This window comes from Mangrovimonas sp. ST2L15 (genome assembly GCF_001280515.1).
In the GTDB taxonomy this organism is placed as follows: Bacteria; Bacteroidota; Bacteroidia; order Flavobacteriales; family Flavobacteriaceae; genus Mangrovimonas; species Mangrovimonas futianensis.
Genome location: NZ_LBIQ01000035.1, coordinates 288358 through 346028, shown reverse-complemented (window position 1 = coordinate 346028; position 57671 = coordinate 288358). Strand labels below are relative to the sequence as shown.

Below are 57671 nucleotides of genomic sequence, written 5' to 3'. Positions count from 1 at the left end.
TTCATGAGTTTAATAATACACATTTGATTTGCTTATAAATTATATCAACATCAAAATATCGTTCATAAAGCGCTCTAAAATAATGCCTTTCCATTCCCTGTCCTTGCATATAGGGCAAGAACCGTTGAGTGAGGGAAGCTATCTCCCTTGGGTCAAAAACAAATCGATCCAAGATCTCTTCACTTTCCTGAACATACCCTAATGCCCCAAAGGCCGACGATACCAGAACGGGGCACCCCATGGCCAGCGCCTCGATAAACACCAATCCAAAAGCTTCATGCAAACTTGGCAATACAATGACATCCATTTCCTGATAAAATTCAATCATTTCCGTATGGGATAAATGGCCCAAAAATACCACATGCTCCTCAAGTTGCAGATCGACAGTTAATTGGTTTAAGAAAACTTCATCACCGCCTTGGCCTGCCAAAAACAATTTAAAATGGGCAATTCCGGAATCCTTTAATTGGTTTAATGCTTGAAGAACCATTCTCTGATTTTTATGGGTTTCCAAACGCCCAGGACACCCTATTTTAAGCAGTCTATCACTAGAACGCTCTTGTTGAAGTTCACTCCCGTCTTTTAGTATTTGATGTATAGGCGTCCAAAATGGGACAGCCTTAACCCTAGAATCCAAAAGACCATAAATGGATATGAGTTCCTCCTTGGTCCTTTTGGAATTGGCAATGACCAAATCGGCCAATTTCAAAAACTGCTTTTTTATGAAAATTTGTTTTCTAGAGGCTCCAGTCTGCTCATTTAGAGAATGATACCAAACAATATTTTTTTTAACGCCCAAAATGCGACCAAACAAAAGAGCAGGATTCACATAGCTAAAATTAGAAACCACCACATCCGGTTGAACGCTCTTTAGTATATTATAAACCTCATAATAGTTCCTAAGATAACCTCCTTTTTTTTTGATAATCAATTCAAAAGGGTGGGAATCATCTACCTTCCTTTGCCCTTTCAAGCTAAAAAAAGTTACTCGATAGCCATCATTGGAAAGTCTTGTTGCCAATTCACTATAATATTGTGACAACAGACCTTTATTAAACGTATATAAAAATAGAATATGCACTAATACCCTTTTTTTAAATTCCAATAAAAGGATCTTAAATCCCGGTACCACTTATAAGTGGGAAGCCTTCTTCGTCCATTATTTCGTCCATGAGGAAAAGCTTCACTTGGAATATCCTGAATGTTTAGAAAGCCACATAAAGTCTCATAATTAAAATCCTTCTTCATGTCCATAACCAAAAAGTGGGGCTTGCCAGAAAAAAAGAATTGAACCTCCTTATTATACTGTTGATAGACTTCTAAGTATCTAGATTCATAGCTCTCGGCACAAGGCACACCATAAATTTTTTGATGCAAAGGAAAACGAATACTTCCAAAAAACTGAACAACACTTTGAATCCAAGACTGAGGATCTCTAACTGTTAAAATAAAATACGCTTCGGGATAAAGCTCAAATAACTGTTTATAAAATATGGGCCAGGGCATATCCTGAACCGCATCCCAATTCTGTAAAGTTTTCTGGATATAAGTCTTGAGTTCTATTGTATTTTGAAATTTCATTAGGTTTTTATCGCCACCATAAACCCGAAAGCCCAACCTTTGTAAAGCTAACTCCAATGAGGTGGTACCTGTCTTTTGAAAACCTATTACAAAAACCTTAGTTTTATCTATCACAGCTCCCTATTTAAATTCCATTTTTTCTCAAAAAAAGCATCAATTTTTGCCAACGCTTAACTCCTATGATAGGAATCCAGAAGTTCCTAATTCTTTTAATCAAAAGATACTTTTTTTTCTGACCTCGCTGATAGTTCAATTGATTAACATGTGGCTTTTTAACAATTTTCCCCCATAGATTTTTGGGGATGGGTTCGTTCAAAAAAACACACAAGTCTTGCCAAGAAAGGTTTTTTATATCTACGCTCAAAACTTTTTGAGGATGCTCTTTTTTATAGGAAGCAAAATGGTCATAGTACTGCTCAAAAAATTCCAAAAAGCCCTCTTGGTTCTCTTTAGATTTCGCTATCTTAAAATAAGGGTATGACAAATAATTAGTTTCCTTTCCACCATAAGAATCATAAAAACTTCGCCACCAAGCGGCTTTTTCTCTTTTTAATTCAATAAACAAAACCCGATCATCTTCTCGAAACCGCCACCATTCAAAACACCAAGGGTAATCTTGAAAGCCATCAAAAATTTCAAATTGTTTTTTCAAATATGGTGTATTCCCTATTTCAAAATGAATATCGGGTCCAGTGACTTCATATCCCAATATCCGTAACATGACGGTTATAGTCGAAGTTCCTGTTTTGGGTAAGCCTATAACAATGACTTTTAATTTTTTAAAACTCAAATCAAACTACTTTTTATAGAATTCAACAAATTTCCTTTGCTGCACTTCCATATTAAACTTATCAGAAACCCGTTCTTTTGCCATATTTCTTATTTCTGTTAATTTACTAACATCCATCAAAAGAATCTCCTTTATTTTATTGGCTAAAATAATCGGGGCTCTTTTAGGTATTACCCAACCCGTTTTTCCGTCTAATATATTCTCAGCCAATCCTTCGGCATTAGAAACCACACAGGGTATGCCCATGGCTTGGGCTTCCAAAACCGCATTGCAAAAGCCTTCCTGAATACTATACTGTAGATAGATATCGGCCTCTTTGTAAGCCTGTTTGACTTGTGCAGGCGATTGCTTCCCTATAAACCGAACTTCCTTTACTAAATCCAATTGGTGAACAGCAAAGACTAGGCGCTCATATTGATCACCTTCACCGATTATTGTATATTGAAAATCAATTCCCTCATTTTTAAGATGAGCTAATGCTTCCAAAGTATATTCCAAACCCTTTTTCCAGTGTAACCGAGTAACACTTAAAAACTTTAATGGATATGAAAACACTATGTCATTTACTTCTGAACGAAAAAAATCAACATCAATAGCAGGATAGATAACCTCTATGTGATTTGAATTCACTCCCTGATTAGTAAGGTCCAATCTCATTTCCTGTGAAAGTACATGATACCTACATGAAGTCGCAAATAATTCCTTATAAATATCGGGTTGTTTCAAAGGTGAAAGATATAAATCATATCCCCTAAAACTCACTGCCATGGAAGCTCCAATTACCTTAGCCACAAATTCCCTATTAACAGCCAAAACTCCAAAGCCAAAATGCAGCCAATCCAAGGATTCATTTAATATGGGTTGAGCAAGAAGAACATTTTTGAAACTCCTAACTCTTGACCTTAAGGATTTTCGATGCATTCTAAAAAGCTTGTAAGACCTTTGTGGATGTGAAAAAAGGATATTCCATATCGAAAGAACCATTTTGAAATATCGCTTCCATTTCAAAGGATCTCCATAAGGCATACATTTTATTTTACAAATGAAATCCTTAGGAATTCCTACATTTTGATCTACAAAGAGAATAACCTCAATGCCTTGATTCTGCAATCCAACGATTTTGTTTACCAAAAAAGTTTCAGAATAACCGGGAACACGCGTTAATACAATACCTATTCTTTGGGGTTTATTCATTTATCAAAAAATAATGTTTTAGAATAAAGGCCTGTCATTTTATTAATCATTTCTTCAATATCGTGCTGTCTTTCAATTGTGTCCCTTGCATTCATCACTATGGTTTCATAAGTTGAATCCGTCATTTCAGATACTTCTTTTAAAGCCTCTGCAATAGCCTCTGGATCTCTTACAGCCACCAATAGACCGTTAACCTTGTGTTCGATAACTTCATTCATCCCTCCGCAATCAGAACTCACCACTAAAGTACCCAAAGCCATAGCCTCCAAAACTACATTAGCGATCCCTTCCTCAATACTAGGCAATAGCAAAACATCAGCCTCCTGAATATAAAAACGAACTAAATCCATAGGCAAGTGAGATTCTATTTTCACATGCGATTCCAAATTAGAATCTTTAAGCTGATATAATACTTCAAAATCTGGATTCAAACCAACAATTTGATAGTGAAAATCCATTCCTTGATTCTTTAATTTGCTACATGCATCCAAACTATAGTGGTAACCCTTTTTCCAATGGTCCCTTCCTATGGATAAAATTCTAAAAACCGGAGATTTTGATCTTCTTTTAGAAAATGGAAAGCTTTTTAAGTCCAAACCACTTAAAATGGTTAGCATTTTATTTTTATCAGCCCCATAAATGACTGCTTCCTTTCCAATGGCATTTGAAACAGCATGAAACGCATCCAATTTTGGGAAATTTTGTTTGTATACTTCTGCCAAATTTCGATCAGCAAGAGGCGAATAATTTATGTGCGCACCTCTCAAACTTAAAATTATTTTTATACCAAAATCCTGAACCCACATCCAATCTTGAATACCCTTTGCCCATTGAATATGAAAAATATCAGGTTTATACCAAAGAACAGGATAGACTTTTATCAAAACATTTAAGTGATATCTTGATAACTTTTTTAATTTACGGTGTAAACGTTTCTTGTCCCTATTTCTAAAAATTGTAAGCCTTAACCAATAACTTAGTAAATAAACAATCTTAAAAAACCTGTAATTTCTATAGCCAAAATTCTTAACATTCTTCTTATTGGGATAATGGTTTGATGCTTTCACCCCAAACAAAAGAACATGGCAATCACTCCTTTCCAATCCTTGAATAAGACGCTCAATAAAGGTCGTGCTTGGAATTTCTCCAGAATAAACAGCTATTTTCATGGGCCTTTTCATTTCTGTATAAGATTCAAATATAACACCTGGTGATTTTGAATAAATTCTTCAATTGAAAAAGATTCTATAACATGGTTCCGCATCCTTTTGGCCAATTTCTCTCTTGCCTTTAAATCAACCGAATACCAATAAGCAATTTTCTGTGCCAGCTCATTAATGTTGTCTGCCATAAACATACAATCTTGAAATTCTTCCAAGATATCCTTAATTCCTGATATACAAGAGCCCAACACAATACGTTCCATTGCCATGGCTTCTAATGGTGCATTAGGAATACCTTCTCTTCTACCTACATCTTTGGTTGGTATCACAAACAAATCCGATAGCGCCAAAAAAGGTTTGACATCCAATTGTTTGCCCATAAACTTTATAAAACTCTTATTTGAATAAATAGATTTCATTCTTAAAGCATATTCATTAGTATCATCTCCTACTATAAGAACCTTTATTTGAGGGTTGTCTAGTTTTATTACCGCCTCTATTAAGGTTTCAATACCTTTTACTTTTACCAAATTTGCAACGGTAATTATAACAAAATCATTTTCTAAATATCCTAATTCTTTTCTCAAATATAACGTGCCTGAGTTTGGTGCATAAACCTTAGTATCAATTGCTAAAGGAAAATTAGAAACCTTATGAGACATATTGGTGAAATATTCCTTCATCATATCCTTGTTTACAGCAATGATTTTAGAGCTTAACCTTGATCGCCATTTCCAAAACCTGCTATGCCAGCCCATGGCTTTCTTGGTGTATACATAAGGTATTCCTGCTATTTTTGCCGCTAAAGGCTCACTAATATCAGAACTCCAATGCCAAGAATGAATCAAATCGAATTGGTTGCTTTTAAAAAACCGACTTATTTTTAGCACGCGAAAAAAGAAACCTGAATAAGGTTTATAAGTGGTTGTAAAAGGAAATAAGTGAATCTTTACTCCCAAGGCTTCAATTTCATTATAAAAAGCCCCTTTTGCATGAAAACAACAAACTTCGGGTTCAAAAATAGAGCGATCTAACCCTTTTACTAAATCATAAACTGACCTGCCACTACCCGCGGTATTAAAATTGGGGATTGTATATAGAATCTTAATCCGTTGACTCCTCATTTAATTACCTTTAAAATTCCGTTGATACCAAACAGACAAAGTCAACAACATACTTACTGGATGAGAATAAGGAATAGCATTAACCTTCCTAAACCTATTGTAAAAATCTTCAATAATAGCTCTTGGAATCCATTCATTAAACTTCTCATTATACAAAAAGCCTTTCAAACATTCCTCATTGTTTTCACCAAGAAATTGTAATTCCCAGTTTCTTTGAACGTAGGGATGTCCTAAAAAGCCTTGACCCAATCGCTTAAATTTACTCAAAACTCTATGGGGAAGGTTAAAAGGCATCTTATTTATAGAATAATTGTTGATATTAAATGGTCTTTGAGCTTGCCAAGTTATATTTGCGATCGTTTTATCTTGTCTTAAATGGCCTATTTGAAGTCTTCTATCAGCTAAATAGGCTTCTGGAATGGAACAAATAAATTCACACATTCGGTTATCATAATAAGGCATCGATATAGGGTGAGCTTCCTTGAAAATGGATAAATTAGTAGTTGTCCAACGATGCCCCCATTGGATTGTTTTAAATGCCCGTACTTTGGCACTTATATTGTCAATTTTTATTTTTTTCAATCCTGTTTCTATACGAGCTATTAAATATGATTTGAAATCTCCATCCAACCCCCAATGTTCCCACAAGCATTGGGCTAACTCTAGCCCCTTAGGTTTAACCATTTTTTTAAACACAAACGAAACTATCTCAGACTCATTAATACCTTCAGGCACCCCTCTATCAAATAACACATCGCCCCAATGTCCTAAGGAAAAAACTCCTTGGACCTGTTTTAATTCATTTAAAACAGCCATCTGACGGGGATGAGTGAATTCAGAATAACAACCATTGATGGTCGCCAAATCCTTAATACAATTCCAAAGGTATCCTTGTTTTATTATAAACTCATTAAAATCAAAACCACAGACAGAGGCTACTTTTTTTGCTATTTGATGTTCTGGATATCCGTTTTGAAATGAATAACTAAATGCATGAACTGGATTTGATAACTTTTTAAGAACCAATGCCTGACTGCGGCTATCCAAACCTCCCGACAATGGAAGGATAACTTCTCTTCCATTAGTTTGTTCTTTCAAAACTTGGGTTAATAGAGCAACATATTCTTCTAAAGCTTGATCAAAACTAATTTTCCTAGGAGTATAATGCCATTGAAAATTTGGCGAACTTTTAATAAGTCCTCCATTTGAATCAAATTCATGGTCATGTGCAGAAGCTAAACAAACCAAATCCTTCCAATAAGTATCTTCATCCATAAAAAAGCCGGTAGCCACAAAGACACAAATAGCCTCTAAATGAAGTGTGTGTTTTACATTTGACTTTTTTGCAAAAACATGTTCTTTAGGAAGAATAGAAGAACTAATTACCATAACTATTTATAAATAACGAATATAGCAATTATCATCAAACTCCCTATTCTCATAAGTATTAATACCTAGAAATTACTTTAATTTAGTTGATTCAACCCAAGTATCAAATGAACTCAAATTTAAATGTTCTTCCCTAAACTTATTTAAAATTGAAAATTCGTAAAATTCGTTTTGAATACCATCCTGAATTTGATTAAAAAACGGATAGGGATGCTTGGATAGTACCGCCACTCCCCAATCGCAATCAAAACAAATAGTAAATAAATCTCTTTGGTGTCTTACTTTATAATAGGCTTTCCAAGTAGTTCCATTCCAAAAAGATCTAGCTGGGGACCACATAAAACCATAAGTTTCCCTTTGATGGTATTCAGTAGGAGGATTACAGTCATGCAAAATGATGACTCCTTTTTCTGAAAGATATTCAAGGCTATTCGAAATATCTTTTTCCACTTGATTGGCCAAGTGCAAACCATCAATAAAGATCACATCAAATTTTTCTTGAGGATTAATTTCTAATTCATTCTTTGCCAGCCTTTCAAAAAACAAATCCGAAGTCATCTTAAAATCAACTGGGTTCTCTTCAAATTCCACACCAGGATCTACAGAAAACTTTATAGGACATTGAAGTCGGTTAAAATTTTTTTCAGGGTTTCTAACTCCGATTTCCAAATATCTCTGTGCATCAACGAAACCAATAAAATAATTGATAATTTCGGTACGTCTCGGTGCTTTTAAAATCTCTAATTGAGAAAGCTCTTTAGTTTTGGTGAAATAAACATCTGAATCTATGGCCTTCCCTAACTTATAAAATTTGGTCTTTTCAACTAAAAATTGCTTTATAGGATTTATCATTTTAAAAATTTACTACGAATGCGACTTGTTATGTTATTAATGTACCGTCTATCTGTTGGACATTTTAAGTAATACTGAAACCAGTTAAAAAGATATGACGTGCTGGATTTTCGACCTAATTCTAAAAGATATTGTGTTCTCATAGCATAGTCGAAGTCCCTTTGATTAATATACTGAGGAAATTCATAAGCAAAAGCCCGAAGCAATTCCCTAGTTGCTTTAAATTGTTTTGTTTTATTAGAAGTTACTGAATCCCGGTCTGGTCGGCGGTCCAAGCGTACTAGAACTTGTGGTAGACCATGTATGTTTGAAACAAGTGAAAATCGTAAAATGTAAGTCCAGTCAACACTAATACTAGGATAGTGCTGAGAAAAATACAGTCCGTTATCTTTATGGATGTCCTTTCTAAACATAATACAACTATTCACAACCTTTAGATGATTCCTATAGTTGAGCAAAAACATTTCAACACCTTGCGGGTACTTCTCCCCTCGAACCAATAGCCCAGGAAATTTACCTACTACCTCCCTACCATTGTAAAATTCAGCGATACCAGAAACCAATCCAATTGACGGATTGTTATTTAAGACATCAACTTGAAGCTGTAATCGTTCAGGATAGTAATAATCATCTTGTTCAGCTATGGCGATATATTTTCCCTTAGCCTCATGAACTAACCTGTTCATTGTTGGTCCGAGACCTCGGTTTAATTCATTTTTTAGAATAGTTATTTTTTTGAACTGAGACCCATACTCCCTTAAGATCAGTTCAGAATTGTCTTGGCTGCCATCAATACAAGCAATAACTTCAAAATTCTTGTAGGTTTGAGCTAATAAACTGTCTAACGTACTGCAAAGCGTTTTTTCTCCGTTATAAATGGGCAATACAACCGATACTTCTATCATACCTGCTAATATAATAGAGATTTAACCAAACACAAAGGTCTACAAGGACATAAATTTATTTCATCAGCTTACTTGAATAAATAGCGATTCCATTTCAGAAATAAAGAATCAGAAATTAATTGATACCGATACAGAAAAAGTAGAATAATTCCTTGGGCGGATTGATAAAAATTAATAAACCTTTTCTCTCTAAAAAGTATTAGACTTTGTTTGACAAAAACAACATCGCTTCTATTCTTTGTTCTTTGCAAATTTTTCACACAGGCAAAATAGTAAGCCTTTAGCAATTTAATCTGGCTAGCATTCAAAGAGTATCTCTGTTCTATCTTTGAAATCAAATAATTTACTGACCGACAAGACCTTTCAACTATGTCTGTTTTTGATCGAATTGGATTCGGAGTGTAATAAAAATCAATTTTATTATCTATCACTTGAAACTGATTACCAAGAAGCAACCCTCTAATAGAGAGCTCAACATCTTGCAATCGCTCTAAATTGGGATCAAATTGCCCAATTTGATTAAAAAATGATTTCTTCCACAAAATAGTACTCGTTTGCCATATAAATTTAGCATTCAAAAAACAGTTTAAATAGTCTTGTCTTTTGGTTCCCTTATTTACTTGACTACCATCTGCACCCAAAACAGCCCAATTTTTAAAAACCACAAAATCATTAAAAACCAAATGTCGATTCTTTACAAAATCTTTGGAAATTGTGTCATCAGCATCCAAAAATATCAGGCTTTCAAATCTTGCTTTAGTTGCCCCTTGATTCCGACACACTGATGCATTGGTTTTTTCAGAATTGCAAACAAGAAGCACACGCTCATCATTAATTTGCTGATACCATTTTTTAGTAGCAGTTACTATAGCTTCATCAGAAAAATCATCCACAATAACCCATTGCCAATTCTTAAGAGTTTGCACTTTCAAGCAAGAATAAATTTTCTCTAGCCCCTTTATATAATTATAATGGGGGGTGATGATACTTAAACCGTAATTCATTAACTAGCTATATCCATATTAAATTAATAGTTATTACGAATATAAAAACATATTTAAGCAAAACATGGATATCTAAAAACCAATTCTTAATACCTTCAAAATTTATAGGTTTTTTCTAAGAAAAAATTAAATTGCAATAGAACTGGTTGTGTGACTCAAACAATATTAAAACTATTAATTTATGATCAACTAATAATTGATTGAATATATATAAATGACAACTAGAAAATATTTTCATTGCTATGCAACCGCTAATGATTCTCGCTTATATCTAAAAGATTTGAGGAATCTTAATCGAATAAAAAATATGGACTCTGGGGTTGACAAAGTATTTTTATTTATTGGTATTAGTAAGGTTCATAATGTGAATTTTTTTGATAAAATTTTTGTGTGTATTATAAAAGTTATGTTCATGAATCATCGTTCAATAGAGCTTAAACAGATTTTTTATAAAAGTAATCTTGGTAGAGATTTTAGCTCATATCAAATGATGCTTGAAAAAATTAAACCTATATCCACTGAAAATGATTATATATTTTTTCAAAATAGGAGTGGATATGGTCCTTTTCGAAAAAATTGGTACAAAAAATTCATTGAACAATTTGAAAAATTCGAGTCGATTGCTATAAGTGGTAGTACAATTAACTTCACTGATCATCCTTCTAGAAGCTTAAGAAATGATTTACCTCATGTACAGACTTATTCCTTTATTTCAAAAATGTATTTCTTAAAAATGCTTGATAATGAATTCCCTGGTGTAAAGGAGAAAATTAAAAGACATATTATTACCAACGGGGAAATAGAATTAAGTCAATTTTTTCTTAAAAAAGGGTATAAAATAACTTGTATTGAGTGGCCAGATATAGCTATTACAAGTCAAACTCCTACATTATGTAATTCAGATATTAAGAAAAATGTAAAATCAGAACATTATTTCTACCATAGAACATATTTTAAAAAGGAAAATGCATAATAAAAAGTTACATTCAGTGCCATAAAATAATGGTTTCATTGAATTGAATAAATTATAATTTAAGTTTAATACTTAATTTATAAAAGAGTAAGTATTTTATTTGAAGTACTCAATGTAAAATAATGTTGAAAAACAATAAGATTAAAGTTTCAGTTATAATACCCAATTACAATCATAAACTGTATTTAAAGCAGCGTATAGAGAGTATTTTAAAGCAAACATATCTAGACTATGAAGTAATTATTTTAGACGATTGTTCTACCGATTCGAGCAAAACAATAATAGAAAGCTATAGAAACCACCCAAAGGTTTCAAATATTCTGTACAATCAAGAAAATTCAGGCTCTCCTTTTAATCAATGGATGAAAGGAATTGACTTGGCAAAAGGAGATTACATATGGATAGCTGAAAGTGACGATTACGCTTCACCTAATTTTTTGGAAGTAATCATGAAAGTCTTTACTTCTGATGAGAAAATTGACGTAGTTTTCACAAAAACAACTAATGTTGATAAACATGATAAAGATATTGGAAATACTACTCGAATAGAACGTAAATATAAAGACTTATTATCTTGTGATTTTAAGATTAAAGGAAATGACTTTTTGAAACTTTTCTTACCAGATTATTGCATAATTCGAAATGTTAGTAGTGCGGTTATCAAAAAAAAACACGCTATTTTGATAAGGAAAGTTAAAGACTACAAGACAATTGGTGACTTTTATTTTTGGATTAAACTATGTCTAAAGAATTGTAATTTTTGCTATGTTAACGAAAAACTTAACTTTATGCGAAGCCATTCCGGGAATGTTAGGAATAATCCAAAAAAAACTACATTCAAAAAGGCAGAATATAAGCGTATACATTGGGAAGTTTTTAAAAAGCGATGGTATTATTTTTCTGTATTGCAAATTCTCCTTATTCATTATTTGAAAAAGCTTCATTCTAAATTATGAAGATATTATTGGTCACAGCAAATTTTTATTGGTCTGAAGGTACTATAGCCAAAGCACTCGTTAAAATACTTCCTGATTTTGAAATCTATTTTTTTTCTATTCATGAGTTCAAGTACCGTTTTGATGAATTTAATGAACTCCTAGAAAAAGTAGACGTTATACATTGGTTGTTTAATGTTGTTCATCTGGCCGAAAATTACAAACTATTTTTTAGGGAAATATCTATTCCTCAAATCTCCACCATACATCATGTGTGTAAAGAAGAATTCCAAAAAATTGAAGAGGCCTCTAAGGCTACTCTAATTCATGTAGTGGCACCAGAATGGTTAAGCTTTATAAGACAAAAAACAAATACTCCTATATTTTTAGCCTCTTTAGGAATTAATATAGAATCCTTTAAAGGAAGAAAAATAAACCTTTATCACGGAGAAGGTGTTTTTAAAATAGGAATGATGGGATCTTATCCTGGAAAATATAATAGAAAACGTTTGGATGTTGCCTTTGATGTGTTAAGTGAATTAATAAAAAAAAATGAAAATGTAGAACTGATTTTACAAGGAAATGGTTGGGAAAATTTATATGAAGTTATGGAAAGTCTCAATATTAAATACACCCATTTTAGGCAAACCTCTGACAAAAATGCCCATAAATTTTTTGAAAAAATACATCTTTATTTATGTACATCCGATTACGAAGGTGGTCCTTTACCTGTATTAGAAGCAATGGCTTGTGGAATTCCTGTCGTTTCTACAGACGTAGGAATGGCATCTGTGGCCTTATCTAAAGGAGGAGGTATTTTATGCCCTAGAGGAAATATCAAAGTTATTACTAAAAGCATACTTATTCTCAAAAACAATAATAAGCAATATTTAGATTATGCCAATCAAACCAAATTATTAATCAAATCTTTTGATTGGAAACAACAAAAAAACTCATATGAAGAATTATATAGAAGTGCTATAATATTGTGGGAGAAAAAGAATAAAAGGTCTTGGAGGTTTAAAGAAAAAAAAACGAAAGCTATAAAACAACGCAAAAAGGAATTAATTTATGATAGTTCCAGAGAGTCTATAAGCTTATTCCAAAAAGGTAATTTCAAACAAGGCCTTTTAATAAGTTCAAAGTATTTGTTTAGTTCTAAGGTGGATTTAATTAGAAAAAAAATGATGCTTTATAGAATTTTAAGAATAATTGTAAAAACCAAATGAGTTAGTCACAAAAAACATAGAAAAGAAATAAAAATCAAATCACAATACAATATAACTATTATATTTAAAAATCTTAGCAGCACCCCAATTTTAGATAAAAAAGCTATTAAACACCTCAATATGACTTTCGATCAAGTAAACCAAAAAGTTAAAGGCGTGCCTTACATCTCAAAAAATAACGCCAAATCTCTATATGATTTCATTATAAAAAACAGACCCAAACACATTTTGGAATTGGGCATTGCTCATGGCACTGCCAGTTGCTATATGGCTGCAGCACTTGATGAAATTGGAGGAGGAGAGCTAACTTGTGTAGACCTTTTAGAGGTCAAAGACAGTTTCAAACCCTCCATAGAAGAACAACTTAAATCATTGGATTTGGAAACCTATGTAGAAATTCACAGAATGACCTCTGGATACAATTGGTTCTTGCATAACGATATTAAATCTAGCTCCGCCAATGAGAATAAAATCTGCAAACCAAAGTATGATTTAATCATCATTGATGGGCCAAAAAACTGGACCATCGATAGTAGTTCATTTTTTCTTTGTGACAAGTTATTGAATCAAAACGGTTGGATCATTTGGGACGATTATAAATGGACCTATGCAAGAGCAAACAAAAGAAAAGATGCTACTGACGGGATAACCCATAGAAGCATGTCTCAACAAGAATTGACAACACCTCATATTAAGGAAATTTTTGAACTGTTGGTTATGCAACATTCCAATTACGATAATTTTATAATTCAAGAAGATTCTGATTGGGTATGGGCACAAAAAACCAAACATACATCAACTAAAAAAATAACATATTCCCATTCCCACTCCATTCAATATTACATCATTCAGAAAATAAGAAAATTTCTAAGAAACTAAATACCCATGCTATTTAACTCCATCGATTTTGCTATTTTCTTACCAATTATTTTTTTCCTTTATTGGATCGTTACCAAAAATAATTTAAGGCTACAAAATCTTTTAATTGTCTTAGCGAGCTATGTGTTTTATGGTTGGTGGGATTGGCGGTTCTTATCCTTGATTGTTTTTAGCACCTTGGTCGACTATACGATAGGCCTTTCTCTACAAAAAGAGTCCAGGCAAATTAAGCGTAAAGCTTTACTATGGACAAGTATTTTGGTTAATTTGGGCTTTTTAGGCTTTTTTAAATATTATAATTTCTTCTTAGAAAACTTTATAACCGCTTTTTCCTTTTTTGGGCACAAATTAAATGTCAGACATTTAAACATTATTTTACCTGTAGGAATTAGTTTTTATACCTTTCAAACATTGAGCTATAGCATCGATGTATATCGAAAAAAACTAGAGCCAACTAAAGATATTATTGCCTTTGCCGCTTTTGTTAGTTTCTTTCCTCAATTGGTTGCGGGTCCCATTGAGCGTGCCACCAACCTATTACCTCAATTTTACATTAGAAGACAATTTCAGCATGCCAAAGCCGTAGATGGGTTGCGACAAATACTTTGGGGGTTATTTAAAAAAATGGTCATTGCAGATAACTGTGCTGCTGTGGTTAATACAGTTTTCAATGAGCCTCAAGATTTCTCAGGAAGCACCTTGGCTTTAGGAGCTATATTTTTCGCCTTCCAAATTTATGGCGATTTTTCAGGCTATTCAGATATCGCCATTGGTACGTCCAGACTTTTCGGGTTCAACCTCAAGCAAAACTTTGCATTTCCTTACTTTTCTAGAGACATCGCCGAATTTTGGCGTAGGTGGCACATCTCTCTCTCCACATGGTTTAGAGACTATTTATACATTCCACTAGGAGGCAGTAGAGGCTCTAGAATAAAAGTGATTAGAAATGTATTTATCATCTTTATTATAAGTGGCTTTTGGCATGGTGCCAATTGGACCTTCATTATATGGGGAGCTTTAAACGCCATATACTTTTTACCATTATTGTTGACCCATAGAAATAGATCTCATTTGGATGTGGTGGCATCTCACTCTAGATGGCCTTCCTTTAAGTCATTCTTAAGCATGTTGGGGACCTTTGGGTTAACAACTATTGCCTGGATTTTCTTTAGAGCAGAAAACATGCACCAAGCCATTTTATACATAAAAGGTTTATTCAATAAATCCCTGTTTTCTATCCCTGAAATAAGACCAACAAATATTTTAGTTCTCCTTATGATCTTCATTTGGATCGAGTGGCTGGGAAGAAGAGATCTGTATGCTATTGAAACACTGGGTCTAAAATGGAAACGGCCTTTGAGACTGGCGTTTTATTACATCGTGGTCATTATCATTTTCTTGTTTAGTAAAAACGAAAAAACGTTTATTTATTTTCAGTTCTGAACCAATGAAGGCATTTACAAAAAAAACAATCTTCTTTTTTAGCCTTCTTTATATAGGTATTCTAGCATCAGTGGGCTTGAGTAATGGGGTCATCAATTCAAAAGCTAACTTCAAACTAGAACCTAACATCAACAAAATAGTCTTAGGCAACTCCCATCCTGCAGGCACGTTTAATGATTCCTTGATTTCAAACTTTAAAAATTTGGCAGACCCTGGGGACTGTTATTTTTATGGATACCTAAAATTAAAAGAGCTATTAAAACAAAATCCCCAAATAGATACCGTTTTTATTGAATTCAATCCCAAAACCATACTCAAGTGGGAAGATAGCAAGCTATGGCGAAAACATCAAATACCAAATTACCTCCCATTTTTTGAATGGCAAGATCATTACTTACTTGCTACAAGCAATGCATTAGCTTATCAACAAGAACTGATAAAAGGAATAGTCAAAAACATAAAACGCATCAAAGAAAACCAATACCAATACATTGATTCCATTGGTGGTTTTAGGCATGTCACTGCCTCCCGTATACATGCTATTCTTGACACCATTACATACAACCCAAAGAAACAATATAAAATGTCGGATATCCAGCTTTCGGAATATGACATAAAATATCTTAAAAAAATGGTAGCATTGGGAAAGGATAAAAACATTCAATTAATTTTTGTAAGATCACCCTACCATAAAAAATTTGATGCTCGCAACTATGAAGACCTATTTCAAGCCTATAGAAAAGCGCATTTTGGAACGATTCCTTTCTTAGATTTTAAAGACTTCAATGTTGATGATTTAGAGTTTAAAGACCCTGAACATATAAATTATAAAGGAGCTAGAAAATTCTCGGTTTGGTTCGAAAAACAATCTCTGAAAAATGAGTAATATGAATTATTTATTTCTCATCAATCCAGTTAGCGATGATTGTTGATACAACCTTTCCTGACTCTTTTTGTAAATGATTCCCATCAGTATAATGAAATTCTGTATTTAGCGATGTTATATCGAGATAGCCGTCACTCAAATCAATAGCACTTTCAATATCTTTATCAAAATAAGGCATTAAGTAATCATCCAGTTCCATCATTTTAGGATGCACGGGTAACCTGACTAAATAAACTTCTCCATTTTCTTTTAGAAATTTAATCGTTTCCTTCAAATACTTAAACCGGTTTTGTGAAAATTGAGCATTTTGAAGCATCCCTTCTCGGTACTTTTTAACTTTCTTAGAAACATTTTCTATTTCAGTAAGGGAATCAAGCTCTACATTAACTTCAAGCCACCCATTGTCATGTAAAAACATATTTGATTGCTTATCAATTATTAAGTCGTAGTACCTGCCTTCCCTATTTAATAATAAATAAAAAGGATTAGGTTTAATATTTACAACGGGGGTATTTCCTAGTGCCAATTTTACCTCTCTAAAGGATAAAGAATCATCAGGTACTTTTGTAAAACTACTCAAGCTCCAAGGGTCTACTGTAACTATAAAAATACCTTGCTTTGAACTAGCGTCTAGTTTTTTCTTAACACTGTTTAAATAAGTACTACCATAAGGGCTGTGTATTACCGAAAAAGAATAATTAGAAAATTTTATTTTAAGGATAGAATCAAATACTTTTGGTTGCAACCCTTGTGCCGCCCTTGAAGTACCTAAAATTAAGCTGCTTTGTTTTGGGGTAGTAAACTTAATATAAAAAGAATCTGAGTATCCATCGGCTTTTGAAAAAATGCCAAACAGTAATAAAAGAGAAACAAACAAAAAGACACCTGTTTTGAAGATAAAAGGTTTCATGCTTGGATAAATTTATTTTTTATAAAACCATTTACTTAAAACCTCCTGTTCAACAAGCTCATCTAAGCCCAATAATTCATTATAAAAATAAGTGTCTAAAAATTTTTTGGTTTCAGGGTTTATTACGGGTGGCGCCTGCTCTTTTCTCGGATTTAATTTTGAATGAAGTTTATTCACTACCTTAACGAAAAATGGCCGGTTTTTCTCTTCCTGAGCCCAGATAAAAGGCAAGTCATTAGTGTATTTCATATTACCCAAGCCACGTAACAAATTATTTTTTTGAATTTGAAGCTTGGTACTTTTTGGTAGCACAGCCTTATTGGTATGGTTATCCCAGACTTGTTTGGGAAATTCAGCAAACTCTATATTTAGAAATTCGCACAAATCTTTGATAACAACCTGTTGATTACTGATTAAGTCTTCAAATACAATAATTTTAATTTTTTCTTTAGGAATAAATTTAAAGTAATTTTCAATCTGGTCTTTATAAAGACTTCTATGGACTACAGAAAAGGGATTAAATCTTAAGGTATCCTCAAAAGTATAAGTAGCTCTTCCCGTTCGTAATAGGTGGTAATAATTGGAATAGGCTCTCATGGTTGGCTGTCTTAAAACAAAAATAAGTTTAATTTCCTTCTTCTGTAAGGCAATCCTTTTAGCGGCTACTTTAGAGGCTAAATAGGTAGTTGAGTCTTCTCCCTTTAACAAAGATTCCTTACCCCTAAACTTGCTATGATACCAATCCCACATGACCCTAGGATTTTCTTCCATAGATTGAAAAACCCACTTTTTATTATTGTAAAAATTGAAATCACTATGTTCTAATATATTGTCAATATCAAAAAAACCAATCTCCTTTTTTGGGATAAATATTTTAGGGTGACTGCTTAAAATTCGGTGAATCGTACTCGTTCCACTTTTCATAGCACCTCCAATAATAAAATCTGGTAACAAGTCTTCTTCTGGAGCAATCCAATTAGTCATAAGTTTTAATTTTTGTACAAATTAATAAAGCGCTCAGTCATCAATTCCAATGAGAAATTAGTCATAGCAAAGTCTCTTGCTTTTAGACTCATCTTCTTGTATAGAGACTGCTGTTCTAAAAATGTCAAAATAGCCTGAGCATAAGCTTCTGCATCCTTTTCTTTAACCAACCTCCCTGTTTCACCATCCTGTATGGTATAGGGAATGCCTCCATTATTAAAGGCAACCACGGGCAAGCCCATGGCTTGAGCCTCTGCTGTTACTACCCCCTGGGTCTCACAACGTCCTTTAGAATCGGTTATGGAACACATTAGATATAAATGATGGGTTTCTAATTCTTTTTTAATCTCCTGTTGAGACAACCTCCCTTCTAATTTAACTTTGTCTTTGAGCCCTAAAGCCTCTATTTGTTGCCGCAAACTAATATCTAAAGGCCCATCACCCACTATGGTATAAACCACCTCCACTCCTTGATCAATCAACAATTTAACAGCTTGAATGGCATAATTAAAACCTTTAAACTCAATGAATCTTCCAACTGATATTAATCTTACAGCTCCTTTAAGCGGTAATTCCTTGCCTATTTCCCCCTTAAAATAACCCAGATCAACCCCCATTGGGATCACGTGTATTCTTTCCCTTTTACATCCCAATGCGAGAACCTTATCCTCCAAATAAGGAGTATTTACCGTTACATGTTCACTTTCTTGAAACAAGGTTTTATATATACGTTTCAGATGATTTAGTTCATTAGCGTTTTTAACATGGGCATCATGCCCATGAAAGGTGGTGATAATTTTGCCCTTAATGAGACCTGCCTCCTTCATTTCCGCAAGACCTATACCTCCCGAGGCAAACTGCACATGAAACACATCAATGCCTTGAAGCTTTCTGTAAAATCTAATCAAGTAAGGTCTGTTTAATAGACCATGTCTTAAGGTTCCCTTGAAGGATTGCCGCCAATATTTAAAAAATCGAACAGCCAAAATCCCTCCCAACAATAACTGTTTCCATTTTGTTTCAGGAATATGATAATTAATCATCAAAGTATCCTTCAATAAATCATGAGCTTCAAGAAGTTCTTTCTGTGATGATTGTTCTAAAGATCCCAACCTATGGGTTAAGACCTGTACATTAAATCCCCGGTTTTTAGCCGCTATCATTTGATTGACCACAAAAGTTTCAGAAACACTGGGAAAGTCTGGCACAACAAAACAAATGGTTTTCATGAGATTTAAAATAACTTCAAATAATCAATAGAAAGCTCTTTTTTTTAAGAGCCCAAATAGGTTGCAACCAATTATAAAATTGTGCCCCACGATAAAGTCCAAACCATTGGATAAACCTCCAATAATATGTTTTTTGACTTAAAAAACTGGGAGCCCTAATGTCATCAAACCGTTTAGCAGCCCGCTTAGCTAATTTAGGAAACCTTTTCCTTATTCGCCTATATTGCATGTAATATAAGCGTTTCGGATAGCTCAACAATAAAGGATCACAATCAACCAATAACGCTTCTATTTTAATGTAACTATTAAAAGATGATTTTACCTTAGCTTCACTATTTAATTTCCCCAAGCTATTAGGCAACTGCCTATAGTAAGCTAAGATTTCGTTACAACAAACTACTTTTTCAGCCCAAAATAATATTCTCGAAAAATACTCACCATCATTATTGTTCAATATTTTAACATCCCATATACCCGCTTTAGTAATCAAGGACTTTTTAACCAGCCAAGAAACGGTAAGTATAAACCAGTTCTCCATCCCAAAACTAATCATTAGTTCTTTCCCAGTTCGAACCTGATCATGTTCTAAGTAAGTAAAACGAAATTGCTTTTGGGCATCTTCCAAAGTGTTTTTAAAATTTATCCAAGGACTATAACATAAATCAGCATCATGCTGCTGCATGAGGTTTATCTGTTTTTCAATTTTAGTTGGCACCAAAAGATCATCGGCATCCAAGAACTGAAAATAGTCCCCAGTAGCTTTGCCTAAACCAAAATTTCGAGCATTAGAAGCGCCACCGTTAGGTATACTGTAACATTGAACCCCTTGAGATTGAAATTCAGGAAACAAATCTAGGGTGCCATCGGTAGAACCGTCATCCACCACTATTATTTCAATATGCTGAAAGGTTTGGTTTAGGGCACTATTAACTGCCTGCTTTAAATAATTCTTTGAATTAAAGGTTGGGATGATAATGCTTACTAAAACATTACTTTGAATCATATTCTTTTCTTTAATAGTAGGCTTTCTTTTCGCTTCTGTAGCCATAAGGCAATTTTAACTATTCTATGACCCCTCAATTTATTATAAGCTTTGTTCTGTTTTTTGTATTCCTTGAGGAGTTTCAAAAAATATGGGTCAAAATTTTCCCGTAAATAACGTTTACGTTCTTGATGTCTTAACTCAAAATCACTACTTATGCCAGGGTTTTCAAAATAGCAAACAACCAAATCTATGTACCTAGAAGAGGCATTTTTGAAAATTATTGCTTGGATGGTTAAATTCCTATCACTGCTGCATTTATAACTAGTATCATATCTCAAACCATCTTGAAACAACGATTGTTTATAAAACTCCGCTTGATGAGCTAGAGTATTAACCAAAACAGTTCCAATGTTTAAAGTTGTGGGCATATATTTCCTACTCCATCCTTTACCACTTCTTACCAAAGGATCGCCATAAACAATGTCTTCTACAGGTTTAAAGGCAACAAAATTTTCTATTACTTTAGAGTGTACTAACCAGTCGCCACTATTTAAAAATAATAAGTAAGCCCCAGTAGCTTTTTCAATGCCTTTGTTCATGGCATGATAAATCCCCTTATCAGGTTCACTCACCGAATAGGCCAATTGGTCATTATTTTGCTCTATAACCTCCACACTCCCATCGGTAGAGCCTCCGTCAATCACAATATATTCTATTAACTCATAGGTTTGCTCCAACACACTGGTCATGGTTTTTTTCAAACCTTCATCATTATTGTAATTTATGGTGATAATGGAAATTAGCATTTGAATAATTAATTTAAATTTTTTAAAAAATCATTCACTTTAAAAAAGTTTTCTTCTATTTTTTTTAAAATTCTTTCGTCTTCATCCCACCATTTCAATTTTAGTAACTTATCTATTACCTCATCTTCAAATCGGTATTTTATTATTTTAATGGGAGAACCTACAGCAATAGCAAAAGGAGGTATATCCTTAGATACTACTGCTCCAGCACCTATAATTGCTCCATCTCCTATTGATACACCATCTAAAACAGTAACATTTGCACCAATGAATACATCATTACCAATCTTGACAGTCAATTTTTCTTCTATTTTGTCAATACTACTCAATGTCATTCCATTTTGTTTTAGGGTAGAATAAAACATCGGATGGGTTGAGATGCCATTAGAAGGATGGACACCCCAACCTGAAAAAAAATTCGGCCCAATGGAACAAAATTTACCTATAACGGTATTACTGATAATTGATTTTTTTGAAATATAAGTATAGTCGCCAATAGCACAATTTCGTAAACTGGCTTCAGGATAGATTTTTGTAAATTTCCCCAGAGTAGTATTTATTATTCTTAAACCAGATTTATTTTTTAAGACCCCCTTAATTTCTGGAATTGATGCAATAATAATTCTTCTAAACCATCCTTTTAAAACCTTTTTAAACATATTAATTCCTTATTAGAGATAACCAAAGTGTTCTAACTCTTTAAAAGCCTCCTCATTAAATTTAGTTATTAAATCAGAAGGCATTTCGGTTTTGTAATTACCTATCATACCCTTTCTAAAAAAACTTTCAGAGGTACTTGTTCCTTTATATTTATTTTGATAATCCCAACCATATTTAACCACCTTTTTTCGTAATATTTCAATCGAATTAGAATTATAAATTTTCATAACATCATTATCCGTAATCTCTATTTCAATAAATTTAGAAATTCTTTGAAGTGTTGATATAGGGTTGTTCAATAAGTCTTCATATTTAACTATAATTAGTTCCGCTTCAAAAGGGTTTTTTATCCACTCTCTAGTATGTAAATGCCATTTGGTCGGGTAAACACCCTTACCATCTAAAACCATTGCTTCCAAAGTATTAGAATAACTAGGATCTCTTGATTTCTCCATTTTATAGTAAGAAACCATAGCGTCTCTACCATCTCTAACTAAATGAATTACTCTTCTATACTCCTTTTTTGGTAGGTCATGGGTTTTAAAAATCATGCTATTAAAAAGTCTTTTATAATAATGTTTAGCATGAACATCTGGCACTATTTCACTAACAATTTGAGGTGATATTCTTTCAGATGTAGAATTTAAAATTATACCTGTAAGTAAATTTTGCATCCATGTATTACCAGATTTTGGAAATCCTGCTACAAAAATATCCTCGGGTTTAGTGTTACCAATTTGATCAAAATGGTGCTGCCTCAAAATAGTCTCAGCTCTTTCCTTAACAAGCTTGTCTATTTTAAAATATCTTCTTACTAATTTTTTATAATTAAGCATCTAACTTCCACTGTATTTTAGGAGCTACCAATCCAGGCCATTTTTCAATGTATGTGGAGCCACTTGAATAATCATTTTGAATATCAATTACTAAAACATCAATAGGCTCGATTAAAACTTGCCTTCCCGGCACTCCAGCATTTAGCATTAACACATACTGTTTATTATTTAATAGATTTGAAGGTAATGTTAATTCAAGTGAATATTCTCCTTCACTTAGTAAGTGCTTCGTTTTTTCATGAGAACTTGTCGCAAACGCAATTTCTTGAGCGGAATTTTTCACCGTTAGATTAAATCGTAAACCTTTAATATTTTCATTCAAATAGAATTTAATTTTAACTATAATATTTTCTGATTGTAGAAAAGTTGATCTCAGTTTTCCGTAGTCATCTTCTGTTGACACTTTCAATAACTTAACACCTAAATCTCCAACAGGATTTTCAGAGTAATCAATTTCACTTGATCCTTGACTGCTATTTTCTTCAAGGTTTAAATAAAAATCCACCCCATCTTGAGCCGTTCCTTCAAACGCCGTTTGCCCATGGACCAATACAATAGCCCGAGTGCACAAGCTTTTAACCGCTGCCATATTATGGCTCACAAACAAAACGGTACGCCCTTCACCTTGACTTATATCCTGCATCTTCCCAATGGCTTTTTTTTGAAACTCGGCATCTCCTACAGCCAAAACTTCATCAATAACCAAAATATCAGGTTCTAAAAAAGCAGCTACGGCAAAAGCCAGTCGCACCCGCATCCCACTGCTATATCGTTTTACAGGCGTATCCACATAGCGAGCACACCCACTAAAATCGATAATTTCTGCTTCCTTGGCCCGTATTTCCTTTTTGGTCATCCCCAAGATGGCCCCATTCAAATAAATATTCTCCCGGCCCGTGAGCTCTGGGTGAAAGCCAGTGCCTACTTCAAGCAAACTGGCAATCCGTCCTCGGGTTTTGATTTCCCCCGTAGTTGGCGAGGTCACCCGTGATAGTATTTTAAGCAATGTACTCTTTCCGGCACCATTCTTCCCAATAATCCCCAACACTTCGCCTTGTTGCACCTCAAAATTAATATCTTTAAGAGCCCATACGTACTCGCTATCAGCCTCTGTACTTCTATCATTCACACTCCCCACCTTCAAATAAGGATCCTCTTTCCCACGCACCCGGTGCCACCACCTGTTAAGATCATGACTTAAGGTACCGGTACCCACCGTTCCGAGACGGTATTGTTTACTAATGTTTTCGGCTTTTAAAATAACTTGACTCATAAACTACACAGAATCCACAAAGGTTTTTTCAGTTTTATTAAAAACAAGCAACCCAATAAAGAAAGTAAAAACGCTTATGATAAAAGTAAGTAACAACTTACTCCAATCAAAAGTTCCCGAACTTAAAAACATAATACGAAATCCTTCCACAATTTGAGAAACTGGATTATACGCAACAAACTGAGCTACAAAATCTGGGAATTTTCTTTGGGCTTCGGCAATAGGATAGGGTACCGCCGAAAGATACATCAATAAAGACACTCCAAAACCCAATAAAACATTCAAATCTCGATATTTGGTGGTCCAAGAGGAAACCAACATCCCCAATCCCAATCCCAGCAAAGCCATCATTAGCACATAGATAGGAAACAAGAATAAGTAAATATTGGGACTAATGGTTTTCCCATCAATAACATAATAAATATAAAAACAACCGAAAATAAATAATTGAATGCCAAACTTAAGCAAGTTGGAAAAAGTAATGGATAAAGGCATAATTGCCCTAGGAAAATAGACCTTCCCAAAAATCCCTTGGTTCTTCAAAAAGGTACTTGAAGTCCCCATAAAACATTCCTTAAAATAGTTCCAAGCAGTAATACCTGCCAAATTGAAAAGAAATGGTGGCACAGGACCCGTTTGAATCCCTCCCATACGGTTAAAAATTAAAGTAAAAATAACCGACGTGAACAATGGCTGAATAAGATACCATAAAGGACCCAGAATGGTTTGCTTATAAACAGTGACAATATCCCGCTTGACAAACAAAAACAACAAATCACGATACCGCCAAATCTCCTTCAAATTGAGATCCAACAACGAATGCTTAGAAGATATGGTATAAAGCCAAGGGGCTTCTTGCTTGGTATTCAAAAATAGCTTGATTAATAGGTTGATGCTAAGATAAGAATTGCAGAACCTTATAAAAATGTTTTGGTGAAAAATGGATGAAGTTGTTAATAAAATGGATGTTTTTGAAAAAGTATCAAGTTGAAGGTAGAAGTCAGGTGATGTTTAAGCAAATAAGAAAACCACAACTCAATCCCACTTGGCTTGGTTCTCGATACACCTCCTTACAGTCGGCACTCAAACTGACAACGTCTTTTTAACCTCCCCATGTCACTTCGAGTGATTTTATGGAGCGCAGCGGAATAAAATTGTATCGAGAAGCTTGTCACTTCGAGCTTTGTCACGGCATTCATCGTCGGGATCGTTCAAGGAACAACGGAGAACGATTGTATCGAGAAGTCAATTAACAAAGGACTCACTATTCCCCATTCACTATTCTATTTTCTATGCTCTATATTCTTTTTTCTTAAACACTAGCCATCTTGACTCCTGGCTCTAGCATCCTGAATCTCAATTTCCTTATTTTTCATTAAAAACCTTCCAAGTCAAACCCAACCCTTCCTTAACAGTTACTTCGGGCTCATAGCCCAATAAGCGCTGACCTTTAGAAATATCTGCCAACGAATCACGCACATCCCCCATACGTGGCGGACCATAAATGGCTTCAAGTTCTGATTCTGCGGCTTCCTTTAAAGTATGCCACAAAGTATTGACCGAGATTCGTTCTCCACAAGCCACATTAAACACCTCATTGGCTGCCTCCTTGCTGGCAAAAAGGCCTTTAACATTGGCTTGCACCGCATTGGCCACATAGGTGAAATCACGGGTCTGCTCCCCATCGCCATTAATCTTAGGCGGTTTATTTGTTTTCAGGGCTTGCATAAACAAAGGAATAACCGCGGCATAGGCACCATTCGGACTTTGCTTGGGGCCGAAAACATTAAAGTAGCGCAGTCCAATGACATCAGTACCATAGGTTTTACCAAACACATCGGCATACAATTCATTCACATATTTGGTTACCGCATAGGGCGATAAAGGCTTTCCAATAACAGCTTCCACTTTTGGTAAACTGGCACTATCCCCATAAGTGGAACTAGATGCCGCATAGACCATTCGTTTCACAGATGGACTATCTTTCAAGGCAATCAACATATTTAAAAAACCAGAAATGTTCACGGCATTGGTAGTCGCTGGATCATCTATCGATCTGGGCACCGATCCCAAAGCTGCTTGGTGAGAGACATAATCCATCCCTACCATGGCCTTATGGCACATATCCAAATCACGAATGTCTCCTTCCCAAAGTTCAAATTGAGGGTGCTCCATAAACTCAGTAAGATTCTCCCGGTATCCATTGGAAAAATTATCCAACACTCGCACTTTCTTGGCTCCATGAGCCAATAAATAGGCTACTAAATTAGAACCGATAAAACCTGCACCACCAGTCACTAAAAATGAACATTCCTTGATTTGATCTGTTACCATACCTTGTCTTTAAGTAACGTAAAGATAGCGCTTTATATAGGCTTTAAAAATCATCTAGCCAGATTTTAATCGAAATTATGGAATGAAGAAAGTTCCCTCTCCCTTTATTTTCACTCATTATCTTCACTAAACCTGAAAACTCCCCTCTTTAGACAAAGTGGGGTGGACAGCTACAAGTGCGCTTGGAGCTGGACGGGGTGTTTGAACTGTTTTTATGTATCTTTAAACATGCCCAACAAGCAAAACATTCACAACAGATTAAACCTGAAAGAAAAAAGGCAGGATCTAAGGAATCATTTAACTCCTGCTGAAGCCTTTTTATGGACCCACCTCAAGAGCAAAAAACTAAAGGGTAGAAAATTCAACAGACAACATAGTATTGGAAATTACATTGTCGATTTCTATTGTGCCTCAGAAAAATTGATTATTGAATTGGATGGTGAAGTCCATAATAACCCCATTGCGGAGGAATACGACAAACACAGAACTGAATATCTGAACCAATTGGGGTATCAAGTTTTAAGATTTGAAAACAAAATGGTGTTTGACTATTTGGATTCTGTTCTCAAAGAAATTAAAGATTCGTTTAAAGATGTATAGCAAACCCTCCGTCCAGACCAAAAAGGCCTGGACACCTCCCTTTAACTAAAGGGAGGAGCCATATCTGATATCCTTGAGACTACAATTAAAACCCATTGCGCTAATTTTTATATGTATCAAAAGTCAAAACCATATTTCGGCAACGCCGAAAAACCGATGGTCTGCAAACTCATGAGTCCATAAAAAATAATGATTCACTGTATCTCCCCAAGCGCAGTCGAGGGGTTAATTTAAAACCGTTATTCTTCCAAGAGGTCTCGACTGCGCTCGACCTGACAACCATTTTTAGTCCCATGTCAATTCAAATTGATCCACCTGTGAGGTAAATTGTTCAAAGAGCAACGAAGAACGATTGTATCAAGAAGTCTATATTCCTTTTTCATTGTTCTTTTCTCTAAAAAACCAAATCTGTCTTGGCTCTTGTTTCTTGTTTCTTGATTCTTGACTCCTGATTCCAATCAAGGCCCTATAATCTAGCATCCACCAACTCCTTGGGCAGTAAAGACTTCACATCAAAAACAACCGTTTTATCAGCTTTCATCCCAGCAATATCCAATCCTAAAAACTCTTTATGTGATACCGCCAAAATAACAGCATCATAGGTGGCTGCCAATTGGGAAGCATCATTTATCAAGGGAAGCCCATACTCCTCAAGCACCTCATCCTCAGAAGCCCAAGGATCATAAACATCCACTTCGATATCATAGGTTTGAAGCTCTTCAATAATATCAATAACGCGCGAATTACGGATATCAGGGCAATTCTCTTTAAAGGTGATACCGAGTACCAAGACCTTAGCTCCTTTAATGGTTGCTCCCTTCTTGATCATCATTTTCACGGTTTCAGTCGCTACATAGCCGCCCATACTGTCATTCATTTTACGACCAGCTAAAATAATCTCAGGATCATAACCCGCTTCAATGGCTTTTTGTGCCAGATAATAAGGATCTACACCGATACAATGTCCTCCTACTAATCCTGGGGTAAATTTGATAAAATTCCACTTGGTTCCTGCTGCTTCCAAGACCGCTTGGGTATCAATATCCAAAAGACGGAAGATTTTAGAAAGCTCATTGACAAAGGCGATATTGATATCCCTCTGGGAATTCTCGATCACCTTAGCTGCTTCTGCCACTTTAATGGAGGGCGCTAAATGCGTACCTGCTGAGATAATGGAACGATACAAAGCATCAACTTCTTGGGCCACCTCGGGTGTACTTCCAGAAGTCACCTTTAAAATCTTGGTCACCGTATGCGTTTTATCTCCAGGGTTGATACGTTCAGGTGAATAGCCTGCAAAAAAATCTTGATTGTATTTCAAACCAGACATCTGTTCCAAAATAGGGACACAAAACTCTTCGGTAACTCCCGGATAAACGGTCGATTCATAAATAACAATGTCGCCTTTTTTAAGCACTTGCCCCACAGTTTCACTCGCCTTTTGCAAAGGGGTAAGTACAGGTCGCTTCAGAGCATCAGTGGGTGTGGGAACCGTAACAATATAGATTTGGGAGGCAGCCAGATCCTGCACCTCTTTAGTAATTTTCAGACCAATATCTTGGGAACTTTCCGATAAAACAGCTTTTAAGTCTTCAGAAGACACCTCAAGCGTATGGTCCTCTCCTTGTTGCAATTCACGCACCCGTTTGCTATTGATATCAAAACCAATAGTGGCATAGGCTTTACCAAACTCAACGGCCAATGGGAGTCCCACATAGCCCAAACCAATTACTGCAATCTGTTTATCCATCAAAATGTATCCTTAAAATCGTTTAATAAACTGCTTAACCTTTTCCCATCTCGAAACGCGTCCATTTTGATGATAGGCATTTCCATAAACACCATAGCCATAGCCATAGCCGTAACCATAGCCATATCCGTATCCATAATTATGGTTGGATTTATGCTTATAAAAGTTAAGTACAAAATGAACATTCTTCATCTCTCCGTTGCGATATTTGGCATTAACCAATTGCAACATCCCTTTTTTGGTGTAATCCAACCGCACCATAAATAAGGTCGTATCGGCATATTTTGTCAATTCCAAAGCATCTGTTACCAATCCCAATGGTGGCGTATCCAACACGATGATATCATAAGTTTGTTTGAGTTCTGCCATCAAGGTGGCCATTTTCGGACTCATCAGCAATTCTGAGGGATTGGGCGGAATAGGTCCCGAAGTGACCACATCCAAATTTTCGATATGGGTAGCACTCTTTACATCTTCAAAGCTTCTTTCCCCAATAAAATAATTAACCAAACCATATTCGTTGGTCAAATCAAAATCATCAAAGATTTTAGGTTTCCTTAAATCCAAACCTAACAAAATGGTTTTCTTTCCAGAAAGCGCATACACCGTAGCCAAATTAATCGAGCAAAACGTCTTTCCTTCCCCACTAACCGAAGAGGTAACCATAACTGTTTTTCCTCCTGTGGATTCCTCTTTATTCAGTATAAATTGCAAACTAGAGCGAATGGCCCGAAAGGATTCGGCGACCGCCGATTTCGGTTTCTCAAACACCACCAAATTATTGTGGTAGCGGTATTTCCCTAATAACCCAATAATTGGAATTCGGGAAAGGGTTTCCACTTCATCAGACCCATGTATGGTATTATCCAATAAAAAGAGAACAAAAATAAAAGCCAAAGGGATAAAGGTTCCCATCATCAAGGCCATCATATAGTTCAAATTGTGATTGGGACCTATACGTCCGCCTCCAATATCCTTGGCTTCATCAATCACCGTAATATCCGATACATTGGCTGCTTTGATAATCGCTGCCTCACTGCGCTTCTTCAAATAAATATCATAAGCTTCTTGGCTCAAATCCAATTCCCTTTGGATTTTCAAAAAGGTTTGCTGTTCCTCAGGCAGATTAGAAAGTTTGCCATTCAAACGCCCCATTTCCTTTGAAATACTGTTTAAATTAAGTTGAATGGTATTCCTAGTGGCATCAATGGTTTCCAAAAGCACGTTCTTCTCAGAATCAATCCGTCGATCCAATTCATCAAACAATTCCGAATCCTCACGGGTGGTATATTCCAAATTTTGTCGTTCAATGGCCAGTCCCGTAATTTTACTTACACTGCTGAGGATATTCCCTTCATTGATTCCTACCGAAGTGGGAGCCGCTATATTGACATAGTTGTCTTTGGTTCTCAAATAATTTTCTAAATTGTCTAGATATAAAATCTTGGCTTCCTCTTCCCGCTTTTGTTGTTCAAACCCTTTTAAGCGCTCCGAGGTCTCCAACATTTCATCCTGTATCGTTAACACCTGATTCTTTTTCCGGAATTCATTCATCTGGTCATTGACTTGAACCAAGTCGGTATTGACCTTGTTTAGGGTACTATCTATAAATCGAATGGTATTGGTGGCATAAAGATTTTTTCGTGCCAACTCCTCCCGACTTAAAATAGCAGCCGTGGTATTCAAATAATCGACAATCTTCGCCTTATTGGTTCCCGATAAGTATAACTTAATAACAGAAGAAGCATTTTTCTCAAAAGGAGACACCTTTACATAATTTTTGTATTGATTAACAATGCCATCAAAATTTAAAAACTGCACAAAAAACTCACTCCCGGGTTTGACCGGCTTCACCAAGTTGATTGTTCCATTGAAAAATGGCAAATGAATGGGTTGGTTTATAGCAAAGGTTTCTTTGTATTCGCCCAAAGGTAAAGTGACTTCTTCCTTTTCCTTTGTTACATAATTCTGAATGGTTCCGGCTGAGTTTTCAAAGGTAGCAAACAATTCAACTTTGTTACCTTCCAAAAAACGCAATCCCAAAGGAAATCCCAACAACTGTCCTCCAGTAGTATCCAAACTGACCCGAAAGGGAGCCTGGTGATAAATATCCTCTTTGCGGTATTTCCCCTCCTTAAGATATTCCATATAAAACTGCAAGGAGTCAACCACCTTTTCGTTGTGATTGCGGGTCCCCAAGGTGGTCATGGTTTTCCCCATTTTACCGGAAACACCACCCCAATTAAAGGAAATACTAGTAGTTGTAGTAAAAAACGGGCTTTGGTCGTTTTCCACAGATATTAAAGAGGTCAAGGCATAAACATTGGGCTTTCGCACGTTCACCATATAAGCCACCAACATGGCTAGACCAACACATACCAAAATCAGCTTCCAATTATTCAAGATTTTAAACAAATACCCTCTAAAATCAAAAGTGATTCGAGATTCTTGGGTTTCTAAATCTTGTATATCAAATTGAGACATCTTACAAACGATCGATTAAAAGAAGTGTGGTTGACACAACTGTAATAATTGAAAAAACAGTCAAGAAAGTATCCTTCCCAGTGGTTCCAAAACCCCAACTGACTTGTTTCAATGGTTTCACATAAATAATATCATTGGGCTGGATATAATAATAAGGAGACTCCATCACTTTCACATCTGTCAAATCAATGTGATGAATTTGTTGTCCTTGGGGGTATTGACGAATTATCAACACATCCTTTTTATTTCCAGTCATAGGAATCTCCCCCGCATTGGCAATGGCCTGAAACACATTAACACGCTCTTGAAACAAGGTATTTGTTCCTGGACTTCCAATTTCGCCATTGACAGTATATCGTAAACCTGTTAATTTTACTGTGACAAAAATTTGGGCAGTCTCTTTAAAATGCTCAGTCAATAACTTCTCCTTAATCATGCCTTCAATCTCCTCCAAGGTATAGCCCAACACATTCATTTTACCTAATAAAGGAATACGGATTTCTCCGTGCAAGTCCACCGTAAACCCATCAAAATAGGCTCTTTGATCACTATCGGCATTCAGGTTTTCTTCCCCCACCGGGTTAAAAATGGTCAGTTTCTCTTGATCCAATCCCCGAACACGAATGTTCAACACATCATTGATTTGAACCCGATAGGGTTTCTGGGTTTCTGTAATACGAGGAATCGTATCGGCTCCATAAGCCTGTTCCTTATTTTGTAAATACACCAAATCCTTATGGGGAATGCAGGAAGTAAAAAAAAGGGTGATCACCACCCCTACAAGCATACACACGTTCTTCATTTGAAAGCGCCTAGTTTAGTAACAAATATAAGTTTTAGATACTAATATCAAAACTAAAGGAGCTAAATTTGGGTTTTATACGTTTATTTGCAAAAAAATAGCACCCTTGAATTATTTAACGGTTGAAAATATAGCCAAATCCTATGGAGAAGTCACCTTGTTTCAAGACCTCTCCTTTAGTGTCCATAAAGATCAAAAAATTGCTTTCGTTGCCAAAAACGGAACAGGTAAAACCTCTATCCTTAACATGTTGGCCGGAAAGGATGTCCCCGACTCTGGAAACATCATTTACCGAAACAATCTAAAGGTAGCCTTTCTACCGCAGGAACCAGAGCTAGATGATACACTTACCGTAGAGGCTTCCATTTTTGATGGTGACAACCCCATTTTGGATGTCATTAACCGTTATGAAAAGGCCCTTTTAAATCCGGAAGATACCGAAGCCTACCAAAAGGCTTTTGAAGCCATGGACCGCCACCAAGCTTGGGATTTTGAGACCCAATACAAACAAATCCTGTTTCAATTGAAACTGGAACAATTGGATCAAAAAGTTGGGATGCTTTCCGGAGGACAAAAAAAACGGTTGGCCTTGGCCATGGCCCTATTAAAAAAGCCAGACCTTTTGATTTTGGATGAGCCTACCAACCACCTAGACTTGGAAATGATTGAATGGTTGGAGTCCTTTTTCGCTAAAGAGCAACTCACCCTTTTTATGGTTACTCACGATCGCTATTTCTTAGAGCGCGTGTGCAATGAAATTATAGAATTAGACCATGGGCAACTCTTTAGCTATAAAGGGAACTATTCTTATTACCTAGAGAAAAGAGAAGAACGTATCGATCGTGAAACGGTGGAAACGGGAAAGGCAAAACAACTTTATAAAAAAGAATTGGACTGGATGCGACGCCAACCTAAGGCCCGTACCACCAAATCAAAATCCCGAATAGACGATTTCCACGATATCAAACAAAAAGCGCACCAACGTAGAAAAGACCATGTGGTGCAATTGGAATTGAATATGGAGCGCTTAGGAAACAAGGTGGTCGAATTCCATAAGGTTTCCAAGAGTTTCAAAGACAAGACCATTCTCAACCAATTTGAATACAATTTTCAACCTGGCGAACGGGTAGGTATCATTGGAAAAAATGGAACTGGTAAATCTACCTTCCTCAACCTTTTGACAAAATCCATAGCTCCAGATGGCGGAAAAATTGTGCATGGAGAAACGGTCAAATTGGGATACTATACCCAACAAGGGATTAACATAAAACCCCAGCAAAAAGTAATTGAAGTCATCAAAGAGTTTGGGGAGTTTATCCCTTTGAAAAAAGGAAAACAAATCAGCGCGCAACAACTCTTAGAGCGCTTTCTATTTGACCGAAAGAAACAATATGATTTTGTAGAGAAGTTAAGCGGTGGAGAGCGGAAGCGCCTGTACCTTTGTACCGTTTTAATCCAAAATCCCAACTTTTTGATTCTGGATGAGCCAACCAACGATTTGGATATTGTAACCTTAAATGTCTTAGAAGATTTCCTTTTAGATTTTCCAGGTTGCTTTATAGTGGTTTCTCACGACCGGTATTTTATGGATAAAATTGTGGATCATTTACTGGTATTTAAGGGAGAGGGAGAAATTGATGACTTTCCAGGTAACTATACCGATTACCGAGTGTATGAAGATAGCCGACCACAAGAAACGGAAAGTGATAAAAAGGAGAAAAAGGAGTGGAAAAAAGACAGCAATAGCAAACTATCTTACAATGTGCAAAAGGAGTTCAATAATCTGGAAAGCAAAATAAAGGCTTTGGAAAAAGACAAGTTGGAATTAGAAACCCTGTTCCATGATACCAGCCTAACCAATGACCAGATCCAAGAGCTCTCCCAAAAACTCCAATCCCTACTGGATGATATTGAAGAAAAGGAACTGAGATGGCTAGAACTCTCCGAAAAAATGGAAGACTAGTATAGTGTATCGTTGTTGGTTGTTGGTTGTTGGTTCTTGATCCTAAATACTAATGAATCATTGCTAATTGCTAATTGCTAATTGTTAATTGTAAATGGTCTACCAAATTATTTCTCATTTAAAATTTCTGAAGCGCTCCACCAACCAGCATGGGGTGCATTCGCCATTTGTCTATGATTTGGTCACCAAGTGCTTTTACCTAAAACAACCATTTTACGATTATAAAAGACTGAAAGCCTATCGCAAAACCTTGCTCAAAGACAAACAACCTCTAAAAATGCTGGATTTGGGAAAAGGCTCCCGAAAAATCCAATCGCAATTTCGTACCCCATCAGAATTGGCCAAAACAGCTGGCACCCCATTAAAAAGAGCCAAACTCCTCTTAAGATTAACCAATTACTTTCATTTTGAGACTATTTTGGAATTGGGAACCTCTCTAGGAATGGCAACCCATGCCATGACCTTAGGAAATCCAAAAGCTCAAATAACCTCTGTGGACGGAAACACAGAAGTGGCCGCTTATGCGGCAAATAAATTGGCCAAATGGAAGAACATCCATATTCTTAAAGGAAGTTTTGAGGAACACCTCCCAAATTTAAAAGAACAAAAGTGGGATGCCATTTTCTTTGATGGGAATCATACAAAAAAAGCCACCCTGGAATATTTTGAAACCCTTCTCCCTTCAGCACACAATGACTCCGTTTTCATCTTTGATGATATTTATTGGTCTCCAGAAATGACCGAAGCTTGGGAAATTATTAAAAGCAATCCGCAAGTGACCGTTACAATCGATACGTATTACTGGGGGTTGGTATTCTTTAGAAAAGAACAACAAAAAGAACATTTCACCATCCGAGTTTAATTTATCCTGCTTACTGTCTAGTTTCTGCTGTCCACTGTCTACTACTTACTGCCCAATAACTTCTTTGAATTACCTACCATAAAACGTACCTTTGAATCCACGAACATTCGAAACTAATTTTATGAAAATATATACCAAAACTGGAGATCAAGGCACCACCGCATTATTTGGGGGTACACGGGTATCCAAAAATCACATCCGCATTGAAAGCTATGGCACCGTTGATGAGCTAAATTCATACATCGGTCTAGTTAGAGATCAAGACATCCCCTCCCAAGACAAAGAGCTTCTAATACATATTCAGGATCGCTTGTTTACCGTTGGAGCCATTTTGGCCACAGACCCTGAAAAAGCGACCTTAAAAAATGGTAAAGACCGTTTAAACATCCCAAAAATTTCAGAGGAAGATATCCTGCGGTTGGAACATGAAATGGACCTAATGAACGAGTCCTTGCCTCCTATGACACATTTTGTGTTACCCGGCGGACACCAAACAGTGTCATTCTGTCACATAACACGATGTATTTGCAGAAGGGCTGAGCGATTAGCCGTGTCATTAAACGAGGTAGAACCTGTTAATCCAAACACTTTAAAGTATTTAAATAGGCTTTCAGATTATCTATTTGTATTGGCACGGAAATTGTCTCATCATGTGCATGCCGAAGAAGTAAAATGGATACCTGAAAAATATTAATCCATTAATGCCCGGGGTATAAAACCGTTAAAAACGAATGCATTACCCTTGTTTTACGGCACCTTTCAAACGTTCTTAATAATAATGTATAAATAATTCATTTTTTTCTTGACTTTTTGAAGTAAAAATTTATTTTTGCAGAAATTAAAAAAACTAATGAATCATGTATTGGACTTTAGAATTAGCTTCCTATTTAAGTGATGCACCATGGCCAGCAACTAAGGATGAATTGATTGATTACTCCATTAGAACTGGAGCACCGCTTGAAGTTGTTGAGAACCTTCAGTCTATTGAAGATGAAGGAGACCAATATGAATCCATCCAAGAGATTTGGTCAGATTATCCAACAGACGAAGATTACCTCTGGAACGAGGATGAATATTAATAACATCACTGTTTAAAAAGTCTCTTCAAGAGACTTTTTTTTTATTGTTAACTATTCCTAAAAACCATACAGTAACTTATAAATCGCCGTATTTTTACAGCGGTAAGATCTTATTATCATGGTTGGAGACAACCATAAACATAAAAACATCAATAATATGAGTATTTTAGATTCCGTACTTAAAATCTTTGTCGGAGACAAATCAAAACAAGACGTCAAGGCTATTATGCCTATCGTCAACAAAATAAAATCCTTTGAGGGAGACTTGGAAAAGTTATCCCATGACGAACTGAGAGCCAAAACCACCTATTTCAAAGACCAAATTGCCGAAGCACGAAAACCCTTCATGGATCACATTGCTGAACTGGAATCTAAAGCGGAAGCCACTGAAGATATCGATGAACGCGATGAAATCTACCAAGAAATAGACCGAATTCAAGATGATATTTTTGAAGCTACTGAAAAGGTGTTAAACGACATCCTTCCAGAAGCTTTTGGAGTGGTTAAGGAAACGGCCAAACGTTTTGTTAACAACACCGAAATTACAGTAACAGCTAGTGCTTTTGACCGTGAGATTTCAGGAACCAAAGCCTATGTAACCCTAGATGATGACGAAGCCATTTGGGCCAATTCTTGGGATGCCGCTGGAAAAGAGGTGACTTGGGATATGGTGCATTATGACGTGCAGTTAATTGGAGGTATCGCTCTTCACCAAGGTAAAATTGCCGAAATGCAAACAGGGGAAGGTAAAACTTTGGTTGCGACCTTACCTGTTTATTTAAATGCTCTATCAGGAAAAGGGGTTCACCTTGTAACGGTGAATGACTACTTGGCAAAAAGGGATAGTGCTTGGATGGCGCCTATTTTTGAATTCCATGGTTTGAGTGTTGATTGTATAGATTATCACCAACCGAATTCCGCGGCCAGAAAGAAAGCCTACAATGCTGATATTACTTACGGAACCAACAACGAGTTTGGTTTTGATTACCTAAGGGATAACATGGCCCATTCACCAAATGATTTGGTACAACGCCCCCATCACTATGCCATCGTCGATGAGGTGGATTCGGTATTGGTGGATGACGCTAGAACGCCATTGATTATTTCGGGTCCCATTCCGCAAGGAGATAGACATGAATTTAATGAACTTAAACCCAAAGTAGATAGTATTGTTGGGGTTCAAAGAAAATATTTAACAGGTGTCTTAGCCGAAGCTAAAAAACTGATTGCTTCTGGAGATACTAAGGAAGGTGGATTCCAATTGTTACGCGTGTACAGGGGGATGCCTAAAAACAAGGCTCTGATCAAATTCTTGAGTGAAGAAGGTGTGAAACAATTACTTCAAAAGACCGAGAATTTCTACATGCAGGACAACAACCGTGAGATGCCTAAGATTGATGCCGAGTTGTACTACGTAATCGACGAGAAAAACAACCAAATCGAATTAACCGATAAAGGGGTTGAATTCTTATCAGGTGCAGACGATCCAAACTTTTTCGTCATGCCTGAAATCGGAACGGAAATCGCCAAAATAGAGAACAAAAATTTAAGCAAAGAAGACGAAGCCGCAGAAAAAGAAGAGTTATTCCGTGACTTTGGAATCAAATCAGAACGTATCCATACTTTAAACCAATTACTGAAAGCTTATGCCTTATTTGAAAAGGACGTACAGTATGTGGTTATGGATAACAAGGTAATGATTGTAGATGAGCAAACCGGACGTATTATGGACGGTCGTCGTTATAGCGATGGATTACATCAAGCCATTGAAGCCAAGGAAAATGTAAAAATTGAGGCTGCCACACAAACCTTTGCTACCATTACGCTTCAAAACTACTTTAGAATGTACCGCAAACTATCTGGTATGACCGGTACAGCGGTAACAGAAGCAGGAGAGTTCTGGGAAATCTATGAATTGGATGTAGTGGAAATTCCAACAAACAGACCCATCGCCAGGGATGATAAAGACGATTTGGTTTATAAAACCAAACGTGAAAAATACAATGCCATTATTGATGAAGTTACCAAAATTTCACAATCAGGCCGCCCTGTTTTGATTGGTACCACATCAGTAGACATCAGTGAATTGCTATCAAAGATGCTTCACATCCGTAAGGTGCCACACAACGTATTGAACGCCAAATTACATAAAAAGGAAGCTGATATTGTTGCTGAAGCAGGTCAAGCTGGTCAGGTTACCATAGCCACCAACATGGCGGGTCGTGGTACCGACATTAAACTGCAAGGTGCTGTTAAGGACGCTGGAGGTTTAGCTATCATTGGTACTGAACGCCACGATTCTAGACGTGTTGACCGTCAGTTAAGAGGTCGTTCGGGACGTCAAGGAGATCCGGGAAGTTCTCAATTCTATGTCTCATTGGAAGATAACCTAATGCGCTTGTTTGGTAGTGAACGTATTGCCAAAATGATGGACCGTATGGGACTGCAGGAAGGCGAAGTGATTCAACACTCAATGATTTCAAAATCCATTGAAAGAGCCCAGAAAAAAGTTGAAGAGAATAACTTCGGGATCCGTAAGCGTCTATTAGAATATGATGACGTCATGAACTCGCAAAGAGAGGTGGTTTACAAACGTAGGCACCACGCGTTATTTGGTGAACGTCTACGAGTGGATCTAGCCAATATGATTTATGACACTTCTGAAGGTATTGCTGAATCTAATAAAGCAGCAAATGATTTTAAGAACTTCGAATTTGAATTAATTCGTTTCTTCTCCATGAGCTCGCCTATTTCTGAAGAAGATTTTGGAAAAATGACTGCTATGGAAATGGCAGGTAAAGTTTACAAAGCAGCTTTCCAACATTACCGCGAAAAAATGGAACGCAATGCAGAAATAGCATTTCCAGTAATCAAAAATGTTTACGAGACCCAACGCGATAAATTCAAACGCATTGTAGTACCATTTACAGATGGGGTTAAGACCTTACAAGTAGTCACAGACTTGGAGAAAGCCTATGAAACTCAAGGGAAACAACTTATCACCGATTTTGAAAAGAACATCACTTTAGCCATAATTGATGATTCTTGGAAGACCCATTTACGTAAAATGGATGAATTAAAACAATCGGTTCAGTTGGCTGTTCACGAACAGAAAGATCCTTTATTGATTTATAAATTTGAGGCATTTGAATTGTTCAAATCCATGATTGATCAAGTTAATAAGGATGTTATTTCTTTCCTTTTCAAAGGAGAATTACCATCGGAAGACTCAACTGCAATTAGTGAGGCTAGACAGTCTAAACCGAAGGAGAAATTAGAAACTTCCAAAGAGGAGATTCCAAATATGGACGAAAGAGCTGCTCAAAATAGAGCCGTTGGAAACACTCAAAAACAGGAGGTTGTAGAAACCATTGTTAGACAACAGCCCAAGATTGGAAGAAATGAAAAAGTGACGATTAAACATGTCATGAGCGGTGAAAATAAAACCCTAAAATTCAAACAAGCAGAACCTTTAATTACCAATGGTGATTGGGTGATTGTAGAAGATTAATACACACTTCATTTTAAAGGAAAAGCCAAGAATTTGATTCTTGGCTTTTCTGTTTATGGGCATGATGTCCGAAAAATAATCGTTTTAACGAAAAGCTAACATTTCACTCCTAAAATTCCTCAATTATTTACTAAATTCACACTCCAATCCTCCCCGATAATTTTTTTCGATTAATAGCGCCAATACAACAAATCTTGAAAAAAATTGTAAAATGTCTTTTAATTGTTTTAAAACAAACTATTTAGCTAGATGGGCATTCCTAGCAATACTAAGTATTTTTTGGTCCCAACACACCCATTCACAAACCATTAGTTTTGGTTCTACCGGCCTCATTGGTGAAGGAGTATTAAATCCTACCTCTTTAGAATTTGGCCCTGATGACCGCTTGTATGTTTCCCAACAAAACGGAACTATTTGGGCTTATACCATAGAGCGCGATAATGCACCTGCGGGAAATGGCACCTACACGGTTACAGATGTTGAGGAAATTACCATGATTCGTGACTACACGAAAAACCACACAGATTTGGGTGAATTAACACCAGTTATCACTAGACAAATCACTGGAATTAAACTTTCCGGAACAGCTGAAAACCCAATTATCTATGCCTCTTCATCAGACAACCTCATCGGTGGTGGTGGTGCTGGAGAAGATACCAATTTAGATACCAACTCTGGAGTACTTTCCAGATTAACTTGGGACGGCTCCAACTGGATAAAAGTAGATTTAATAAGAGGATTACCAAGATGTGAAGAAAACCACTCTACCAATGGTATGACCCTTTTCGAACGTGAGGGCACCGAATTTATGTTACTTTGCCAAGGAGGGAATACCAATAAAGGGGCTCCTTCAAACAATTTTGCTGCAACCCCTGAATATCTTTATTCAGGCAATGTATTGATTATTGACATGGACCAATTGGAATCTATGCCCATTTATAATGACCCAAGAACAGGAACTGATTTTGTTTATGATCTACCCACTTTAAACGACCCAACAAGAGCTGACATCGATAATACAAGCCCTTATTTTCCATATCCTTCTGGTCACCCTCTTTATAACGCTACCATCGATTTAAACGATCCCTTTGGTGGACATAACAGTTTAAATCAAGCTATTTTTGAGGCAGGTTCCCCGATTGAAGTCTTTGCTCCCGGTTTCAGAAACACTTATGACATCGTGGTCACAGAGAGCGGAAGGATCTATCTATCTGACAATGGTCCAAACAACACCTGGGGTGGAACTCCTAAAATTTATGATATCAATACCGATGAATTTCTAGGTTACCAAAACACCGTAGATTATGATCCTGCCAACCATTACATCACTAACGAATTAAGTGAGGAAAACAGTTCTTTATATGGAGATCCACTTCATTTTGTAGGTACCATTAACGATGCAAATTTCACCTATTATGGCGGGCATCCAAACCCCATTTTTGCATTCCCCAATAAAACAGGAATCATTGGTTACCTCAATTCTGGAGGTACCTGGATAGAAGAATACAACGGATCTTTGGAATCTCTTTTAGGAGGTGTTACCGGATACTTTCAATCCTCTTTCATTATAGAGGATTTCCCAGTAAGACCAGAACTAGGAGAGTACCAATGTGATTTACCTGTTTCCAGTCCTGAAAATAATATTTTGGATGTGATCAACTTTTCAACAAATGGAATTGCTGAATATACAGCGACCAATTTTGAAGGGGCTATGCAGGGAAGTATCCTTACAGCATCTTTTGGAGGTGATATCAATAGATATGTTTTTAATGAAACAGGAGGCCAAGTCATTGAATATGAAGCCATTTTCTCAGGTTTTGGTAGCATCCCATTGGATGTCATTGCTCAAGGCGATGCTGATATTTTTCCAGGAACTGTTTGGGCGGCTACCTATGGCTCAAACAGCATCACCATTTTTGAACCTCAGGATATTGATTGTATAGATCCTCTGGATCCAGCATTTGACCCCTTGGCAGACTATGATGGTGATGGATTTACCAATCAAGATGAAATCGATAACAATACCAACTATTGTTCACAAGGAAGTAAGCCAAACGATAATGATGGCGATTTTATTTCAGATTTGAATGATGACGATGATGACAATGATGGCATCTTGGACGTGAATGATGCTTTTGCTATAGATGCTGATAACGGAACAACCACCAACCTTCCTATTCTTTATCCATTTTGGAATAATGATCCCGGAACTGGAATGTTTGGTTTAGGTTTTACAGGATTAATGCTAGACCCAACCGGATCTACTGATTATTTAACGCAATATGACCCAAATGATTTATCTTTTGGTGGTGCTGCCGGTAAGGCTACCGTTGATTACATTTCTCCGGGTGATTCCTTTGAATCCTTTAATGATCAGCAATACGGTTTTCAATTTGGAGCCAATGTAGACACCAATTCCAATCCTTTTACGATACATACCCGAATAGAATCCCCCTATTTTGGAATTAATGGTTCTCAAACCAATCCTCAAGATTTTCAATCCTATGGGTTACAAATTGGAAATGGCGATCAAGACAACTATTTGAAAATAGTTATCATGAACGGAACTTCTAATGCAGATAACATTAATGGACTTCAAGTGGTCCTTGAGGAAGATGGTATTGTATCAACGAACTATACAGAGGATGTAACAGACCTTTTAATTGCTAATGCCATTGACTTATACTTTGCCATTGATCCAGCTACCAATTCAGCACAACCCTATTATTCGTTAGATAAAGGGCAAAACTTATTTTTATTTGGATCGCCAATAACCCTACCTACTTCCTTTTTAGATGCTACAGATAATCAAGGATTAGCCATAGGAATGATAGGGACTTCAAGAGGTTCTGATTATTTTGCTGCTACTTGGGATTTTATAAATATAGAGGAAAACGAAAGCGGTATCCTATCCACAACCCCTAGCTCCATTGATTTTGGGCATACCCCAAACAATATCAATTATCGTATTAAATACTTTGAATTACAGAATAATGGAGGTCCGACAGATGATCCCATCACTATTACAGATATGTCTATAACGGGAACAGATGCTGCTTTATTTACCATTGAAGAAACCACACCTTTTGTTCTAAATCCGGCAGCCTCTATGCAAATCCCTGTACTATTCCATGCGGATGGAACAGTTGGAACAAAAGAAGCCCTGTTGACCATTACACATGATGGAACCAACACTCCTATTCTATTTGATTTGGCTGGAGAACTTACAGAAAATTATTCACCCATTGTTCGTATTAACACAGGAGGTTTGGGATTTGATGCCACAGATGGCGGCCCCAATTGGGAGGCCAATCCTTCAGGTGATAGTGGAATTGGAGAATCATTTGTAGTAGACGGTGGTGATGGAACTTATAGTAACGGGCCTTTAGATTTCGGCCTTAAGGATCCTTCTATTCCTGATTATATAGATCAAGCAACCTATGAGGCCATAATGCATACCCACAGAAACTCTTTGGATATAACCATACCTATGACTTACCATATCTCAGTACCAAATGGGAAATACATTGTGAATTTATATGAAGCTTCTCTCTATTCTGGTTCATCCCAACCCGGCGAAGTAGTTTTCAGTATTAATATGGAAGGACAGCGTGTCTTCTCCCATTTTGATCCCAATGACATGTTTGGTTTTGGTAGAGCTGGTATGCTTCAGTTTAATGTGACTGTTACAGATAATGATTTAAATATTGAATTTATTGAAGAGATTGAGCGTTCCAGAGTGGTCGCTATTGAAGTATTAGGACTCACCTTCCCTCCTCTGGAAATCGATCCTCTTGAAAATATAACCAGTTGTGAAAATGCCATTGCTGATATCACTGCTTCGGCTACTGGAGGAAATCCTGCAGACAATTTAACCTATGCCATAAGCGGGCAACCTGATGGTATTGGTATAGAACCAACAAATGGTATCATTTTTGGTCAAATTGCATCATCTTCTTTGACAGGCGGACCTAATGGTGATGGCGTGTTTAATGTAACCGTAACCGTTTCAAAAGACAATAGTTTTGATGCTACCGAAACCTTTACCTGGACCGTATTTGAAGACATTGAAAATCCAACTATAACCTGTCCAGAAAACATTACAGAATTCATTGATGAAGGTGAAATAGAAGGCATAGTCACTATTGAAGAACCAACAGGATCCGATGACTGCTCTTTAGGGTCACAACTTGAATATTTAGGAACTCGAGCTGATGGCCTAGAGTTAACTGATCCATTTCCATTAGGAGATACCATTATTACATGGACCGTGACAGATGCCAGTGGAAACACTTCTGACGCATGTGAACAGACCGTGACCGTGGAGGTGGGACAATATACCTTGGACCTATCTGTAACACTTCAAGGAAGAATAGACTACTCTGAAGATTATGATATTATACTTTATCGTACCAACGATTTAGTAACACCTGCCTACATTTTTAGTGAAACAGCAGATAGTGCTGGAAATATTACTATTGGAAGTACGATTGGGCAAGGATCATATAAAGTGCTAGTGAAAACGTCCTTGTATTTGCAACGGATGATTGAAGTAAATTTAACAGAAAATAGTTCCGAAACAATTCCAGTCCTATTAGCTGGAGATGCTAATAACGACAATATCATTAACATTGCCGATCTTGGTATCTTCTCAGGTGCTTATGGAAGCACTTCTGGGGACGCCAATTACTCAGAATCGGCTGATTTCAATAATGATTCTGTCATTAACATTGCAGATCTTGGCCTGTTTTCGGGTAATTATTTCGCAATTGGAGAAGACCAAAACAATTAAACAAAAATATCTATGAAAACTTTAACCAAATCAATTTTTTTAGGCGCCTTCCTGATGCTTTGTTTTTCTTTAAAAGCTCAGGTAGATATGGTGGCGGCTGTTAATGTAACTCCGCCGTTGAGTATTGGCCAAACCTTTGATTACACCTTGGAAGCTCAGTCTGATGGCACCCCATACACAGCAGCCCAAGTGAAAATCACTTATGACCCTACATTATTACAGGTAAATAGTTTGACCAATGGTGATCTTTTTGCCAATACAATTATCACTAATACTGGAACACCTGGTGTTATTCAATATGTAGCAGGATCAGCTGGAATTACACATACAGGCAATGGAACTATCTTTACTGTGGAATTTGAAGTTTTAAACGGAGATGAATCGATTACCATCGTCAATGATACCAATTTAGTGGACGGTGCTTATATTTCTGATCCAGATGGTATTAATGTACTTGGAACTACTAATGATGTGGTTCTAGAAACTTTATCACTAAATGCTAAATGGAAAGCGCAATTAAAAGTCTTTCCAAACCCTGCAGACAAAGATCTCTTTATTCAACTATCTGAACCTTCAAAAGTATCCCATATCAATCTTTATTCCTTAGAAGGAAAATTGGTAAAAACTTTTGATCAATTGGATGTAGAGGATAATCAAATTCATTTAAAACTACAGAACATCCCAAGTACCTTCTATTTGGTAAAAGTCATTTCCCATTCAGATGAACAGGCCACCTTTAAAATATCGGTGTCCCATTAAAAACTTTTAATAGCAAATTTGGATCTGGGCATAATTCTTTGAATTTGTCCAGATTTTTTTTGCTACAAACACCAGGAAAATCACCATAATATCCCTGCATATCCCTAATAATTTGAAAATGTAAATGAGGTGCATAATCTCCATTTACTTCTGGGGCTCCCAAAGCAGCAATAATTTGTCCTTTTGAAAATGATTGACCCACTTCCAAATTGGTAATAGATTCCTTAGTCAAATGCCCGTAAAGAGTAAAGAAGCAAATTCCTTGAATATGATGCTCCAAAATAATTGTTGGTCCGTAATCACCAAATTGAATATTATCCCTAAAGCTATGTATTTTTCCATCTAAAGGTGCGAGAATAGCGGTTTCTTTAGCTGCCCATAAATCCATACCTAGATGAATGTTTCGTTCTGTCTCTTTATCAGATTTATTAAAATGCTTGCTACGCTTGTATATATCTCTTGTTTCCAAATAGCCTCCGTAAGCTACCTGTGCCTCATGCTTTTTTAAATAATCATTGATAAAGACTTCCCAATCCTTTGAAGAGGTGACATCAAATTGATGCAATTGTGTTTGGTTTTCAGAAATATCTATGGAAACATAGGATGACAAAGGAATCGTGTCATCAATAACCCTAAGGGGTTCTGGAGAAATCTGGGATAAAAAGGAGTTGAATGTGTTTGGGTCCATAGCCCAAAGGTAGGAAACTATTTCATAACCACTTGGCTAAACTTGGCGTTTACCACAATGGTTTTACCACTGCCCAAATCTCCGGTAGAAAAAGAAGACACCATGGCTTCATTAGTTGATTTTGGGTGCTTAAAACTAGAGTTTTTCCCTTTGAATTGTAGGTTATAATTTGTTTGAGGCAGTGAAATTAAAGCATCACTGTTTTCTAAAACAATATTTAAATTCTGAAACCCAGAATCAATGTCACCTATAACCAAATCTCCAAAGCTCCCATCAATAATAGCGCTACCTGAAAGTTTGTCTAAAATAATGTTTGAAGAATTAGCACTTAAAACCAATTGTTTAACTTGATTAATTTGGGCATCATCCACATATTTAAGCTTTAGTTCCCCAGCCAACCATTGGTTTATTTTTACAGGGGAATAGGAGGCATTGATGGAAGTTTTACTTCCATCAATGCTATTGGCTACTAAAGCCGTATAAGTTAGATCTGCTTTTAAATCCTGAATATTGGAAGCAAATTTCAATTCACCATGCCTTACATTCATATTTAATTTGGCCTTTTTAGGTATCTTAATTCTTATCGTCTTAATTACACCTTGGGAATCTGGACCAACATGTCTTAATTTATAATTCCTAGACTTTTCTCTCATTTTTTGCCTTTCCTCTTGCATTTTTTCACGCTCCACTTGCATTTTTTCACGTTCATGAATTCGCTGTTGTCTTATAGCTTCTCTTTGTTCCAGTCTATGAGCTTGTTGTTCCATTTGACGACCAAATTGTTCTCCCCATCGTTCCATGTCCTTTCCAAATTGCTCACCCCATTTCTCCATGTCTTTCCCAAACTTTTCACCAAATTCTTTACCAAATTGTTCTCCCCACGCTTCCATTTGTTTTTCAAACTCACGCATTTCTGGACTCTCTTCCCATTTCTTAGCCCATTCTTCCATTTTTTTGGCATATTCATCACCATACTTTTCTCCATATTCCTTGCTCCATTGTTCCATATAGGCCTCCCCTTCCCTTTGATATTTGTCGTAATCAAATTGATATTCACTCACTCCTTTTGGTAATTTAGGAAGCTTAGGCATTGCAGGAAGAGGTGGCATATCAGACAACCCTTCTAAAGTAGGTGCTACGACCAATTCAGGTAACCTAGCCAGTTCTAATTCCAAAATTCTTAAGGCATCTGAAGATTCGTCATCAAAGTATACAAGCCTGTTGTTCCAAGAGCCGTACATGCCTTCAGTGGTGATTGATACTTGATCTTTGGATCCATCTACAGAGATTTTCCAATCTTTTAAAACTTCATTCAGTTCCTCTTTTGAAAGTTTATCGCTTTCAATATAGGCTTCCACCTCAATAATGTCTTTATTCCAGGTATCTATAACCAAATTGGTATAACTGGTATTGAGGTCGATGACCACCTCATCATTAACATTAATAGACTGCGATATCTTTTCAAGCTTTTGCTGTGCTGACATACTCAAGCAAATACAAAAGATGCATAGGTTCAATAGTGTTTTCATGATATATTAACTCGTTTTTTGATTGTATTGATTTTCGTTTAATAATTTTAATTGTTCTCTAAGGCGGTGCAACAAATTCAAACGTAACTTTAAATTATTGATAAGAGCGGTCACTGTAAACTCGTTTGGTCCTTTTTCAGTCAGTTCAACCGAAAGTTTTTGATATTCACTATTCAACTCTTCCAATCTTTTAACATAGCCGTCAAACAATTCTTTGTTTTCAGGAGTAACCTTCACTTTTGACAATTCAAAATTGATGCTCGCCAAATAATAGTCCTCCACTTGCTTTAATTCTGGAGACACATCTCCCAAAGATTTTGTTTCCTCTTCATTAGTTTTTGACGATGTATCCACAACTTGTGGATTGGTATCCAATGGTTCATTATCCATCCACTTAAATCCAGAATACACCAACCCAACAAGCACCACGATACTTGCTGCCACATACATCCAAGATCGATTTTTAACTGGTTTTTCCTTTGGAAATTCCTGATCCAAACGATCCATGAAACGGCTTCTATGACCTTCTGGCATTTGCATCTCCCCTTTGCCTTGGTTTTCTTCAAAGAGTTTTCTAATATCTTGAGCCATGTCTTAAGGGATTTAAAAGTTCTTGTAATTTTGCACGTCCGCGAGATAACTGGGTTCGGGAAGCGACTTCCGTGATGTCCAAAATCTCTGAAATTTCTTGATGATCATATCCTTCCAAAATGTAAAGTGAAACGACATACCGGTACTTGTCTGGCAATTGGTCTATTGCCTTCTGAACATTCTCTTTGGTAATCTCATCTTCTACCAACCATTTGTCTTCATAGGTTGTATCGACCACTTTTAAATGGTTTTGCTGCAACTCAATAAGCTGTTGCTTTCTAGATTTAAGCACATCAATACATCTGTTGATGACAATACGTTTTAACCAAGCACCAAAAGTCACCTCTGCATTGAATTGATGCAGTTTTCTGAAAGCCTTTATAAAAGCTTCTTGAACCACATCTTCAGCTTCTGCTTCATTTTTCATAAATCGATAAGCCACAATGTACATCCCATGACAATATTGGTCATATAACTGCATTTGAGCTAAACGATTATTCTCCTTGCATTGTTCAATAATGCTATCTAGAAGCATAAAATCACTTTTGGTTTATGATTAGTTCACTTGAAAGACGATAGAAAAAAACGGATGTTGCAAAAAATTAAAAGTTTTTTTAAGTTACGTAAAATCTGTTAAAGATTATTGAATGCCAATACAACTTGGTAGTGTAATTAAGTATCTTTATCAATCAAAATATTTTTCTAAAATGAATAGATTTTTAAAGTGGGTCTTGTATTTCTTGGTTTTTGTAGCGGTGGGAACCTTTATATATGCCTATTTTGTGGATGATAGCTTGTTTCAAAAACGTCTAAGTCCTAAAGACACTGTTTCTTTGGTGAAAAACGATTTGAAAATGGAAGTATTTTACAACAGACCTTCCAAAAGGGGTCGTGAAATTTTTGGGGGCTTAGTGCCGTACGAAAAAGTATGGCGTACAGGGGCAAATGAAGCAACCACTTTTAAAACAAACAAAGCTTTAAAAATCAAAAATGATTCCCTACCCGCAGGAAAATATACCCTTTGGACCATCCCTAATGATTCAACTTGGCATGTCATGTTTAACTCCAAAGATTATCCATGGGGTGTTGATATGGAAATGAATCCAATGAGAGAACCTCAATTTGATGTAGTAAATGTGGAAGTTCCTGTTGAAATGATTAATACCACCGTTGAGGAATTTACTATTGGTTTTGATAATTCTTTAGATGATTTATCGCTAACCATGGTTTGGGATGACATCAAGGTGGCAGTCCCTATTGAAACCTACAACTAATTCTTTAAGAAAAATATTTTTTATACCAAGCAACCTGTTTTTCAACAGCTTCTAAAAGGGTTGTTTGCGGATTGTAATCTAACAATTTTCTTGCTTTATCAATATTAGCTTTAGTTCGTAATTGGTCTCCTGGACGCTTTGGAATAACATTTATTTCAATTTGCTTACCAAGCACCTTTTCTACGGCTTCAATACCTTCCTGCGTTGTATGCTCGACCTCAGTGCCTAAATTAATAACCTCACCATCCACTTGAGATTCTTTACCAATAACGCTAACCACGCCATCAACAATGTCACCGACATAGGTAAAGCTTCTTAAATGCTTATCACTACCTTCAAAAAGAGGGAAAGCCTCGTCATTTAAACCGTTGGCAATTAATTTAGTATACATCTTTTCAGGACGCTCCCTTGGACCAATCACTGAATACAATCTCAAGGAACATCCTTTCATTTGTTTTTCCCTGGACTTCTGAAGCACTAATTGTTCGGCAGCCAATTTAGTGACACCATAATGGGAAGCTGGCTTAGGAGCACGCTCTTCCGGGTAGGTTGCCTCCAAACCATAAATGGAAGAAGTACCAATATTTACAAACATTTTCAAATTGGGCAATTGCAACGCATAATCAATCAGATTTTTTGTTGCAATAATATTGTTTGAAAAATAATCTTCGAAAGTAGATGTTGACGAAATTCCTGGTTGAGCTGCATAATGAAATATATACTCCACATCCGTAGGTAACTTCTCAATTAAATTAGCTTCTCTTAAATCTAATTGTAATACTGAAATTCCTAAATCATTAAGAGCTTTTTCATTCAGTTTTTTTAATTCTTCACTATAATAGGGAGAGAAATTATCAACGCCAATAACTTGATGACCCAATTTTTGAAGTCTTTCCGAAGTATGTGAGCCTATAAACCCAACAGCTCCTGTAACTAGAATTTTCATAATGATTGATTGTCACACAAAGAAACATTTTTTTTTCTAAAGAATATAATTATTCAAAAAAGAATACTTTTGTAACGTAACTAATATTTCATGACATACGAGTTCACCATTATTGTTCCTGTTTATAATGAAGAAGCCAATTTGAACCGAGTTGAAAAGGAACTTTCTGATTATTCAAAAATAGCCTCAAAACCCACAAAAATACTTTTTGTTAACGATGGGTCTAAAGACCGAAGTCAAGAGATTATTGAGGATATTTGTTCAAGACAAACTAATTTTCATTACATTTCTTTTGCTGAAAACAGAGGCCTAAGCGCTGCAATTAAGGCTGGATTTGATCATGCGGACACGCCTCTATTGGGATATATTGATTCTGATTTACAGACAGCTCCAGAGGATTTCAACCTATTGTTGGAACATATCGGATCTAATGACCTGGTGACAGGTGTTCGTTCCGACAGAAAAGATTCCTTTGTAAAAAATATGTCCTCCAAAATTGCCAACGGCATTAGAAGATCTTTCACTCATGATGGCATGGACGACACCGGATGTCCGCTTAAAGTGATTAAAAGTGAATATGCTAAGCGCATCCCAATGTTTCGAGGGTTACACCGTTTTCTACCGGCGATGATTTTGTTACAACATGGTACAATCAAGCAAATTCCGGTGCGACATTTCCCAAGGATAGCGGGTACAGCTAATTTTGGACTTTGGAACAGATTATTGGGTCCTTTAATGGATTGTTTTGCCTATTTATGGATGAAGAAAAAATACATTAATTATACGGTAGCCAAAAAAGGATAATGGAAAATCATTGGTTGGTATATAGCGTTGGATTTTTGGCTCAAATATTATTTTCCTCCCGATTGATCATCCAATGGATCACTTCTGAAAAGCAAAAACGAGTCATAACACCTAGTTTGTTTTGGGTGCTGAGTTTGATCGCTTCTTTTCTGTTATTTGTTTATGGGTATCTCAGAAATGATTTTGCTATTATGTTGGGCCAAGCCCTTACCTATTACATCTACATAAGAAATTTACAATTACAGGGGCATTGGAATAAATTACCTAGACTAGGGAGATGGATTTTATGGATTTTCCCAGGATTGATTGTCATTTATTATTATAACAATAACATCATTGATATTGAACGGTTATTTCAAAATGAGAGCATCCCATTATGGTTATTAACACTTGGTATAATCTCGCAAACTGTTTTCACTTTTCGATTTATTTATCAATGGCTATATTCCGAAAAAAATAAGGAATCTTCCCTGCCTTTAGGATTTTGGATATTGAGCATCACAGGATCTTTATTAATTTTAAGTTATGCCATCTTTAGAAAAGACCCTGTTTTATTTGTTGGGCATTTGTTGGGAGCCATTATTTACACCAGAAATTTGATTATTCTTCATAAACAACATGACTGATTTTCTTAAAAAACATCCCATTTTAACCATTTGTCTTTTCACGGCAGTGATGCTTCTACCCAACCTACATGTCATGGATGTGACAATCATGGAGGCTAGAAATTTTATTTCCGCTAGAGAAATGGTTCAGGAGGGCCATTGGCTGTTAACGACCATGAACGGTGAAGCTCGATATCAAAAACCTCCAATGCCCACATGGATAACAGCGGTTTCAGGTTCCCTATTCGGAATCAGCAGTGTTTACGCTTTACGACTTCCTACTGTATTTTTTGTCATGCTCATTGGTATATTTATCTATAAGATATCCCTTTTACTCGTGAAAAATAAATCACACAGTTTAAGAAACGGCCTTATAGGGGTAACTTCCTTTTATGTTATTGGAATCACCATGGAGGCACCTTGGGACATTTACACCCATGGTTTTATGATAGCTGGGATATATTTTTTAATTAAAATTTTCAGCTTCAATGATTTAAAAATAAAATGGATTGCTTTAGCCACCCTATTCCTAGGACTATCATTTTTATGCAAAGGTCCTGTTTCCTATTACGCTTTAATGTTGCCATTTCTAATCGCCTATGGATTTACCTATAAATATCAATGGTCTGGTAAATTAGTTTTTACCTTAATTGGAATATTAATCCTCTCTTTAGTCATTGGAGGTTGGTGGTTTATTTATGTAAGACAAGCAGACCCAGCTACTTTTAAATCGATTGCTAATATAGAAACCTCTAATTGGGGAAGTTATAACGTGAGACCCTTTTACTATTATTGGAGCTTTTTTGTACAAAGTGGACTATGGACCATTCCAGCATTTATTAGCCTTTTATACCCTTATATAAAATCACGCGTCTCACATTTAAAAGCCTATCAATTTAGTTTACTTTGGACATTATTTGCCGTTGTATTACTTTCCATAATTCCAGAAAAAAAATCCAGATATTTAATGCCTGTTTTAATTCCATTGGCCATCAACATTGGGTTTTACATTCAGTATCTGATCACACATTTTAAGGAACTTAAAAACAAAAAAGAAATGGTTCCAGTCTATTTTAATTTTGGACTTATTGGATTAATCGGACTCGCATTTCCCATTTTAGGATATATCCTTTTAAAGGGACATTTTCATTCCCATTGGATTTCTTACCTTTTGGCATCCTTAGTTCTTTTTGGACTGGGGCTCATGATTTATGTCTTTCTGATTAAGAAAAATATGAAAATGGTTTTTTATTTGACGGTTACGTTCTTTGCCAGTATTCTGGTTACGGCATTACCTTTAAGTAAAGCAACCACTACGGAAAATTTTAAGCCCATTTGGAATCTAAAAAATCAATTAGAAGCTCAAAACCTCAAACTTTATGGCAACAATATCTCACCTGAAGTTATTTGGCATTACGGCACAACAATCCCATTTGCCGATTTGAATAACATGCCTAATGAAGAGGAATTTGGCTTTATCACAGGAACCTTGAGTGAATCTTCAATTGAGAAGATACAAGAACATTATACTATTGAAGAAAAAATGGTTTTTGATATGAACCGTGTGGAAGTTTCTTCAAGTCGTCACAATGACCGATTGCAAAATGAATATTACTTGCTAAAAAGAAAACCTTAAAGTTGGTATTTCTTTCTAACAAACTCATTGAGCTTATAAAACATCCATCCAGCAAGACCTCCAAAAATGAGACCACTAAGGACATCTAATGGGTAGTGAACCCCTATGTAAACTCTACTGTAGGCCATAAGTATTGCCCATAAAATCATAAGAGGCATAAGATATTTAAACCTACTTTTAAGGAGTAGACCACTAAAAATAGCCACTCCCATGGCATTAGACGCATGCCCCGAAAAATACCCATAAGCACCACCGCAATACGATTTCACCAATCTCATTAAATCTATAAGACCTTCTTCATGACAAGGTCTAGGTCGCATAACATTGTGCTTAAAAAAATTGGACACTTGGTCTGTAAAAGTGACTAAAGCACCAATAATAACCAAAGTCACCAAAAACATTTTCCAATGCTCTTTTTTGAATATGAAAAACACCAAAATCGCATACAGGGGAATCCAATAGAATTTGGTGGTGTAAGCCATCCAAAATCCATCCCATCGCTCGGTACCAAGTCCGTTTAAAAATAAAAATAGTTGTTTATCTAATTCAATGATTTGATCTATCATATCTATTCTTCATAACGTTCTACTTCCCTATCATAAAAATCCATGGCCTGCTGAATTAAGTTTTCAGCCTCCATTTCTAGCTCCTCCTGATCATGTTGATCAAAATCTTCCAACCATTCAACATCATCATTTTCAAGATTAATAATGAATCTTGGAAAATCTGTATGAATCACAAAAATAGCATCAGGAAAATCGGTGTTATCACCAAGTAAAAATTTAGGAAGTTCCATGTTTTGTTTCGATTAATTTATTAGTTAAAAAGTGAAATCTAATATACAATAAAATTGCCGCCGATGTCAATCCGGCCAATAATCCAATCCAAATCCCTACACTTCCCAATCGGTCTTCTTTTCCCAAAAGTATTGACACAGGAAAACCGATAACCCAATAGGCTACAAAAGTGATAATGGTTGGAATTTTAACATCCTGCAACCCTCTTAGTGCACCCAAAACAATTACTTGTATGCTATCACTTATTTGAAAAACGGCTGCTACCAATAATAAGGTTGCTCCTATTTTTACCACTTCCAAATTGTCTTGCAGATTATTTAAATCACCAAGGTCTACATACAGTCTTGGTAGATATTGGTGCATGACCGTAAAAAATAGCCCAAATAGAATGGCAAACAAGGTTCCCATAATAAAAATAGAAAATGCAATTCTTTTGAGTTCGATATAATTACCCAAACCTTTTTGGTTTCCAACGCGAATCATGGCAGCCACACTCAATCCTGTAGCCACCATAAAGGTCATGGATGATAAATTTAAGGCTATTTGGTTGGCAGCTTGTGGATTCTTGCCCAACAAACCACTTAACCAGATGGCTGCTGTAAAAATCGCCACCTCAAAAAACATCTGCATGGAACTTGGAGCGCCCAAATGAATTATTTTTTTCAACATCAAACGATCCAATTGGAAAAACTTGATTTGGGTGACATAATTAACGGATTTATTGTTTTTAGTTAACAACCACCAAAGCAATACAACCAATACAAAACGAGAAATAAGGGTGCCATAGGCGGCACCAACAATTCCCATCGCTGGAAAACCAAATTTTCCAAAAATAAGAATGTAATTAAAAAATACATTGACCACATTGGCGAGCAACGTGGCATACATGGGATACTTTGTCAATGAAAGTCCATCACTGAATTGTTTAAAGGCTTGAAAGACCACCAGTGGAATTAAGGAAAAAGCCACCAAATCCAAATAAGGAATTGCATAAGCTACAACCTCTTCTGGCTGGTTCATTAAATACATAATGGGTTTGGCAAAAAATACCATTAAAAACAGACTAATACCCAAAACGGTACACAAAAACAAGCCATGTTTAAATGAGGATTTTCCCTGCGCAAAATTTTTAGCTGTATCCGCCTCGGCAACCAATGGGGTAATAGCAGTAGAGAAACCTATACCCAAAGACATGGCAATAAACATAAAACTATTACCCAAAGAAACGGCAGCTAATTCTGCGGTTCCTAATTGCCCTACCATGATGTTGTCTATAAAGCTCACAAAAGTGTGACCTAGCATACCCAACATTACAGGAGCCGCCAATTTCCAGTTGTATTTAAATTCTTTGGTGTAGTTTTCTAAAACCATTGTGCAAAAGTAAGAGATAGTATTTGTTTTCCCTCTCTTTCCTTGTTATTAATTAGAATTTCCCAATTACTACATTTTTTAATTATGTACCTTCGCTTGAAACTCCAAAAAATGCCAAAAAAAGCCATCCTATTCATGATTATAAGTGCATTAGCATTTACACTGATGAATATCACGGCTAAAAAAATGGCCCATTATTCTCCATTTCAAATGGTATTTTTTAGATCATTAGGAACCTTAGTATTCACTTCGTCCTACCTCGTCTATAAGAAAATCAATTACTTCGGAACCCATAAAAAATTATTGTTTTTTAGGTCTATCGCGGGTATGACCTCCATGTTATTGTTCTTTACATCCTTATCCTACCTTCCCGTAGGAACAGCAGTTACCCTAAGGTATCTTTCCCCTATTTTTGCCGCTATTTTTTCAGTTTTTCTGATTAAGGAAAAAATTGTTCCCATTCGCTGGCTATTTTTCATTCTTGCCTTTGTGGGAGTACTCATTTTAAAGCTTACAGATCTTCAATTTAACATAATTGGTTTGGTTGTCATTATAGGATCAGCAGTTTGTGGTGGCTTAGTTTATAATTCCATTAAGTTAATTGGTGACAAGGAGCATCCTTACACCATTGTCAATCATTTTATGCTACTTTGTGCCCTTGTTGGCGGTGTGGTTTCCATATTCCACTGGAAGCCTATACAGAGTGAAGATTATATACCATTGTTGAGCTTAGGCCTCTATGGATATGTTGGCCAATTAAACATGACCAAAGCATTTCAATTGGGAGAAATAAATAAGGTTGCCCCAATAAAATACACCGAAGCCATTTTTACCTTGCTCATAGGAATTTCATTTTTTGGAGACAGTTACTCCCTTTGGAGTCTAATGGGCATGGGTTTGATCATAACCGCTTTACTATTGAACCTGCTTTTTAAACCTAAAGGTTCTTAACTTCATTTTTGGCACGTTCAAATTCGGAAATCATATCATCTACAATTTCTGATACAGGTTTGATATCGTGAATCAACCCTGCAATTTGTCCGATTTCGAGTTCGCCATCTTCTAAATCGCCTTCAAACATACCTCTTTTTGATCGAGCTCTTCCCAAAAGTTCCTTGAGCTGTTCTACAGTTGGTGCTTGTTTATAAAGTTCTTGAACGTCGTTAAAGAATTTATTTTTGATCAACCTGACAGGAGCCAATTCCTTCAAAGTTAACATGGTATCCCCTTCCTTGGTGTTTACGACCACTTCTTTGAAAGCTGGATGTGCCGAACTTTCTTCACTCGCTACAAATCTGCTTCCTACCTGAACACCATCTGCTCCTAATACCATAGCTGCTAACATAGCTTTACCGGTGGCAATACCACCAGCTGCTATCAAAGGAATTTCCAACTGCTCTTTTACCATAGGAATCAAGGTTAAAGTAGTGGTTTCATCACGACCATTATGTCCACCAGCTTCAAAACCTTCAGCAACGATAGCATTCACCCCAGCTTCTTGAGCCTTGAGGGCAAACTTCACACTACTTACCACATGAACCACCGTAATTCCCTTTTCTTGAAGCCATGAGGTCCAAGTCCTAGGGTTACCGGCTGATGTAAAAACGATTTTCACACCTTCCTCCACGATAATGTTCATGATTTCTTCTATGTTGGGGTACAACATAGGCACATTCACCCCAAAAGGTTTATCCGTTGCTTGTCTGCATTTTTGAATGTGTTCTCTTAAAACATCGGGATACATACTCCCCGCCCCAATTAAACCTAGGATACCAGAATTGCTTGCAGCAGATGCTAACCTCCAACCGCTATTCCAGATCATTCCAGCCTGTATAATGGGGTATTGAATTCCAAAAAGTTGTGTGATTCTATTTTGAGACATTAATCTTTAACGAGTTTGATGGTTTTATGATAATTTCCAGACTCTAACTGTAATAGATAAATACCACGATCCAAATGCTTCACATTAATGCTATTATTGGTGTTGGTAAGTTTTTGTTGCATCACCATTTTACCCAAGACATTATAAAGTTTTATTGTGGCCGAAGTCCACTCATCGGGTAAGTAAATATTCAAATTAGTCTTTACTGGATTGGGATATACCTTAACTTCCGGAAGGTTTATAGTATTATTATCAGTGGACAAGGCTAAATTTAAGGCTAGCGATAAATCAGGAATACCATAACCTAATAAATAATCTGGGGAGTCAAATTGTGAGGCCGATTCCCTAACTAATTGCATAATCTCACCATTATCTAAATCTGGTAAGGCTTGCCATAAACAAGCGATTCCCCCCGCTAAAATAGGAGAACTAAATGAGGTACCGCTAGCAGTTACAATTTGATCATTAGAATTTATTACAGTAGAGCTTTGACCCTGAGCGGCTACATCGGGTTTGATGACCGGTTGAAAATCACTTCCTTGACTACTAAAGAGCGCATAAACACCACTGGAATTAACAGCT

At 36.2% G+C, this 57671-nt stretch carries 53 protein-coding genes (1 of these 53 running past the window's edge); 20 read left to right on the top strand and 33 right to left on the bottom strand.

Translation table 11 applies throughout. The features are described 5' to 3' along the window. Position 1: 1 nt before the first annotated feature. The 10 genes from ZA07_RS14620 to ZA07_RS14575 form a co-directional block, all read right to left on the bottom strand. Positions 2–1081, bottom strand: a complete 1080-nt coding sequence (locus ZA07_RS14620) for a glycosyltransferase family 4 protein (RefSeq protein WP_231628690.1) — start codon at positions 1079–1081, stop codon at positions 2–4. Then, positions 1081–1695 (bottom strand): sulfotransferase family protein, encoded by a 615-nt coding sequence (locus ZA07_RS14615; protein ID WP_053972498.1) that lies wholly within the window; start codon positions 1693–1695, stop codon positions 1081–1083. The genes ZA07_RS14620 and ZA07_RS14615 overlap by 1 nt, the downstream gene beginning before the upstream one ends. A gap of 10 nt (positions 1696–1705) precedes the next feature. After that, the gene (locus ZA07_RS14610; RefSeq protein ID WP_053972497.1) at positions 1706–2371 is read right to left on the bottom strand and encodes a sulfotransferase; all 666 of its coding nucleotides are present in this window, start codon (positions 2369–2371) and stop codon (positions 1706–1708) included. A gap of 6 nt (positions 2372–2377) precedes the next feature. After that, positions 2378–3565, bottom strand: a complete 1188-nt coding sequence (locus tag ZA07_RS14605) for a glycosyltransferase family 4 protein (RefSeq protein ID WP_053972496.1) — start codon at positions 3563–3565, stop codon at positions 2378–2380. Then, complete coding sequence (locus ZA07_RS14600) at positions 3562–4734, bottom strand: glycosyltransferase family 4 protein (RefSeq protein WP_197276749.1); 1173 nt, start codon at positions 4732–4734, stop codon at positions 3562–3564. The genes ZA07_RS14605 and ZA07_RS14600 overlap by 4 nt, the downstream gene beginning before the upstream one ends. A gap of 8 nt (positions 4735–4742) precedes the next feature. Further along, positions 4743–5852, bottom strand: a complete 1110-nt coding sequence (locus tag ZA07_RS14595) for a glycosyltransferase (RefSeq protein WP_053972494.1) — start codon at positions 5850–5852, stop codon at positions 4743–4745. Continuing rightward, positions 5853–7241, bottom strand: a complete 1389-nt coding sequence (locus ZA07_RS14590; protein ID WP_082316624.1) for an asparagine synthase C-terminal domain-containing protein — start codon at positions 7239–7241, stop codon at positions 5853–5855. It abuts the gene before it with no gap. A gap of 72 nt (positions 7242–7313) precedes the next feature. Continuing rightward, positions 7314–8093, bottom strand: coding sequence for a class I SAM-dependent methyltransferase (locus ZA07_RS14585; protein ID WP_053972493.1), 780 nt, complete (start codon positions 8091–8093; stop codon positions 7314–7316). Beyond that, entirely contained in the window at positions 8090–8998 is a 909-nt protein-coding gene (locus tag ZA07_RS14580; RefSeq protein WP_053972492.1) for a glycosyltransferase family 2 protein, read from the bottom strand. Before ZA07_RS14580 ends, ZA07_RS14585 begins: the two co-directional genes overlap by 4 nt. Positions 8999–9066: 68 nt before the next feature. Continuing rightward, a complete protein-coding gene (locus ZA07_RS14575; RefSeq protein ID WP_053972491.1) occupies positions 9067–10002 on the bottom strand; it encodes a glycosyltransferase family A protein in 936 nt (311 codons plus the stop codon). Positions 10003–10216: 214 nt separating this feature from the next. Here ZA07_RS14575 and ZA07_RS14570 point away from each other — a divergent pair, with 214 nt between their 5' ends. The 6 genes from ZA07_RS14570 (at position 10217) to ZA07_RS14545 (ending at position 16347) form a co-directional block, all read left to right on the top strand. Further along, the gene (locus ZA07_RS14570) at positions 10217–10975 is read left to right on the top strand and encodes a hypothetical protein (RefSeq protein ID WP_157492162.1); all 759 of its coding nucleotides are present in this window, start codon (positions 10217–10219) and stop codon (positions 10973–10975) included. A gap of 122 nt (positions 10976–11097) precedes the next feature. Further along, positions 11098–11931 (top strand): glycosyltransferase family 2 protein, encoded by an 834-nt coding sequence (locus tag ZA07_RS14565; RefSeq protein ID WP_053972489.1) that lies wholly within the window; start codon positions 11098–11100, stop codon positions 11929–11931. Beyond that, positions 11928–13139: a glycosyltransferase family 4 protein gene (locus tag ZA07_RS14560; RefSeq protein ID WP_053972488.1), complete on the top strand. Its 1212-nt coding sequence runs from the start codon at positions 11928–11930 to the stop codon at positions 13137–13139. Before ZA07_RS14565 ends, ZA07_RS14560 begins: the two co-directional genes overlap by 4 nt. A gap of 120 nt (positions 13140–13259) precedes the next feature. Further along, positions 13260–14018, top strand: a complete 759-nt coding sequence (locus ZA07_RS14555) for a class I SAM-dependent methyltransferase (protein ID WP_053972487.1) — start codon at positions 13260–13262, stop codon at positions 14016–14018. 6 nt (positions 14019–14024) lie between these two features. After that, positions 14025–15461: an MBOAT family protein gene (locus ZA07_RS14550; protein WP_053972486.1), complete on the top strand. Its 1437-nt coding sequence runs from the start codon at positions 14025–14027 to the stop codon at positions 15459–15461. A gap of 4 nt (positions 15462–15465) precedes the next feature. Beyond that, positions 15466–16347, top strand: coding sequence for a hypothetical protein (locus tag ZA07_RS14545; protein WP_053972485.1), 882 nt, complete (start codon positions 15466–15468; stop codon positions 16345–16347). A 10-nt stretch (positions 16348–16357) separates the two neighbouring features. Here the strand turns inward: ZA07_RS14545 and ZA07_RS14540 are convergent, their stop codons facing one another. From ZA07_RS14540 to ZA07_RS14500, 9 genes are read right to left on the bottom strand one after another with little or no spacing between them, the layout of a single operon-like run. After that, positions 16358–17257 (bottom strand): hypothetical protein, encoded by a 900-nt coding sequence (locus tag ZA07_RS14540; protein ID WP_053972484.1) that lies wholly within the window; start codon positions 17255–17257, stop codon positions 16358–16360. A gap of 12 nt (positions 17258–17269) precedes the next feature. Beyond that, complete coding sequence (locus tag ZA07_RS14535) at positions 17270–18241, bottom strand: sulfotransferase (protein ID WP_053972483.1); 972 nt, start codon at positions 18239–18241, stop codon at positions 17270–17272. Between the two features lie 5 nt (positions 18242–18246). Next, the gene (locus ZA07_RS14530) at positions 18247–19470 is read right to left on the bottom strand and encodes a glycosyltransferase (RefSeq protein ID WP_053972482.1); all 1224 of its coding nucleotides are present in this window, start codon (positions 19468–19470) and stop codon (positions 18247–18249) included. A gap of 16 nt (positions 19471–19486) precedes the next feature. After that, positions 19487–20518, bottom strand: a complete 1032-nt coding sequence (locus ZA07_RS14525; RefSeq protein ID WP_053972481.1) for a glycosyltransferase family 2 protein — start codon at positions 20516–20518, stop codon at positions 19487–19489. Then, complete coding sequence (locus tag ZA07_RS14520) at positions 20470–21261, bottom strand: glycosyltransferase family 2 protein (protein ID WP_053972480.1); 792 nt, start codon at positions 21259–21261, stop codon at positions 20470–20472. Before ZA07_RS14520 ends, ZA07_RS14525 begins: the two co-directional genes overlap by 49 nt. Before the next feature lie 8 nt (positions 21262–21269). Next, positions 21270–21920, bottom strand: a complete 651-nt coding sequence (locus tag ZA07_RS16320; protein ID WP_053972479.1) for a CatB-related O-acetyltransferase — start codon at positions 21918–21920, stop codon at positions 21270–21272. Positions 21921–21932: 12 nt separating this feature from the next. Further along, a complete protein-coding gene (locus tag ZA07_RS14510; protein WP_053972478.1) occupies positions 21933–22757 on the bottom strand; it encodes a sulfotransferase domain-containing protein in 825 nt (274 codons plus the stop codon). Next, complete coding sequence (locus ZA07_RS14505; RefSeq protein ID WP_053972477.1) at positions 22750–24030, bottom strand: ABC transporter ATP-binding protein; 1281 nt, start codon at positions 24028–24030, stop codon at positions 22750–22752. Before ZA07_RS14505 ends, ZA07_RS14510 begins: the two co-directional genes overlap by 8 nt. Positions 24031–24033: 3 nt before the next feature. Further along, positions 24034–24900 carry an ABC transporter permease gene (locus ZA07_RS14500; RefSeq protein WP_053972476.1) on the bottom strand — a complete coding sequence of 289 codons (867 nt, stop codon included), beginning with the start codon at positions 24898–24900 and terminating at the stop codon, positions 24034–24036. Positions 24901–25001: 101 nt separating this feature from the next. On the opposite strand from ZA07_RS14500, the gene ZA07_RS16345 reads away from it, so the two are divergent. Then, positions 25002–25136 carry a hypothetical protein gene (locus ZA07_RS16345; RefSeq protein WP_255349987.1) on the top strand — a complete coding sequence of 45 codons (135 nt, stop codon included), beginning with the start codon at positions 25002–25004 and terminating at the stop codon, positions 25134–25136. Between the two features lie 259 nt (positions 25137–25395). On the opposite strand, the gene ZA07_RS14495 is transcribed toward ZA07_RS16345, so the two are convergent. Then, positions 25396–26364 (bottom strand): SDR family oxidoreductase, encoded by a 969-nt coding sequence (locus ZA07_RS14495; RefSeq protein ID WP_053972475.1) that lies wholly within the window; start codon positions 26362–26364, stop codon positions 25396–25398. Between the two features lie 228 nt (positions 26365–26592). Between ZA07_RS14495 and ZA07_RS14490 the strand changes: the two genes are divergently transcribed. Next, on the top strand, positions 26593–26964 hold the full coding sequence (locus tag ZA07_RS14490) for an endonuclease domain-containing protein (protein WP_053972474.1): 372 nt from the start codon (positions 26593–26595) through the stop codon (positions 26962–26964). Positions 26965–27430: 466 nt separating this feature from the next. Here ZA07_RS14490 and ZA07_RS14485 read toward each other — a convergent pair whose 3' ends face one another. From ZA07_RS14485 to ZA07_RS14475, 3 genes are read right to left on the bottom strand one after another with little or no spacing between them, the layout of a single operon-like run. Continuing rightward, positions 27431–28714 carry a nucleotide sugar dehydrogenase gene (locus tag ZA07_RS14485; RefSeq protein WP_053972473.1) on the bottom strand — a complete coding sequence of 428 codons (1284 nt, stop codon included), beginning with the start codon at positions 28712–28714 and terminating at the stop codon, positions 27431–27433. A gap of 12 nt (positions 28715–28726) precedes the next feature. After that, entirely contained in the window at positions 28727–31198 is a 2472-nt protein-coding gene (locus ZA07_RS14480) for an exopolysaccharide transport family protein (protein WP_053972472.1), read from the bottom strand. 1 nt (position 31199) lies between these two features. Then, positions 31200–32000 (bottom strand): polysaccharide biosynthesis/export family protein, encoded by an 801-nt coding sequence (locus ZA07_RS14475; protein WP_053972471.1) that lies wholly within the window; start codon positions 31998–32000, stop codon positions 31200–31202. 106 nt (positions 32001–32106) lie between these two features. On the opposite strand from ZA07_RS14475, the gene ZA07_RS14470 reads away from it, so the two are divergent. From ZA07_RS14470 to ZA07_RS14440, 7 genes are all read left to right on the top strand, one after another. After that, positions 32107–33963: an ABC-F family ATP-binding cassette domain-containing protein gene (locus ZA07_RS14470; protein ID WP_053972470.1), complete on the top strand. Its 1857-nt coding sequence runs from the start codon at positions 32107–32109 to the stop codon at positions 33961–33963. A 94-nt stretch (positions 33964–34057) separates the two neighbouring features. Continuing rightward, a complete protein-coding gene (locus ZA07_RS14465; protein WP_053972469.1) occupies positions 34058–34825 on the top strand; it encodes an O-methyltransferase in 768 nt (255 codons plus the stop codon). A 121-nt stretch (positions 34826–34946) separates the two neighbouring features. Next, on the top strand, positions 34947–35519 hold the full coding sequence (locus tag ZA07_RS14460) for a cob(I)yrinic acid a,c-diamide adenosyltransferase (RefSeq protein ID WP_053972468.1): 573 nt from the start codon (positions 34947–34949) through the stop codon (positions 35517–35519). A gap of 163 nt (positions 35520–35682) precedes the next feature. Beyond that, positions 35683–35904, top strand: coding sequence for a DUF2795 domain-containing protein (locus ZA07_RS14455; protein ID WP_053972467.1), 222 nt, complete (start codon positions 35683–35685; stop codon positions 35902–35904). A 157-nt stretch (positions 35905–36061) separates the two neighbouring features. Beyond that, positions 36062–39415 (top strand): preprotein translocase subunit SecA, encoded by a 3354-nt coding sequence (gene secA, locus ZA07_RS14450; RefSeq protein ID WP_053972581.1) that lies wholly within the window; start codon positions 36062–36064, stop codon positions 39413–39415. 211 nt (positions 39416–39626) lie between these two features. Continuing rightward, on the top strand, positions 39627–44207 hold the full coding sequence (locus ZA07_RS14445; RefSeq protein ID WP_053972466.1) for a malectin domain-containing carbohydrate-binding protein: 4581 nt from the start codon (positions 39627–39629) through the stop codon (positions 44205–44207). Positions 44208–44219: 12 nt separating this feature from the next. Further along, entirely contained in the window at positions 44220–44966 is a 747-nt protein-coding gene (locus ZA07_RS14440; RefSeq protein WP_082316622.1) for a T9SS type A sorting domain-containing protein, read from the top strand. Here the strand turns inward: ZA07_RS14440 and ZA07_RS14435 are convergent. The 4 genes from ZA07_RS14435 to ZA07_RS14420 are packed head-to-tail and all read right to left on the bottom strand — an operon-like array spanning position 44944 to position 48309. Next, the gene (locus ZA07_RS14435) at positions 44944–45654 is read right to left on the bottom strand and encodes a peptidoglycan DD-metalloendopeptidase family protein (protein WP_053972464.1); all 711 of its coding nucleotides are present in this window, start codon (positions 45652–45654) and stop codon (positions 44944–44946) included. The two genes, ZA07_RS14440 and ZA07_RS14435, sit on opposite strands and share 23 nt — an antisense overlap. Before the next feature lie 17 nt (positions 45655–45671). Beyond that, positions 45672–47138, bottom strand: a complete 1467-nt coding sequence (locus ZA07_RS14430) for a hypothetical protein (protein WP_053972463.1) — start codon at positions 47136–47138, stop codon at positions 45672–45674. Between the two features lie 51 nt (positions 47139–47189). Beyond that, positions 47190–47774: a hypothetical protein gene (locus ZA07_RS14425; RefSeq protein ID WP_053972462.1), complete on the bottom strand. Its 585-nt coding sequence runs from the start codon at positions 47772–47774 to the stop codon at positions 47190–47192. Beyond that, positions 47758–48309: an RNA polymerase sigma factor gene (locus ZA07_RS14420; protein WP_053972461.1), complete on the bottom strand. Its 552-nt coding sequence runs from the start codon at positions 48307–48309 to the stop codon at positions 47758–47760. Before ZA07_RS14420 ends, ZA07_RS14425 begins: the two co-directional genes overlap by 17 nt. Positions 48310–48481: 172 nt before the next feature. On the opposite strand from ZA07_RS14420, the gene ZA07_RS14415 reads away from it, so the two are divergent. After that, positions 48482–49048, top strand: a complete 567-nt coding sequence (locus tag ZA07_RS14415) for a DUF2911 domain-containing protein (protein ID WP_053972580.1) — start codon at positions 48482–48484, stop codon at positions 49046–49048. 4 nt (positions 49049–49052) lie between these two features. Here ZA07_RS14415 and ZA07_RS14410 read toward each other — a convergent pair whose 3' ends face one another. Beyond that, complete coding sequence (locus ZA07_RS14410; RefSeq protein ID WP_053972460.1) at positions 49053–49994, bottom strand: NAD(P)-dependent oxidoreductase; 942 nt, start codon at positions 49992–49994, stop codon at positions 49053–49055. 90 nt (positions 49995–50084) lie between these two features. Here ZA07_RS14410 and ZA07_RS14405 point away from each other — a divergent pair, with 90 nt between their 5' ends. The 3 genes from ZA07_RS14405 to ZA07_RS14395 are packed head-to-tail and all read left to right on the top strand — an operon-like array spanning position 50085 to position 53039. Then, positions 50085–50798 carry a glycosyltransferase family 2 protein gene (locus ZA07_RS14405; RefSeq protein ID WP_053972459.1) on the top strand — a complete coding sequence of 238 codons (714 nt, stop codon included), beginning with the start codon at positions 50085–50087 and terminating at the stop codon, positions 50796–50798. Beyond that, positions 50798–51424 carry a lipid-A-disaccharide synthase N-terminal domain-containing protein gene (locus ZA07_RS14400; protein ID WP_053972458.1) on the top strand — a complete coding sequence of 209 codons (627 nt, stop codon included), beginning with the start codon at positions 50798–50800 and terminating at the stop codon, positions 51422–51424. Before ZA07_RS14405 ends, ZA07_RS14400 begins: the two co-directional genes overlap by 1 nt. Then, positions 51417–53039 (top strand): glycosyltransferase family 39 protein, encoded by a 1623-nt coding sequence (locus tag ZA07_RS14395; protein ID WP_053972457.1) that lies wholly within the window; start codon positions 51417–51419, stop codon positions 53037–53039. The genes ZA07_RS14400 and ZA07_RS14395 overlap by 8 nt, the downstream gene beginning before the upstream one ends. On the opposite strand, the gene ZA07_RS14390 is transcribed toward ZA07_RS14395, so the two are convergent. Genes ZA07_RS14390 through ZA07_RS14380 form a run of 3 tightly spaced genes read right to left on the bottom strand, consistent with a single transcriptional unit; the run spans position 53036 to position 55207 of the window. Next, complete coding sequence (locus ZA07_RS14390) at positions 53036–53605, bottom strand: phosphatase PAP2 family protein (protein ID WP_053972456.1); 570 nt, start codon at positions 53603–53605, stop codon at positions 53036–53038. The two genes, ZA07_RS14395 and ZA07_RS14390, sit on opposite strands and share 4 nt — an antisense overlap. Before the next feature lie 2 nt (positions 53606–53607). Beyond that, positions 53608–53835, bottom strand: coding sequence for a hypothetical protein (locus tag ZA07_RS14385; protein ID WP_053972455.1), 228 nt, complete (start codon positions 53833–53835; stop codon positions 53608–53610). Further along, positions 53822–55207: an MATE family efflux transporter gene (locus ZA07_RS14380; RefSeq protein WP_053972454.1), complete on the bottom strand. Its 1386-nt coding sequence runs from the start codon at positions 55205–55207 to the stop codon at positions 53822–53824. The genes ZA07_RS14385 and ZA07_RS14380 overlap by 14 nt, the downstream gene beginning before the upstream one ends. A 111-nt stretch (positions 55208–55318) precedes the next feature. Here ZA07_RS14380 and ZA07_RS14375 point away from each other — a divergent pair, with 111 nt between their 5' ends. Then, positions 55319–56158 carry a DMT family transporter gene (locus tag ZA07_RS14375; protein ID WP_231628689.1) on the top strand — a complete coding sequence of 280 codons (840 nt, stop codon included), beginning with the start codon at positions 55319–55321 and terminating at the stop codon, positions 56156–56158. Here ZA07_RS14375 and ZA07_RS14370 read toward each other — a convergent pair. Next, complete coding sequence (locus tag ZA07_RS14370; protein ID WP_082316621.1) at positions 56145–57089, bottom strand: nitronate monooxygenase family protein; 945 nt, start codon at positions 57087–57089, stop codon at positions 56145–56147. The genes ZA07_RS14375 and ZA07_RS14370 overlap by 14 nt on opposite strands. Further along, positions 57089–57671: the 3' portion of a S8 family serine peptidase gene (locus ZA07_RS14365; protein WP_053972453.1), read on the bottom strand. The gene runs 1025 nt beyond the window's last position; the window shows 583 of its 1608 coding nt (coding positions 1026–1608); its start codon lies off the right edge, out of view; it ends in the stop codon at positions 57089–57091. The genes ZA07_RS14370 and ZA07_RS14365 overlap by 1 nt, the downstream gene beginning before the upstream one ends.

What these genes read in the sequence shown, in the direction of transcription:
- ZA07_RS14585 (WP_053972493.1), bottom strand. Translation starts at nt 8,093, where the DNA reads ATGATAAATCCTATAAAGCAATTTTTAGTTGAAAAGACCAAATTTTAT.
- ZA07_RS14445 (WP_053972466.1), top strand. Translation starts at nt 39,627, where the DNA reads ATGTCTTTTAATTGTTTTAAAACAAACTATTTAGCTAGATGGGCATTC.
- ZA07_RS14525 (WP_053972481.1), bottom strand. Translation starts at nt 20,518, where the DNA reads ATGGCTACAGAAGCGAAAAGAAAGCCTACTATTAAAGAAAAGAATATG.
- ZA07_RS14485 (WP_053972473.1), bottom strand. Translation starts at nt 28,714, where the DNA reads ATGGATAAACAGATTGCAGTAATTGGTTTGGGCTATGTGGGACTCCCA.
- ZA07_RS14425 (WP_053972462.1), bottom strand. Translation starts at nt 47,774, where the DNA reads ATGGCTCAAGATATTAGAAAACTCTTTGAAGAAAACCAAGGCAAAGGG.
- ZA07_RS14590 (WP_082316624.1), bottom strand. Translation starts at nt 7,241, where the DNA reads ATGGTAATTAGTTCTTCTATTCTTCCTAAAGAACATGTTTTTGCAAAA.
- secA (WP_053972581.1), top strand. Translation starts at nt 36,062, where the DNA reads ATGAGTATTTTAGATTCCGTACTTAAAATCTTTGTCGGAGACAAATCA.
- ZA07_RS14595 (WP_053972494.1), bottom strand. Translation starts at nt 5,852, where the DNA reads ATGAGGAGTCAACGGATTAAGATTCTATATACAATCCCCAATTTTAAT.
- ZA07_RS14420 (WP_053972461.1), bottom strand. Translation starts at nt 48,309, where the DNA reads ATGCTTCTAGATAGCATTATTGAACAATGCAAGGAGAATAATCGTTTA.
- ZA07_RS14540 (WP_053972484.1), bottom strand. Translation starts at nt 17,257, where the DNA reads ATGAAACCTTTTATCTTCAAAACAGGTGTCTTTTTGTTTGTTTCTCTT.
- ZA07_RS14600 (WP_197276749.1), bottom strand. Translation starts at nt 4,734, where the DNA reads ATGAAAATAGCTGTTTATTCTGGAGAAATTCCAAGCACGACCTTTATT.
- ZA07_RS14550 (WP_053972486.1), top strand. Translation starts at nt 14,025, where the DNA reads ATGCTATTTAACTCCATCGATTTTGCTATTTTCTTACCAATTATTTTT.
- ZA07_RS14430 (WP_053972463.1), bottom strand. Translation starts at nt 47,138, where the DNA reads ATGTCAGCACAGCAAAAGCTTGAAAAGATATCGCAGTCTATTAATGTT.
- ZA07_RS14510 (WP_053972478.1), bottom strand. Translation starts at nt 22,757, where the DNA reads ATGCTTAATTATAAAAAATTAGTAAGAAGATATTTTAAAATAGACAAG.
- ZA07_RS14370 (WP_082316621.1), bottom strand. Translation starts at nt 57,089, where the DNA reads ATGTCTCAAAATAGAATCACACAACTTTTTGGAATTCAATACCCCATT.
- ZA07_RS14480 (WP_053972472.1), bottom strand. Translation starts at nt 31,198, where the DNA reads ATGTCTCAATTTGATATACAAGATTTAGAAACCCAAGAATCTCGAATC.
- ZA07_RS16320 (WP_053972479.1), bottom strand. Translation starts at nt 21,920, where the DNA reads ATGTTTAAAAAGGTTTTAAAAGGATGGTTTAGAAGAATTATTATTGCA.
- ZA07_RS14475 (WP_053972471.1), bottom strand. Translation starts at nt 32,000, where the DNA reads ATGAAGAACGTGTGTATGCTTGTAGGGGTGGTGATCACCCTTTTTTTT.
- ZA07_RS14535 (WP_053972483.1), bottom strand. Translation starts at nt 18,241, where the DNA reads ATGACTAATTGGATTGCTCCAGAAGAAGACTTGTTACCAGATTTTATT.
- ZA07_RS14395 (WP_053972457.1), top strand. Translation starts at nt 51,417, where the DNA reads ATGACTGATTTTCTTAAAAAACATCCCATTTTAACCATTTGTCTTTTC.
- ZA07_RS14400 (WP_053972458.1), top strand. Translation starts at nt 50,798, where the DNA reads ATGGAAAATCATTGGTTGGTATATAGCGTTGGATTTTTGGCTCAAATA.
- ZA07_RS14570 (WP_157492162.1), top strand. Translation starts at nt 10,217, where the DNA reads ATGACAACTAGAAAATATTTTCATTGCTATGCAACCGCTAATGATTCT.
- ZA07_RS14555 (WP_053972487.1), top strand. Translation starts at nt 13,260, where the DNA reads ATGACTTTCGATCAAGTAAACCAAAAAGTTAAAGGCGTGCCTTACATC.
- ZA07_RS14530 (WP_053972482.1), bottom strand. Translation starts at nt 19,470, where the DNA reads ATGAAAACCATTTGTTTTGTTGTGCCAGACTTTCCCAGTGTTTCTGAA.
- ZA07_RS14405 (WP_053972459.1), top strand. Translation starts at nt 50,085, where the DNA reads ATGACATACGAGTTCACCATTATTGTTCCTGTTTATAATGAAGAAGCC.
- ZA07_RS14415 (WP_053972580.1), top strand. Translation starts at nt 48,482, where the DNA reads ATGAATAGATTTTTAAAGTGGGTCTTGTATTTCTTGGTTTTTGTAGCG.
- ZA07_RS14495 (WP_053972475.1), bottom strand. Translation starts at nt 26,364, where the DNA reads ATGGTAACAGATCAAATCAAGGAATGTTCATTTTTAGTGACTGGTGGT.
- ZA07_RS14385 (WP_053972455.1), bottom strand. Translation starts at nt 53,835, where the DNA reads ATGGAACTTCCTAAATTTTTACTTGGTGATAACACCGATTTTCCTGAT.
- ZA07_RS14575 (WP_053972491.1), bottom strand. Translation starts at nt 10,002, where the DNA reads ATGAATTACGGTTTAAGTATCATCACCCCCCATTATAATTATATAAAG.
- ZA07_RS14410 (WP_053972460.1), bottom strand. Translation starts at nt 49,994, where the DNA reads ATGAAAATTCTAGTTACAGGAGCTGTTGGGTTTATAGGCTCACATACT.
- ZA07_RS14490 (WP_053972474.1), top strand. Translation starts at nt 26,593, where the DNA reads ATGCCCAACAAGCAAAACATTCACAACAGATTAAACCTGAAAGAAAAA.
- ZA07_RS14390 (WP_053972456.1), bottom strand. Translation starts at nt 53,605, where the DNA reads ATGATAGATCAAATCATTGAATTAGATAAACAACTATTTTTATTTTTA.
- ZA07_RS14545 (WP_053972485.1), top strand. Translation starts at nt 15,466, where the DNA reads ATGAAGGCATTTACAAAAAAAACAATCTTCTTTTTTAGCCTTCTTTAT.
- ZA07_RS14455 (WP_053972467.1), top strand. Translation starts at nt 35,683, where the DNA reads ATGTATTGGACTTTAGAATTAGCTTCCTATTTAAGTGATGCACCATGG.
- ZA07_RS14465 (WP_053972469.1), top strand. Translation starts at nt 34,058, where the DNA reads ATGGTCTACCAAATTATTTCTCATTTAAAATTTCTGAAGCGCTCCACC.
- ZA07_RS14605 (WP_053972496.1), bottom strand. Translation starts at nt 3,565, where the DNA reads ATGAATAAACCCCAAAGAATAGGTATTGTATTAACGCGTGTTCCCGGT.
- ZA07_RS14560 (WP_053972488.1), top strand. Translation starts at nt 11,928, where the DNA reads ATGAAGATATTATTGGTCACAGCAAATTTTTATTGGTCTGAAGGTACT.
- ZA07_RS14565 (WP_053972489.1), top strand. Translation starts at nt 11,098, where the DNA reads ATGTTGAAAAACAATAAGATTAAAGTTTCAGTTATAATACCCAATTAC.
- ZA07_RS14435 (WP_053972464.1), bottom strand. Translation starts at nt 45,654, where the DNA reads ATGGACCCAAACACATTCAACTCCTTTTTATCCCAGATTTCTCCAGAA.
- ZA07_RS14380 (WP_053972454.1), bottom strand. Translation starts at nt 55,207, where the DNA reads ATGGTTTTAGAAAACTACACCAAAGAATTTAAATACAACTGGAAATTG.
- ZA07_RS14520 (WP_053972480.1), bottom strand. Translation starts at nt 21,261, where the DNA reads ATGCTAATTTCCATTATCACCATAAATTACAATAATGATGAAGGTTTG.
- ZA07_RS14505 (WP_053972477.1), bottom strand. Translation starts at nt 24,030, where the DNA reads ATGAGTCAAGTTATTTTAAAAGCCGAAAACATTAGTAAACAATACCGT.
- ZA07_RS14460 (WP_053972468.1), top strand. Translation starts at nt 34,947, where the DNA reads ATGAAAATATATACCAAAACTGGAGATCAAGGCACCACCGCATTATTT.
- ZA07_RS14440 (WP_082316622.1), top strand. Translation starts at nt 44,220, where the DNA reads ATGAAAACTTTAACCAAATCAATTTTTTTAGGCGCCTTCCTGATGCTT.
- ZA07_RS14375 (WP_231628689.1), top strand. Translation starts at nt 55,319, where the DNA reads ATGCCAAAAAAAGCCATCCTATTCATGATTATAAGTGCATTAGCATTT.
- ZA07_RS14580 (WP_053972492.1), bottom strand. Translation starts at nt 8,998, where the DNA reads ATGATAGAAGTATCGGTTGTATTGCCCATTTATAACGGAGAAAAAACG.